This window comes from Lacticaseibacillus baoqingensis (assembly GCF_003946165.1).
Taxonomy (GTDB): domain Bacteria; phylum Bacillota; class Bacilli; order Lactobacillales; family Lactobacillaceae; genus Lacticaseibacillus; species Lacticaseibacillus baoqingensis.
Map to the genome: position 1 here is coordinate 1 of NZ_RHOI01000003.1, position 57,671 is coordinate 57,671.

Genomic DNA, 57,671 nt, shown 5'->3' on the forward strand with positions numbered 1-57,671 from the left:
CGTTTTACTAAAGAAGTTATCGGGTAAACCTGATAACTGACGGGCAAAGTCAGCTGCCCGATGATGCAGTCGCAGTAGGTGGGAGCCTGAAAGGCGTTTGACCACTGTGTCAATGACACGCGAGCTGCAAGCCACCGAATTTATTCAGTGGTAGTTGACGTCTCTTCCTCATCTATTTATGACTTATGCACACACCCTATCAAGTTCACCGCTTTCAGTCAATGATCCAGTCGGTTAATGAATACATTCTAACTTTAAGCTCAATTTATTTTCTTATAAATAGACATTTATAGTATGACTTGAATCACGGCAATAAAATTCAGTGCTTTCCAGCATCGCATCCAAACCAGAATACCGTATCTCGGACTTTTTGCCAGCGTATCAGGTCCTCCATTGGTAGACCAAAAAGGACTGACCATTGTGTCAGCCCTTGATCATCGCTTATATCACAAGCATTATCGGTATTTATGCCCAGACATTCACAGATTTTGTAATTCTCATTTAAGCAGCTGGCTTGGTCAGTACGATCCGTTCATAGATCCACACCGTCAAGCCATAATAGATCGCATATAACACAATGAAGATCCCAAATGGTACCAGTAAGTTGCCATAAGGATGTTGCAATAGCCCTTTAAACATTTTCAGTCCAAACAACACGTGAATGACCCCTAACGCCCCTGGAAAAATAAACAACGCACCGATTTCTTGGCGGATCGAACGCCGCAAAAGACTGGGACGCACGCCGATTTTTTGCAGCATCGCATAGCGCGCAGCATCAAAACCGGCCCCGCTTAAGATCTTAAACATCAACGTCGAAGCAAGCATCGCTAAAAAGGCGATGCCTAAGAAAAAGCCCATGAACGCAAACCCGGAATACATGCTGTTGATCAGCGCATAGATCATGAACTTTTGCCCTGATTGGTCGGCTGATCGCACATGATATTGGCGGTTTTGCTGCGTGACCATCGTTTCGATGGCATCATAGTTCGCCGCAAAATCCCGCACTTGGTAAGTGACGATCGCCCGTGTTTGCCCTTGAGCCGCTGTAAAATCGGCATGGGAGACGACTTGTAATTGGCGCTGCCCATCTGCAGGCGTGCGAAATTGGAGCAGCTGTGCATCGACTTGGTCGACATACCGGGCAAAATTTTTGCTGGTCACGGTGATTTTTTTCCAGGTCCCATGATTAAACCATTCAAATTCCAGCGGCTTGGCATCCAGTTGGGCCGCATCAAAATACAAAGCTTTGGGGGTGACTTTTTGCGTATAAGTGGTTTTGGCCGTTACCCCAGTCAGCTTTTGGGCTGCCTGTTGGGTCTTGGCATTGGCGTCGATGGTGACCACATCATAGGCAGTTTGCCGGCTGGCCATTTCGTTGATGTCATGCTGAAACCCTAACCCTACCGTGATCGCCCCTAACGCCAAGGCAAACAGCATCGCGACGACCGATAAGATCTTGGTGTAATCACGGATCCGAAAACTCAACTGACTCAAGGTGAACGTATGTAACCCGCGGGCAGCAAAGCGCCGATCACGCTTCAACATGCCGATCAGCCACACTAACAGCGAGTTGAATAAGAAGTAAGTCCCTAACACGATGGTGACTAAAGCAATGCCGATCGCCATCAGCTGTAAGTGCGCCAGTTGGGTCATCGCCCAATAGCCAATGGCCAACAAGACTAGCGCCAATACCGCTTGGATGAACAAGACCGGTTGCTTTTGCTGGATCCGATTCGGCGTCGTCGCGGCATGCAATAATGCCAACATCGGCGTCTTTAATAGCTTGGCCGCATTAAAAAAGGCCGCGATCACAAACATCACCATGAAAAACCCAAAGGTCCATAACAACGCCGGCGCCCAAAATGGTGAAAAATGGGTCGCCGGGGCATGCAGCATCCCGATCAACAAGTTGCCGGCAAAGCTCGTCAAACCCATGCCGATCAAAACCCCGACCACTGATGCCAGCAAGCCGACGCTGACGGTTTCAATGAAGATCAATTGGCCGATTTTTCGGCCTTTGGCCCCTAACATCATGAACATCGCATAATCGCGCTGCCGCATGCTCATTAAAAACGTGTTGGCATAAACGATATACACCATGGTGATGATCACCAACAACACTTCGCCAAACCCAAAGATGAAACTGGCCATCGCGACGGGTGAATTACTCTTTAAAAACGCGGTATTCGTCGCCAACGCCAAAAACATGTAAAACACGGCGCTGGCGATCACCAACCCGGAAAACAAAACCGCGTAATCGCGGAAGCGGGAGCGGATCCCGCCAAGTGCAAGTTTGCGTAACATAATTTTCCTCCCAAAACAGCCCCGGCGATTATTGTTGGAACGTCCCCAGTGTTTCTAAGATCTCTTGATAAAAGTCACTTTGACTCTTGTCGCCATGGACTAATTCCTGGCCGATCTGGCCGTCTTTGATGAATAAGATGCGCTGGGCATAACTGGCGGAAAAAGGATCGTGCGTCACCAACAGAATCGACACGCCTTGTTCTTGGTTGAGTTGCGCCATCGTGTTGAGCAATTCCTTTGCCGATTGTGAATCTAAGGCCCCAGTGGGTTCATCCCCAAATAAGATCGCCGGGGCTTGGACCAGCGCCCGCGCAGCTGCTACCCGTTGTTTTTGCCCGCCAGAAAGTTCTGTGGGGTAATGTTCCAGCACCGCTTGGATCCCTAAGGTCGTGGCGATTTTTTCTACAGCTTGGGTTTGCTTTTGATGGCTGACATTTTGCAGCGCCAGCGGCAAGGCAATGTTTTCGCGGGCGGTCAAATTCTCTAACAAGTTGAAGTCTTGGAAGATAAAACCGATTTTCTTGGCGCGAAAGTCAGACAGCTGATTGCCTTTTAAGGCGGTCACGTCTTGGCCATTGATCGCCACCGTGCCGGCGGTGGGCCGATCTAAGGTGGATAAAATGTTCAACAGCGTGGTTTTACCGGAACCAGAAGCGCCCATGATCCCGACAAATTCACCCGGCTGCACAGAGAAGCTCACGCCTTTTAACGCTTGAAATTGTTTTTCGTTGGCTTTGCCATAAGTCTTGGTCACGCCATTCACGGCGACGACAGGTTGAGTTTGCATGTTGATGCCTCCAATATTTTCTCGATGAGTCTATGTTACCGTACTGCACCCGGTTTGCGCCGAACATCGCCTAACAAAGCTGTAAGGCGTTAAGAATTTGTTAAGCGTCCAGATTTTCGCTACAATAAGACGATTGTGTCAAAAAGGAGGATTGTCATGTTTTTTAATAAGGCGCCTGGTGCTTGCCGTGTTGTTGACACCCCTTAACACTGGAGGAACACTATGCAACCTGAAACCAAACAAAAGCAATATATTCCTTGGGTCATTGTCGGTTTGATGGACTTTGTCACCGTGATCGGCTTTGACGACATTATTTATAACTTCCAAAATCAAGGCCTGGTTGCCGTTACCAGCTGGGTCTTGATGACCTTTTTTTATGTCATCCCTTACAACTTGATCGTCGCGCACATGGGCTCGACATTTTCTGAGCACGGCGGCGGGATCACCAGTTGGATGCGCCAAACTAACGGGGATACCGTTGGCTATTTTGCCGCGTGGTTCTACTGGATCACTGGCTTGCCTTATGTCGTGGATGTGGCCAATTCGGTGGTGATCTCATTTGGCTGGATCCTCAACGGCAACGGCAATATCCAAGCCAACCTGGGCAACGCCTGGTTTGGGATCTTGACTGCGGTGATTTTTGTGCTTTTCATCTGGATCCAACACTTCTTCAAGAACAAGTCGCTGGAAGTGATGTCGACGATCGGCGGCGGGGCGATGTTCATCATGACGATTTTGTTTGTCGTGATGACGTTTGCCGGCTTAGCCCATGGTGATCCGATCGCCACGCACCCGTTCCACTTTTCCAGCTTCATGCCCAAAGACTTCTTCTCCTTGAGCTTCTTGTCGACGTTTGGGTTGTTCGTGTTTGCCATGAACGGCTCGGAATTAGCGGCGCCTTATACCGCCGACATGCGCCATCCGGCGAAAGACTTCCCCAAGGCCTTGAAGATGATCGCGATCATGACCATGTTTTTGACCTTGTTTGGCACCTTCTCCTTAGGCGTGTACTTCAACGCCCATCACCTCCCGAATGACTTGAAAATGAACGGTTCATACTACGCGTTTCAAGCGATCGGGCGGCAATTTGGGCTGGGCAATGGGCTGATGTATCTGTTTGCCGTTGTGCAAGGCATTTACATGCTGGCGCAATTGGCCGTGATCTTAGATGCGTCAACGCGCGTCTTCTTATCAGATGTGGCCAAGCGCTTCATGCCGCGCCAATTGACTAAAAAAACCGCCGATGGCCTGCCGATCAACGGCTACTGGCTGACCACGATCTTATGTGCGCTGATCATGGCCTTAGGCGGGTTGTTGCCAAAGATCAATGATATCTTCAACTGGCTATTGAACCTCAACGGGATCGTCAGCCCGTTTTCGACTTGTTTCTTATTCTGGTCTTATATCATGGTGCGCCGGCATGCCGACCGGTTCCCGACGCCGGCTTATCGCTTCATCAAATCCGATAAATTGGGCTTGATTGTCGGGCTGTGGATGTTGATCATCACCTTTTTGCTGGCCGTGTTAGGCTTTTTCCCGACTGATGCCAATGAACAGACTTTCGCGTTGATGTTGACGTTAAACATCGTGGTGCCGATCGGGATGGTGGTATTAGGCGTCATGATGCCTTGGATCGCCAAACGCCAAGCGAAAGGCAATGCCTTTGGCCGCGGCAGCTGGTGGTTGTTTACAGGCATCTTGTTGATCGTTTTGGTGAGCTTGGCGAGTTACGGGATCGCCACGAACTTGCTGGCCCATGCCGCCGGTGCGCTGCGGGTGGTGACCATTGGGATCGTGGATCTGCTTTTGATCGGTGTGATCTTGAAGTTCACCGCCAATGGCCGCCATGGCACAACTGAAAACTAACGCCGTCAAAAAAGTCTGCCGACGCTGCCTAAGGTGCGCCGGTAAGGCTTTTTTTTTCGCTGAATTAGAATGAGTATCATTAAGTGACGCACAACTGTTATTGAACAAAAAAAGTTGTGCTTTTCTGTTTCCCCTGTTATGCTTGTTCCGGCGGCGTTTGCAAGCGTTATCTGGGAATTATCAGCGGTGGCGAGTGCTTGTCGGCTGAAGCTTATTATCATATAATTCACATTACATTGTCATTTAATTTTCACCAAAAAGGAGGAAACGATTATGTCATGGGGATTTATTAATGGGAGTCCAAACGCCTTGGGGCATACTGACGCACTCGCGCAATTCCTCCTGGCGGGTCAAGCCTGCACGACCTTGCCATTGGTCAACTATCACATTGCCCAACTCGGCCAACACCGCGATCAGCCCGATGATTTTATCCGTTTAGCCCAAACCATTAGTACTTGTGATGCGTTATTGATCGGCACCCCAGTCTATTGGTCGGACATGACCGGATTATTGAAGACATTCTTGGATCGCTGCACGCTGATCGCCAAACAAGTGGCTTTTCGCCATGTGCCCACTTACGTCTTAGTCAACGGCACCCAACGCCCAGCGCAAACCGCCCCTGGTATCGCACCGGCGATCGCCCAACTGGCAGATTTCTTACAGTGGGATTATCGCGATACGATCGTGGTGGATACCAGCTTGGTGCGGCCGCCAGCTTTTGCGCAAGTCCTGACACCTTGGCAACAACAGTTACAGGAGGCACAGCATGACTGATGCAATTTCAGGTGAAGACCTCGTGGTCGGCTACGGCCGCAAAACCATTGTCGACCACCAATCCATTCATATTCCAGCCGGGCAGATCACCGGCTTGATCGGCCCAAACGGCAGCGGCAAATCCACCTTGCTAAAAGCGCTCGCCGGCATCAATCCCATTGACCATGGGCACATCACGATCAATGGCCAGCCGCAAGCGCAACTCAGCGCCAAAGCGTTAGCTAAAGCCCTGGCTTATTTGGCGCAAGCCCCTGATGTCCCAGGCGATCTCACGGTGGCCACTTTAGTCAAATTAGGGCGCTATGCGTATCACCGCGGGTTTTTTGGCCAAGATCCGCATGAAAAAGCCCAAGTGCGCGCGGCTTTAGTGGCCGCTAAAGTCGCAGAGTTGGCCAATCGGCCGCTAGCCAGCTTGTCTGGCGGCCAGCGCCAGCGGGCGTTTATTGCCATGACTTTAGCGCATGACAGCCCGATCATCATGTTGGATGAACCCACGACTTACTTAGATCTGACCCATCAACTGGACGTTTTGAACTTGATGCAGCACTTGAATCAAGTTGCGGCTAAAACCATTATCGTGGTGTTACACGACTTGAACCAAGCGGCGCGCTATTGTGATCAGCTGGTTTGCTTACATGACGGCCAAGTCGTCGCCACTGGCAGTCCCAAAGCGGTGCTGACGGCACCATTGCTGGCGAAGGTCTTTCAAGTCAGTGCGCAAGTCGTCACCCCTGCTGGCTGCGACTACCCGCAGCTGCTCAATTGTCAAACGCTGGTGAGCGCATGATGCGCCGCAGCAAATGGGCGCTTAACGCCGAGTTATTGGTGCTGGTCCTTGGCTTGGCGGCGCTGAGCTTAAGCGCTGGGGTCCATTGGTATGCGCCTAGTGCGCTTTGGACCAGCCAGCCGCAAGTCACCTCGATCATGTGGCAGATCCGCTTGCCGCGCGTCATTGCCGCAGCGGCAGTCGGGGCGTTATTAGCATTTGCCGGCCAGTTGATGCAAGGCTTGTCGCGCAACCCGATCGCCGATCCGTCGATCCTTGGGGTCAATGCTGGGGCCACGTTGATGCTGATGCTGGGGGCTTTGAACGGCTTGGCCTTGACCATCATCAATACCTTGTGGCTGAGTTTGTTAGGCGCTGGGATCGCGTTTATGTGTGTGTTAGCGCTGGCGATGCGCCGCGGCGGATTGGATGTTTTGCGCTTCATTCTTGGCGGGACCGTTTTTTCCAGTTTGATCACCTGTTTGGCGTATGCCGTCGGGTTGTTGACCAACAGTACCGCCCAGTTTCGCAATTTGCTGGTCGGCGGCTTCACCGGCGCCACCGCCAGCCAGGCATTGACCGCTAGCAGCGGCGTGATCGTGGTGGTGATCATCGCCTTATTTGCGCACAAGGAACTTTCGCTGATGGTGCTGGATGACACCACTGCCCGCAGCCTCGGCGTGGATCCCAGCCGCGTGCGCTTATTAGCCGCCTTATTGGTCGTGATCTGCGCCGGCATCGCCGTAGCCATCGCCGGCAATATCGGTTTTGTGGGCTTAGGGGTGCCGCAAGTGATCGCTTATTTACACCCTGACCGCTTTGAAAAAAACATGGCCCCCACCATGTTAGGCGGAGCCGCATTTATGCTGGCAGTCGATGTGCTCGCCAAAACGGTGACGGCACCGAACGAATTGCCGCTTTCGGCGTTAAGTGCGATTTGCGGCGGGATCTTCTTGTTCGCCATTCTTTCTGATCCTAGGAGGCAGCGCCTATGAACAAGAAAACGCTCATCGGCTGGGTCGCGTCGACTATCGTCATGCTGGCGTTGACCATATTGTTATTGAGTTTAGGCGATATTTCCTTGAGCTTTGGCCAAGTGCTTCAGGCGTTGTTTGGCGGCGGTGATCGCATTGCCAGCATCGTTGTATGGAAAATGCGCCTGCCTTATGTGGCGGCAGCTTTGATCACCGGGGCTTGTTTGGCCGCCAGCGGTTTGTTACTGCAGACCTTGACGCATAATGCCTTAGTTGATTCCAGCATCCTCGGCGTCAACGCCGGCGCGAGTTTAGGGGCGGTGCTGTTGATCACCTTAGGCGCCAGCATCCGCGGCTTTGCTACCGATACTTGGTTGCCGCTGGCAGCTGTATTAGGTGCTTGTTTAAGTCTGGCTTTAGTCGCTGGCCAAAAAGGCACTGGCAGCCGCTTGCAGTTGTTGTTGCGCGGGGTGGCGTTGACCGCCTTGTTGAACGGCGTGATCTTGATGTTGCAGCTGAATATGAACAGCTTTGCTTTTGACCGCGTTTTGGTATGGTTATCCGGCAGTTTTTGGAACGTCGATTGGGTGTTTTTGCGTCACTATGGGCTGGCGGCGATCGCCTTGATCGTCATCGTCTTCGCCTTAATCCGGCCTTTAGGCATGTTAGTCCTCGGCGATGATATGGCCGCAGCCAGCGGCGTCAATGTCACAAAGCTCAAGCGCGGCACCTTATTGCTGGCGATCGCCTTGGCCGCAGTGGCGGTGACTGTCGGCGGCGCGATCAGCTTAGTGGGCTTGATGGCCCCGAATATTGCCAAGCACTGGTGCGGCCACCGCTTTGCCGCATTGCTGCCGGTGACTATCATGGTCGGCGAAGCGATCATGCTTCTGGCCACCATCGTTGCCAATAACTTGTTTTTACCGGCGCTTTTGCCAGTCGGGCTGGTGGTCGCGGTGATCACCATGCCTTATTTCTTGTTTTTGCTATTTCAACAATAAGGAGCCTTACATATGTCCAAAAAAATGCTACTGATCGCCGCCGCTGCCGTGTTTTTCTTGGCCGGCTGTGGCCAAGCCAAAACCAGCGCCAACGCCGCCAAAGCCACCCGCACGGTGCAAACCCCTAGCGGCAGCGTCAAGCTCCCGGCTCATCCCAAGCGGGTCGTTGCCACGGTTTACTCACCAGAATTGCTGTCGCTGGGTGTCAATGTGGTCGGCGCCACCAGCATGGACCTGCAAAGTCCTTGGTTATCTCAAAGCGACACCAAAGGCATCAAAGATCTTGGCAACACCATGAATGCCGAAGCGATCTTGAAGCTCAAACCCGACTTGATCGTGACGTGCAATGAACCTGACGTCAAAAAGCTGAAAGACATCGCTCCGGTTTTATATATCCCCTTTGGCAGCACCGGCAACGCCTATCAAACGCTGACTAAATTCGGACACTGGCTAAACCGCCAAGCCCAAGCCAAAAAAGTCACCCGCGAGTTAAAGACCAAGGCGCAACAAGCCAGCAGCAAGCTCACCCAAAACGGGATCACCCCTAGTCAAACCACCGTCAGCTTACTCGATATGCAAAGCAATAAACTCTATGTCGACGGCTTCAGCTGGGGGCGCGGCGGCGAAACATTAGTCACGCTGCTGGGCTTTAAGCTCAATGCCGCCAGTCAAAAGATCCAAGCCGGCACTGGCTATAAACAGATCTCCACCGAATCATTACCCACATACGCCGGGGATTGGCTGTTTTTCTCCAATACCACCGCGACGGCTAATGGCAATGATCAAGCGATCGCCGACTTGAAGCACAACCCGGTTTGGCAAAGCTTGCCGGCGGTCAAAAAAGGCCATGTCGTTTCGCTGCCGTTCAACAAGATGTATTATTCAGACCCTTATGCCTTAAAAGGCCAGATCAAGTTGATCACCACGGCCATGCTCAAGCAAAACTGACCCCCTCAAATAGGTGCGCCGCCTTGGTGCGCCTATTTGTCTGCTGTTGGCGCATTGGTCAGCTGCTAGGCACGTTTGCCGTCACATGTTACACTGGATATAACGAATTACGAAGGGACTGAAGCCGCATGCGCGATTCACGCTTGAAGTTTGCCGGCTGGGCAAAATAGTTTCCCCACGTCAGGCACACCGCAGTGTGGTGTGCCATTAAGGAGTATTAATGCAAGAAGTACATCAACAACCTGAAAAAGTCCTAGTCACAGGCATTTCACGAGGCAAGGATGATTTTGATTACACCATGACCGAACTGGTCGAACTCGCCAAAGCCAACAACTATGACGTCGTAGGCGAGTTGCGCCAAAACCTCGACCGCTCCACGGCAGCATTTTATTTTGGCAGCGGTAAAGTCGCCGAGATCCGTGAATTAGCACTGGCGCATGACGCGACCACGGTTTTAGTTAACGATGAATTATCACCATCACAATTGCGCAACTTAGAACGTGAAACCAAGTTGCATATCGTCGACCGCACCCAGTTGATCTTAGAGATCTTCGCCAACCGCGCGCATTCTAAAACCGCCAAGGCCCAAGTCGAGATCGCGCAATTGCAATATGCCTTGCCGCGCCTGCACCCGAGTGCCAACAAGCTGGATCAGCAAGGCGGCGGTGGCGGTTTTGCCAACCGTGGGGCTGGTGAAACCAAGTTGGAAATGGATCGCCGGGTCTTAAACAAGCGCATCGCCCGCTTGCGCCGAGAACTCAAAGAAGCCGATGTGGGCGAAACCGTCCGGCGTGCCCAACGCGATGATAAAGCCATGCCGACCGTCGCCTTAGTTGGCTATACCAACGCCGGCAAATCAACGACCATGAATGGCTTGTTGGCGTTATTCGCCGATCATCCTGAAACCAAACAAGTTTTTGAAAAAGATATGCTGTTTGCCACATTGGATACCTCTGTGCGCCAGCTCACACTGCCTGACAATCGCAAGTTTCTGTTATCTGATACCGTCGGCTTTGTCTCCAAGCTGCCGCATACTTTAGTCGACGCCTTCAAAGCGACACTAGCCGAAGCCGCCAGCGCGGATCTCTTGATCCAAGTGGTCGATTACTCTGACGAACATTACGCCGAGATGATGGCAGTCACCGAAAAAACCTTAACGGCGATCGGCGTCCATGACATCCCGATGATCGTCGCCTACAACAAGGCTGATTTGCGCGTTGACACCCATTATCCTGAAGTTAATGGCGATGACTTGATCTACTCGGCACGCGACCACGCGTCTTTAGAGCAGCTCACCGACTTGATCAAGACGCACTTGTTTGCCAAAGATCAAACCAACACTTATTTGATCCCCTTTGCCAAAGGCGCCATCGTCGACTTCATCAACCGTGAAACCAGCGTCAGCGCCACGGATTATACCGCTGACGGCACGCAGATCACCACCACGGTCAACCCGATCCAAGCAGGGCAACTGCGCGAGTATCTCATTGAATGACGCAAAAAAGCTGAGCGCTGCTCAGCTTTTTTTGCGCTCATTTGACCTACTGGATCATCCCAAAACCGCCCGGATCCGGTAATACCACCACCAGTCAGGAACATCGATCGGGTAGCGGTTGACCAATTCGGCAATCAACTGCCGCCCGCGTTGAAACGTTTCCGGCCGCAAGTGACCATTCAGCGCCCAATCATAACAAGTTTCTGGGGCGGTGATCAATTGCCCATTGACCTGCATCCGCACGGCTAAAGGATCCGCCACCAACGTGTGCCATTGTTCGCCATATCCTTGCCGGGCAGCCAGCGACAAGGCGGTAGCGTTTTTGGCGCTTTCAGTCAGCCGCTGCGGCGCCACATCACCGAGATTTTGGTTTTGGATCAACGCCGGAAGCGGTTGGGTCACGACCATCCGCATCGGCAGCTGCACTTGGCTGACAGCTTCAGGATAGGCCTGCAGCCGCTGGCATAGCCAAGCAAACCCCACCAGATCATTGGCCGTCGCCATTTTCCACACGCGCAAGCTGGCATGCGCCGCCATGGCATCGGCTAGTTGCAATAACCCTTGGGCATCGGTGACTTGCAAGTCGCGGGCCGTGGGCAAAAAGCGCTGCTGGTCGTCTTGATGCGCACCTAGCGCTAAACACTCGGCTTTTAAGCGATAAAAACCTGCGCCTTTGGCATCGAGGCGATCCAAGTCCCCAAATTGCAGATCCGTTGGCAATAAGATCACGGTATGCGCAAACGTCGCGCGCAAATTAGCCGCAAACCGCGCATTGAATGTCAACTCTACCAGTGTCATGACGACACCTCCTTTGCTTCAGCATAGCAAATCCTACAACGATCACCTAACAAAACGGCTGCCAAAAAAAATACCGCCGGTTGACGATGTTTGACATCGCCAACCAGCGGTATTGGTGGTTGATCTGCTTAGCGGATCCCTGAAGACAACCGGCGATTCAATGCGCGAGACGCAACGGATAACGCGTAGTTGACGATAAAGTACAACACGGCTAACGCCACAAACATCGGGATCATATAATTGATGTTTTGCCCGTAAATGATCTGCGCATGGTACGTCAGCTCTGGCAGCAAGATGATCGTGGCCAAAGACGTGTCTTTGACTAGGGAGATAAACTGCGAAACGATCGGGGGGATCATGGCCTTGAACGCTTGTGGCAAGATGATGTGCACCATTGCTTGCGTGTAAGTCAGCCCGTTAGAGCGGGCTGCTTCCATTTGGCCAGTCGGCACAGCATTGATCCCGGAACGGACGATCTCGGCAAGCATGGCGGATTCAAACACCGTCATCGCCACGATCGATGCTGGGATCACCGGCAAACGCACCCCAATGTTTGGCAGGGCAAAGTAAGTGAAAAATAAGATCAACAGCAGCGGCAAGTTACGGATCAAGTCGATAATAAACCCAACGATCGCACTAAAGTAGCGCACTTTGATATACCGCGCTACCCCCAGCAATGTCCCGATGATGAAGCTGAAGAAGATCGACGTCACACTGACTTCCAGCGTCACCCAGAGGCCTTGCAGCAAGTAATTCACATTTACCTGTGAATAGGCATCAATAAAGTTTTGCATCGCAGGTCCTCCTTCCTAGGCGACATTCCATTTCTTCTCCAAATGCCGCATGTAATACGACAATGGCATCGTTAAGATCAAATACAACAACCCAACTGCCAGATAAGTATCAAAGGTGTTGAAAGTCGTATTGGCAATGATCTTGCCTTGATACATCAAGTCAAACCCAGCCACAAACGCTAAGATCGACGAGTTTTTCACTAAGTTGATGAACTGGTTGCCCAACGGCGGGATCACGATCTTGATCGCCTGTGGGAACACGATGTTCACCATCGCTTGCGTGTAGGTCATCCCCACACTGCGCGCCCCTTCCATCTGCCCAACAGCGACCGATTCGATCCCTGCCCGGACAGTTTCAGCGATGAACGCACTGGTATAGATCGTCAAGCCGATCGTCCCTGCCGTGAAACCATCGATTTGGACCACATAAGTCGGCACGATCACATAAAATGCCATGGTAATGACCAGCAAAGGAATATTCCGGACGACTTCCACATAGATGCGGCCAATGATCGCGACCCAACGATAAGTCGAGATCTCCATCAAAGCAAACAGCGTCCCGATCACCAAACTGCCAACTAAAGCGATCAAGCTGGCCATCAAGGTGTAGCCGAGGCCAGACAATAATGTCGACCAGTTATTCGCGAGTATCGTGAACATCTACTCCACCTCCTTGATATCAAAGCCTGGCACGTTGCCGAACCACTTGTTGATCAGCTTTTCATAAGTGCCATTTTTGCGCAGTGTATTGATCGCTTGATCCATGCGCTGCGTCATCGCGGTTTGGCCTTTGTTGATCGCAATCCCATAAGGTTCTTTGGTGAAAGTCCCGCCAACCACGACATAGCGGTGATCTTGTTCAGACATCCCGTACAAGATCCCATTATCCGTCGTCACCGCAAGCCCTTGACCAGACTTTAAGGCAGTAAAGGCTTGGGCATAATCAGATAATTGCAGCACAGTGGCTTGCGGGGCGGCTTTTTGGATGTTATCCACAGACGTTGACCCTTGCACCCCGATCACCTTATCGCCTTTTTTCAAGTCCTTGACGGAATGAATGCGGCTGCCTTTTTTGACCAGTAAAGATTGGCCGGCATTGAAATAAGGCTGCGTAAAGTTCAAGACTTTTTCCCGATCAGGCGTAATGGTCATCGTCGCAATGATCGCATCAATGTTCCCGCCTTTAAGCATCGGCACCCGCGTATCTGAGGTCACTTGAACCAGCTGGGCTTTGCCTTTTGGCCCAAGGATCTCTTTGGTCAAGGCTTTGGCCATGTCGATGTCAAACCCTTCGATCCGCCCAGATTTGGTATTCATCAAACCAAACAACCGAGTATCGGCTTTCACGCCCCAAACGATGGTGTTGGTTTGCTTGGCATGCTGGAGCACATCTTGGTCAGCCAAAGACTTGCCGCAGCCGGAAACTAACAGCAACATGCCGCACAATGCAGCAACCATTAAGGGTACTAAGCGTTTTTTCATCTAAAGCCCTCCCTTAATGGTTAATGATCTTGCTGAGGAACTCCTGCGCACGCGGTTCTTTAGGATGATCGAAAAAGGCCCCGACATCAGTCGCGTCTTCGAGGATCTCCCCATCAGACATGAAAACGATCCGATCGCCGACGTGGCGCGCAAAGCCCATTTCATGTGTGACCACGACCATCGTCATCCCTTGCTTGGCGATGTCTTTCATGACATCCAATACATCGCCAATGGTTTCTGGGTCCAGTGCCGATGTGGGTTCATCAAACAGCAATGCTTTAGGCTTCATCGCCAAACTGCGGGCGATGGCGATCCGCTGTTTTTGCCCCCCGGATAATGCTGACGGATAGCTGTCGGCTTTTTCACGCAAGCCGACTTGATCCAACAACTTCAGCGCCTCTTCGCGCGCTTGTTCCTTGTTGCTTTTAAGCACCAGCGTCGGCCCTAACGTGATGTTTTCCATCACGGTCTTGTTGGCGTACAAGTTAAAATGCTGGAACACCATGCCGACGTTCTTCCGGATCCGATTCATATCCGTCTTCTTGTCGGCTAGATCAAAGTCGTTAACGATCAACTGCCCTGACTGAACGCGTTCGAGGCCATTGATCGTCCGTAACAGCGTACTCTTCCCTGAACCCGATGGGCCGATAATGGTAACGACCTCCCCGCGATCGATGGTCAGATTGATATCTTTCAGCGCGTGAAACTTGCCGTAGTATTTCTCGACATCGTGAAATTCGATCATCGACATCGTGATCCCCTCCTCTTAATCGTGATTCACTCACGATACCGAGCAGCAACGTTCGGTCATTGCAGTGAGTGATTATGAATAATTTATCATTTTTCACTCATGAAAGCTAGTCTTTACACCTAATTATTTGTTAGTGTCATGTGCGCGGTAGGCTAATTGAACCGTCACACTATAGGGTTCATGCCGTGTGATCAAGGTTCTGCGGCCCATTTGCTTGCTTTCGCCGCCGGTCAAATAAACATGAGCCGCGGCTAATTGATATTCATTTTGGGCGGCTTTTGCGGGTAATAATCCAACTCGCTGAACGGTCGCCACCGGTACGGCAGAAAGCGAATTGACCCCTGCATACACCGTCAATTGTCCGGATTCGTCCCGCAATTCAAAAAACGGCAACTCCACTAATGTGCCTAAAGCGGCGACTGGCTGATGGGTTTTTTGCGCCACGCGCGCGATCGCTCGCTCATCCAACCCAGAATAGTTGGCAGCCAAATTGCCTTGTTGCACCAACCGCTCGACTAACGCTTCAAGATTAGTTTGTTGCGTCGGTGACACCAACACCGCCGTCGGCAATAATTTATCATCTTGAAACAACCCGCTGGCTGGTCCGCTCATCGTGGTTTGGGCCAATTGATTTTCCGCCGCCTTGATCTGCGCTTGGTTGCCGCCTAAGGCTTTTTCGATTTTAGGCGAAATATCAAACTTCAACTGCTTATCGGTGTAATAGTAGAAAAAGTTCAACACGATGAAATACTCTAACACCAAAAAGCCCGCTAAAAACAAGGCCCCTTGGATGCGGTAACCGGGAAAACGCAGGCCTTGGATCGCCGCGTATAACAAGTAAAAATTGGCCACAAACGCCACGATGGTAAACGCCTTGCCTTTAGCTTTATCTTGAATATTGAAATACCCCAACAGGCGGTTGAGGATATCTAAAAATGTCAGCATATCAGCTGCCTCCTATTGGTTAGTGGTCGTCTGGGTACTGCTGGCAGAACTAGCCGTGGTATCGCCACTGTTGTCGCTGCCATCACCGGTGGTATTGCCAGACCCATTTGCCCCGGTGCTGCTGCTGTCTTCAGCTGATTGGCTGCTGGCATTGGTCGTATCACCGGTGTTTTTGCCGCTTTCTGCGGTACCATTGCCTTGTTGGGTCGTGGTTTGGCCTTGAGATTCTTGAGTCGACGATGACGGTTGCGCAGAAGAAGCTTGCGCACTGCTGCTTTTAGAAACTTCCGGTTTGCTCTTGGGAGCGGTCGATTTGCTGACTGCACTGGAAGACGTACTTGCCGTGGCGGCTTTTTCCTTAGAGATCAAAGCACTTTGTGAGGCCGCAGATTTAGGTTTGCTGCTGGGGTTAACGGTGGTATTGATCACATTGAACCCACTGATCAAAATAATCAGCGAAACGATCGCCGCTGGTGATAATAATGGCGCTGTCCGGTATGCCATGAGCAGATTCCTCTCTTTCAAATCACATACTGTCATTGTACCGCACTCCATCGATCCGCTCAGTTAAGGAAATGCAAAGTTAATGGGCAAAATAAAAAGCCGTGGGCGAGACATCAGTCACATCGTCGCGTTCCATCAAGCAACGCCAAGTCACACAAGCGGCTCTGCACCGCGATTCAAAGTCCGAATCGTGGTGCAGAGCCGCTTGTGTTATTGGCTAAAACCGCTTGATGTCTCAGCCTTATCCTTTGACGGCTGGCTGCGCTTTTTTGGCACAATCTGCGCACAAGCCATATAACTCGAAGTTATGGCTGGCGATCTGCGCGCCAGGGACTTGATCTTCAAAAAAACCCAATGGGCACATTTGCAATTCCTGGACCCGGTGACAATTCGTACAAATGAAATGATGATGATGCGGGTGTTGATAATCGCATTGCAGCTTGACGATTGCTTGTTCACCTTGGACTTCAGACTCCAAGATGCCCAGCTTTTCAAAAGCTTTCACGTTGCGATAGATCGTGTCATGTGACAAGCCCGGATATTGCCCGCGCATATACGCGTCAATGCTGGTCACCGTGACATAGCTGTCCGCATGCCGATCCAAGTAAGCAACCAGATCGCGGCGCTGCTTGGTAACGCGCATCCCATTTTCTTTCATCCGTTGGATCGCAATGGTCGTATTCGACATCCGCATCCCCCTTTTCTTCGCCTTCAGTCTAACATGTGCCGCCTCACTTGTCAGCAACTGCTGCCACCAGCGTCTTCATGAAGCGATCCACGGCCTGGCGGGCAAGCGGCCAGTCGTCATTGGCGATCACGGTGGCACTGGCACAAAGCGCTTGCGGCAGCTTGAGATCGCGCTGGTACTCAGGGCTGGCTAAGCGCTTGGCGACGGCTTGCGGAACATCTCCGCGGCCAAGCAGGCGGGTTTTTAAGATGGCAGGGTCATCGATCGTTAAAAATAACGTCGCCACTGCCGGCCCTAAGGTTTGCGCATAAGTGATCGCCCCTTGCGTATCCAACACGATGCTGGCAAACGCAGAACGCGCCCAAGCGGCATAAAGCGATTCATAAGAACTCCCATATTGATACCCAGCATACGTCACGTCTTCAATGTAGTGATTATGGGCAAAGCTGGCCGGTGTCTCAAAGGCGTAATCGACGCCATCCACTTCCCCAACGCGCTTGGGCCGCGTGGTATGGGTGATCACCCGCTGGATCGCATATTGTTCACTCAAATAGCGGCTGACAGTGGTTTTACCGGTACCCGTTGCGCCGGTGATCACGATCAACTTATGCTTCACTAGGGTGTCCTCCATCAACAAATGCCGGCACGACTTCGATATGCAGCTGATACGCTTCTGTTTGGTCCATCACATTGATCACGTAATGGTCATCATCAAACCAGCTCAAGGTCAAGGTATCTGCCGTCGCCGCATCTAATTGCACCACATCACACTTACCAGCAGCCAAAAACGTCATCACTTGATCTAATAAGGCATGAATATCCCCTAGCGTACTGGCAGATAATTCATTGACTAATAGGTGTAACGCTTTTTGCGTTGCTTGTGCATAAGTCGCCAAAGGTTCATCATCTAATCCCGCATGAAACACGGCCAGCGAGCCTTGTTGATAACTCGCACCAACCACCCCATATTGCATCTGCAACGCCTCTTTTCCTTTTCATTCAGTATAGCATTCAGCGGGACAAAAAAACCGCGGTTCCCCGCGGTCAGCTCAACTTTTAAAGGCGCCGCGCAAAGCTAGGCGCGAAGTAAGACATGCTTTGGATCGTGACAGTTTGACCCGGTTCTGGCGCATGGATGTATTGCCCACCGCCAATATAGATCGCCACGTGATAAGCACTGCCAACGCCACCCCAAAAGAGTAAGTCGCCAGCTTGCAGGCTGGATAAGGAAACATTGCTGCCCAAAGTGCTCATGGCTTGAGAAGTCCGCGGCAAGCTGACGCCCATTTGCTTAGCAGCGTACCAAACCAGCCCGGAGCAATCAAAGCCGCTTGGCGTGCTGCCGCCCCAAACATAAGCGACCCCAATATACTTTGCGGCCACGCCGCCGATCCCGCCGATGCTGCCGGCAGCGACACTGCTTGAAGCCGCTGGGGTGCTGGCTGCTTTAGCGGTGCTGGTAGCAGCAGGCGCTTTGGCGGTGCTTTCAGCAGGCTTGGTCGCGGCTGCTTTAGCAGCGGCATTAGCCTTGCTTAAATCACCTTGTAACGATTGCACAGCGGTTTGGTTAGCCGCCACTTTGGCTTGTAAGTCCGCTTGCTTGGCTTGGATCGACTTGTTTAAAGCGGTCAATTGTGCTTGATCTTTTTCAAGCTGCGCTTCGTTAGCTTCTAATTCAGCCTTATTCTTGACTGCAGCTGCTTTGAGGCCAGCTAATTTGTCGCCAGCAGCTTGCACATCACTCAACGCTTCTTTGTTGGCGGCATTGAGCTTGCCAACGGTGAAGGAACGCGATACCGCATCAGACATGTTGTCAGCATTCAAGACGAAATCAACATAAACGTTGCCAGTGACCGATTCACCCGCTTGCTTTTGCAGTGATTGTAATTGCTTCTTCATCACTGCCGTGCGCTGGGCGAGTTCTGCTTGGGCCTTGGTGATCTGCGCATCGTAGGTGGCAATTTGCTTAGTTGCCTGAGCAATGTTGGCTTTGGCGTCAGCTGCGGCTTGCGCCTTTTGGGAGGCTTGCGCGTCCACTTTCGCCACTTGGGCTTGGGCCGCTTGCAGTTGCGCCTGTAAGGACGATGTTTCCGACTGCTTGTCGCTTAAGGCGGTTTTCGCATCGCTGACACTATCTGCTGCCACGCTTTGTAAGCCGACCCCAGTTGTTGCCAAAACGGTTGCTGCTGCGATCAAAGTCACTGTCTTCATCAGTTTCATTATTGGTTGGTCTCCTCTAAGTTTCTAATAAGCAGTGTATCAAACCACTATTACAGGACTGTAACATGACAGTTAAGCCTTTGCGACGTCGCTTCAAGGATAAGATACGCAAAAAAACCGGCTTGCGCCGGTTTTTGCTTAACGATGGATGTAAGTGTAGCTGGATGCGCCGCTGACCACTTGGGTGTTAGGACCACCTGGTGTGGAAAAGCCCATGCCGCCTTGTTGGATGGTGATGGAACCACCATTGACTGCAACGACGTAAGCAACGTGGCCGTATGAACCATCAGCGGTCCATTGACCACCAACAGATTGACCGGCACCAAAGACGACGATCGAACCTACCGCTGGGCTGTTGTTAACGGTAAAGCCTTCAGCAGCAGCAGAAGCGCCCCATTGGCAACCGTTGCCCCAATGATTGCCGGCCCAAGGTGCTACCGACTTCACATACCAGGTGCATTGGCCGTAAGCATAGGCATTCCCAGCAGAATCGCTGGATTGATGGGTCCCACCATTGCTGGTAACCGGCGCTGCTGGAGTTGCGGCAGGGGTCGTGCTCTTGGCAGCCGCCGGGGTGGCTGCTGGGGTCGCCGTCGCTTTAGCAGAGAGTTTTGCTAAAGTTGCTTTGGCAGCGGCATCTTGTTGCGCCGCTTTGGCTTGTAAAGCCACCAAAGTGTCTTTATTCGCGTTGATCTTATCGTTCAAAGCAGAAGACTTGGCATCTGCGCTGGACTTCAAGCTGACTAATTCAGTTTTTTCAGTTTCCAAAGTGGCTTTGGTTGCCACTAAGGTTTGCTTCTTGCTGACTTGTTCAGCTTGTAAGTCGGCCAACTTGGTCTTCGCGTCGTTGACCGCATTCAAGGCATCCTTGTTGGCTTGGTTCAACTTGTTGACCGTCGAGGTCCGTGAAATCAAATCTGATAAATCATCGGAGTTCAAGACGAAGTCAACATAGACGTTGCCGGTAACGGAATCCCCAGCTTCTTTTTGTAAAGAAACTAATTGTTTTTTCAATACCGCTTTACGGGCGGCTAATTCGGCTTGGGTCTTGGCCACTTCGCCTTGTAACGCTTCGATCCGCGCTTGCGTCGCGGTAATCTTGGCTTGGGCATCAGAGATGGCCGTGTTTTTATCATTGATCTGGCCGTCTAACTTGATCACTTCGGCATTGGCCGATTCAAGTTCAGCAACCAGCTTATCAGTATTGCTTTGGTTAGAAGAAATTGCGGATTGGGTGTCGCTAGCCGCGGCTACCTGCGCTGTGGACGCAGCGAAAGCCGTCAGTGTTACTGCGGTAATCATTGTCGTTAGGATCGTTTGTAACTTCATAGAATTTATTCCACCCTTTTATGTTAATCACTGTTATGCAGTCTACCGCTTGAGTATTACACGGCTGTTACAGAGCAATTACCATCGCCATACAAATGCATCTCAAATCGTAACTTAGCGCTTTGATCCGCGCGGCGACGGCGTTTTAAAAGGTCACACAAAAGCACCTTTGGCCGGCGGTTTTCAGGTGCCTGCCAAAGGTGCTTGGAAAATCTCACGTTAAATTAGTTTTGCACCCGCACCAAGAAGTACTTCTTCTTGCCGCGCCGCACGATCACGAATTGACCATCGAAGTGACTGGCAGGATCAACGACGAAGTCCAAATCGCGCTGCTTTTCACCATTGATCGTGATGGCGCCGTTTTGCACGTCTTCACGTGCTTGGCGACGCGACGATTCGATCTTCGTGGTATCCACTAACCAAGTGACGATATTTTCTGGCGTCTTAGGCGCGGTGGTATCAGGAAATTGCTTGAAGCCTTGTTCGATTTCTGCTGCCGTCAAGTCTTGGACATCCCCAGAAAACAATGCCGCACTGATTGCTTCTGCTTGATCAACGGCGGCTTGGCCATGGACGAATTTTGTCACTTCTTGCGCCAAGCGCCGTTGGGCAGCGCGCTTTTCCGGATGAGTCTTTGTGGCTGCGACTAACGCCGCGATTTCTGCTTTGGAAAGGAAGGTGAAGAACTTCAAGAATTTCTCCACATCCGCATCATCTTGGTTGAACCAGAACTGGTAGAACTCATAAGGGCTGGTTTTTTCCGGATCTAACCAAACGGCACCGCCAGCCGACTTGCCAAACTTCGTCCCATCTGCTTTCAACATTAACGGGTTGGTCAACCCATAGACTTTGGCGTCTGCGCCTTGGACCTTATGGATCAAATCGATCCCTGCGGTGATGTTGCCCCATTGATCGGCGCCGCCCAGCTGCACTTGCACATCTTCATGCTTGAACAGCTGCAAGAAATCGATGGATTGCAAGATCTGGTAGGTGAATTCGGTGTATGAGATCCCATTTTCCAAACGCGACGCCACCACTTCTTTGGCCAGCATTTGGTTCACTGGGAAAAGCTTCCCATAATCGCGCAAGAAATCCAGCATAGACAGCTTGCTCAACCAGGTGTAATTATCCACGATCCGAAAATTGTTCCGGCCAAAAAGCCGTTCCATTTGGGCGGTCAATTTTTCCTTATTATGGTTGATCGTTTCCATCGTTTGTAAGATCCGCTCGGAATTGCGGCCAGAAGGATCCCCGATCGATCCGGTACCGCCGCCGATCAAGATCACCGGCTTGTGGCCCATCAACTGGAACCGCTTGAGCATCATGAACGGAATCAAATGCCCGACGTGCAGCGAATCGCCAGTCGGATCAGTGCCGACGTAGATCCCCACTTGTTTTTCGTCAGTCAGCTTGCGCAAACCTGCTTCATCGGTGATTTGATTCAAAGCCCCGCGCCAGGCGAGTTCGTCTAAAATATTTTCAGTCATCGTACTTCCTCCTAAATATGTGGCCAGCCACAAAAAAAGTCCCTGCTCGCATTGCGAACAGGGACGAAATTTCCGCGGTACCACCCAGTTTTATGGCCATAGCCATCTCTTGTTGATGGATAGCGGCATCACCCGTCACCAATATGGATAGGCTGTAATTCAGCTTTGATCCCGGGTTGGCTTGCAGCGACCGCCAACTTTCTGAAACACGGTATCAAACCCTACTAGACCCTTGGTTGCTATTGGCAATAGTTTAGCACAACCTTGCTTGTTGTCAATCATCATCATGGCGCAGGCGCCGACTTCAAGCTTCTTTACCCGGCAAGACACTGTATAATAAGAAATAGGCGGGATCAGCAACGTTCCCCCTAAGGAGATGGTTTACTTTCACCCAACAGCGACTTATAATAATCGTTGTTAGATTAGAATGGTTATAATTTAGTTTTGGAGGCCACACAATGAGCTTAGCAGAAAAGATCAATGTGATGCGGGCCAGCGTTATGGGGGCAAATGACGGCATCCTTTCTGTTGCAGGGATCGTCATTGGGGTCGCAGGTGCGACCAGCAATCGATATGCAATATTACTATCAGGGTTATCCGGCATGCTTGCCGGCACCGTCTCAATGGCGATGGGCGAATATGTTTCAGTCAACACACAGCGCGACAGTGAAAAAAACGCGGTGATCCAAGAAAGCCGCGTTTTGGATGATGACTTCGCCAATGAAGTTCAATTCATCCAACAAAAGTACATTGCCACTGGGATCTCACCAGACTTGGCGGCTAAAGCGACCAATGAAATGCTTAGCCACGATGCGATCAATGTGGCCGTGCGCGAGCGTTATGGCTTTGATCCGCACGAAAAAACCAGTGCGATCGCCGCAGCGATGGCGTCAATGATCTCTTTTCCGATCGGATCGATCTTGCCGCTGGTCGCGATCACCTTCTTCCCAGCGGCGATCCGCATTTGGGCGACGGTGATCGCCGTGGTGATCGCTTTGGCGATCACTGGCTATTCCGCAGCGGCTTTAGGCCAAGCCAACCGCGGGCGCGCGATGCTGCGCAACATCATTTCGGGAATCTTAACGATGCTGGTCACCTATCTTGCCGGCTCGCTGTTTGCTCGCTGAAAGAAGGTTCGCTATGACCACGATAACGTTAAAGAAGAAAAAAAATAAGCAAACCATGGCAGAGCGGGCCAACACCTTGCGCGCCGGGGTGCTAGGGGCTAATGACGGGATCTTGACCGTCGTTGGGGTGCTGTTTTCAGTGGCTGCTGCCACGACCGATCATTTCACCATTTTCATCGCAGGGTTAGCCGACTTGCTGGCTTGTGCTTTTTCGATGGCTAGCGGCGAATACGCCAGTGTGAGTTCGCAAAAAGACACCGAAAAAGCCGTGGTGGCCCAAGAAAAAGCGCTCTTAGCCAGTGACTATGCCGCACAACGCCAAGCGGTGGTCGATCATTACATCCAACGCGGCGTCAGCACCGCGACTGCTGGGCAGATCGCAGATCAGCTTTTGGCTAAAGATGCCTTGGGCACTGTGATCAATGTGAAGTACCAATTGGAAGAAGACCACTACATGAATCCTTGGGATGCCGCTTTTTCATCCTTAGTGGCCGCTGCCAGCGGCGGGATCTTCCCGCTAGTCGCGATGACGCTGTTGCCAGGGATATGGGCTTGGCCAGGGACCATTTTGGCAGTGATCTTATCCAGTTGTTTAACTGGTTTTTTGTCCGCCAAGTTCGGCGACGGCCTGGTGAAAACCGCGATCGTGCGCAACGTGATCATCGGGATCATTACCATGGCGATCCACTATGGCATTGGGCAAGTGCTCTAAATGGCAATCTAAAAGGGCAAGTCTTAAGACTTGCCCTTTTAGATTGCCTGCGATGCCGCTAAATACACTTGCATTGCGATGCTGCCGACCTAGCCCACCCTTTTGGCTTCATGGTGTGCTTGGCGCTTTAAGGTACTGGTCAAGCGTTCCAGCCGTGCAATGGTATCATTCAGCGTTAAGTAATAGTAAACAATATTGCCTTGTTGATGCGATGCCACCATCCCAATATCCCGTAATGCTTTGAGATGATGTGATGTGGCCGGTTGCGATAACCCGATCGCCTTGGCCAGATCATTGACCATTAACCCATGTGGTTCTTGCATTGTCCCCAAGATCATCAACAACCGCTGGCGATTTGGATTTGCCAGTGCGTTTAGATGGCCAATGTCTGATTGAAATTCTTTTAATGCTGCTTCCTGCGCTTGCGAATACTGATCTCCCATACGCCCGCCTCCCAAGTTTTGCGATGTGTCGTTACGCTTAGTCTACCGCACATCAGGGGAAAAAGGTGGATTATTTGCAAAATTCTACTCATTTTTTTTACTTTTATTTAGGATAATCTGGTAGTGCATCATTAATTCGTGTATATTCGCTTAACTAGATCATTGTAAGCGTGACCTATTTCGTAAATTTTGGCTCGCTTTCACAGAATGTTTTCGTTATCATTAAAACAGCGCCGATTCGGCGTTTGAGTAAAATTTACAGAAGAATTCAACGATTTACCTTGCATTATTCCTCACTGTATTTTAATATTTGTCTAATGTAATGCGACATACTTGAAAAGAGGATCACTTATGACAGTTAATATTGATTGGAACAATCTTGGCTTCGAATACATGAATCTCCCTTACCGCTATATTTCTTATTGGAAAGACGGCCAGTGGGATGACGGCAAGTTGACCGACAACAACATGCTGACGATCAACGAAAGTTCACCGATCTTGCACTATGGCCAAGGGGCTTTTGAAGGTTTGAAGGCTTACCGGACCAAATCAGGCAAGGTCCAACTCTTCCGAGTCGATCGCAATGCTAAGCGGATGCAAAATTCTGCCGATAAATTGTTGATGCCGCAAGTGCCTGTCGATAAGTTTATCGACGCCGCCAAGCAAGTAGCCAAGGCCAATGAAGAATATGTGCCGCCATATGGCACCGGCGCAACTTTATACTTGCGCCCGATCTTGATTGGGATCGGTGAAAATATTGGCGTTTCTCCTGCCAAGGAATATCTGTTTACGATCTTTGCCATGCCTGTTGGCTCATACTTCAAAGGCGGCATGGTGCCGACTAAGTTCTTGGTGGCAGATAACTTTGACCGGGCAGCACATTTTGGTACTGGCGGCGCCAAAGTCGGCGGCAACTATGCCGCCAGCTTACAAGCCGGCAAGTATGCTCATGAACATGGCTATGGCGATGCGATCTACTTGGATCCGATCCATCATGAATACTTGGAAGAAGTCGGCAGTGCCAACTTCTTTGGGATCACCAAAGACGGCAAGCGTTTGTTGACGCCAAAGTCCCCTTCGATCTTGCCTAGTGTCACCAAGTATTCGATCCTTGACTTGGCTAAAACCCGTTTTGGGTTAGAAACTGAAGAAACTCAGATCTCCATTCACGACTTGGATCAATTCAGCGAAGCCGGTGCCTGTGGGACTGCTGCGGTCATCACACCGATCAAGAGCATCACTTATGGCGACGATGAATATACCTTTGGTGACGGTGAAATTGGCCCAATGACCCAAAAGATCTATGACGAACTTACTGGGATCCAATTCGGTGATGTCAAGGCGCCAGAAGGCTGGATCTTCCCGATCGACTAGCATGATGATCACGTCACAAAAATAAGGTTGCGCAGCTGCGCAACCTTATTTTTGTGGCCTGTTGTTGACCCGACTCACCCTAAACTGCCGCCATGCACTTCCGTGGCTTCCGTAGCGAGGATAAACGCAGCAGGATCTAACCGATGCACGTTATCGATCAAGTGCTTGAAGTCAGGCTGCTCCACCACGACCATCAACATCTCCATCGCCTGGCCGGAATACCCGCCAACCACCGAATGCACCGTCAGGCCATAGTCGCTTTGATCACGGATAGCTGTTTTGATCAACGCCAGCTCGCTGCTCATGATATACACGGCTTTTTTCCGGTCAAACCCAGTTTCAACATAAGTCATCACCAAGCTCGTCAACGCGATCGCCAAAACGGCCAAAATGAATGCTTCAACGCCTGAGACGAAAATATTGAACACACACACGACCATGTCGATCGCAAACAAGCCGATGGCGGGCTTGAGGCCAAAATATCGCTTGAAGATCAATGGCGGCACCGTCGTCCCACCGCTAGACGCGTCGATGCGGTAATTGATCGCGACCCCAATGGCAAACAAGACGCTGCCGACAATGACGGCCAACAGCCGATCAGACACGATCTGCACTTGCGGGATCACGGCTAACATCAGGGGCAACACCAAGCTTCCGATCAAGATCCGCCGAGTCGTCGCTTGATCTAATAACCACCAGGCTAACGCCAACATGATGACATTGACGGCCAGTGTCGTCACCCCTACTGGGACTTGGAAGGCTTCTTGCACCAAGATCGCGATCCCAGTCGCCCCGCCGGCAGCGACGCCATGTGGGGCATAAAACCAGTTGATGCTGACGGCGATCAACCCTAACGCCAGAAGCATCAAACTGCCGCGTCCAAGCGGCGTACGGAAAAATTTTTGCATAGGTCACCTCTTTTAATGGAATCCTTATCGATACAATAATCATACCATACCTTGTAGGTCTGCCAACCGCGCCTTTAACGTTTTGATCTGGGCATTCAACTGGACCCCAATATCGGTTTCTGCCACTGTGCGCCGCTTGGCTTCAGTTTCCACCACCCGCTTGGTCGAAATGATATCGGTTAAATGCGCCAAGGCTTCTTGCTTGGATACGAATGGCTGATGCGTCACTAATTGCATCCCATATGAATTGTCCAACAAAGTGTAACCGCCAATGCCTGTCGTTTTTTGATACGGGCGCGAAAACCCGCCATCGATCACGAGCATCTTTTTGTTGGCCATGATCGGCGACTTGCCTTTTTTCACTGGGGTGTGCCCATTGATCACATGGCCAAGATCCGGATCTAAGGCAAATGCCGTCAGTAATTTGCGCACAAAGCCTTCTTCATGCCGTAGGTGATAATAAGCGTTGGGATGTTCTTCATGCGTTTCTGGCGCGGCGATGAAATAACGCTCAAACGTGGTCATATCATGCTTGCCAAACAATGGGGAATGCGGACCGGTCCACAAATACCACAACAGATCCGTGGCCAGATCAGCTTGTTCTTTAGGATTGACATAGGCTAAGCGCAAATTGGCTTCAAGCATTTCAAACAACTGCCGCCCGGCATAGGTGGTGCCATTGATGGTCAACCCGATGAATTCTCCATTAGCGTCAACTGGGACACAGCCATGGATCAATAGATTATGGTTATACCGCAGATACATCCCCCCATTGGCGACTAAAAAGTCCATGTGGCGATGCAGTTTCTCCGAATGGGTAAATGCTTTGACCAGCTGCTCGATCACCTGCGCTTCTTCCGGCAGCAAGGCGTAAGGGTCGCTGGCATCAACGGTTTGAAAACAGCCGTTTTCGATCGGATAGCGATGTCCATGACAAAAGATACTGCTGCGATCATTGCTGAGTTTATCCAGCATCAAGCGATGCTGCATTTCAAATTCAGGCCGCCGTTTGATCACGGGGCCTTCCAACTTGAATTGAATGATGGCGATGGCTTGATGGATCTTGGTGATCTCCAAGCGTTCATCTGCAGAAATGGCATCGGCGCCTTTTGGCCGAAAAGCGGGATTATCTTGGTAATAATGTTCTGCCAGCCGCGCTAAATGCCGTAAATTGATGCCATAACGGTCTTCAAGGATCCCCAAGTTGTTATAGCGGGCACAGATCCGGACCAAATTGGCGATGCATAAGGGTGACCCAGCAGCGCCGCCAAGCCACAAGATGTCGTGGTTGCCCCATTGGATATCGACATGCTGCCGCTTGATCAAGGCTTCCATGACCTGATCTGGCGCCGGACCACGATCGTAGATATCCCCAACGATATGGATATGATCAACGGTGAGATGTTGAATGGTCGTTGCAGTGGCAATGATCCAGTCATCTACTTGGCCTAAGGCGATCAAGTTGTTGATGATCGCCCAATAATAATCCAGCTTATCGGCATCATCTGCGGAGTTGTATAACAGTTCTTCTGTGATGTATACAAATGCAGGCGCCATGGCTTTGCGTACTTTTGAGCGGGTGTACTTCGTCGCTGTATAGGCCAATAAGCGTACCAATCGCTGCACCGTGGTCAAATACCACTGATTCAACTCATCTCCATGCAGCTGCTTGTGCCGGGCTTGCAGCCGCTCTTTAGGGTAGTAAACCAAAAAGGCCACTTCTTTAAGCGTCGTTTCCGTCATTTCGCCATGAAAGCACTCGCGGATCTTGGCTAAAACGTTGCCGCTGCCGTTTCTCAAGACGTGTTGGAACGCATTATACTCTCCATGGATATCGCTCATAAACGCCTCTGTGGGTTTAGGCAAGTGCATGATCGCGGTCAAGTTGATCAGTTCAGTAGTGATTTCTGGAATCGTTTGGTAAGGTGCCGTCGGGTCTGTCATCGAATCCCTCCATACAGGTAGACCAATTTTGTAAAACTGTGGTTATCGTAACATAAAAACGCCTTCAAGAAAACGTTTACGACCGGTATCTTAACCAAAATAAAAAAGGAACAGCTCCAAAAAGCTGTCCCTTTTTAAGTTTAGGCCGCAGTGATCACGATATGGTCGTCGGCAACATCTGCTTTCAACGCCTTGACGGCTTGATGTTCCAAGTAAAAGTCTGTGACTTGATCACGGATCGCTTGTTCGATCACCCGCCGCAATGGCCGCGCCCCCATGGCTTCGTCATAACCTTGGGTGATCAGCCATTCCTTGGCCGCTTGGGTGACGGTCAACGAAATGTTTTTCTTCTCAAGCGTGGTTTGCACGGCTGTCAGCATCAAGTCGACGATCTTGCCGAGGTCAGCTTTGGTCAAGTGCGAGAATTCGACGATCCCGTCGAAGCGATTGAGAAATTCCGGACGGAAGAATGGTGCTAACTTAGTCTTCAAGTCGGTGTCGGCATCTTTTTTCCCGGTCAAAGCTTCATTGCCAAAGCCGGCGTTGGAGGTGGCAATAATGATCGTATTCTTAAAGTTGACCACATTACCTTGCCCATCTGTCAAGCGGCCGTCATCCAGCACTTGCAGCAGTAAGGTCAGCACTTGCGGATCGGCTTTTTCGATTTCATCCAGCAACACGATCGCATAAGGATTGCGACGGACTTTTTCGGTCAAGGTATTGCCGTTGTCTTCATAGCCAACATACCCGGCACTGGTGCCGATCAACTTGGAAACCGCGGTGCGATCACTGTATTCCGACATATCCAAGCGAATGATCGCGTCTTTATTGCCAAACATGTCCAAAGCTAACTGCTTGGCCAGTTCAGTTTTGCCGACGCCGGTTGGCCCGACAAACAAGAAGCTGCCGATCGGCCGGTCGCCTTCATCAAAGCCGGCACGGTTGCGCCGGATCGCCTTAGCCACCATGTTGACGGCTTCATCTTGCCCGATCACTTTGTTGCGCAAGCGCTTGCCGATGCCTTGGAGCCGCTGGATGTCATTAGCCCCGAGCTGCGCCACCGGGATCCCGGTCAAGCGTTCCACGGCTTGGGCGACATCGTTAGGCGTAGCCGTGACTGGCTGGTCATCATGATCGTCATCCAAGCGGCTTTGAGCCTGCGCCAATTCTTGTTTCAATTGCGCGGCTTTTTCAAAATCTTCCCGCTTAGCGGCGGCGTCTTTTTGCGCGGTCAAATCTTTGATCTGCTTATCTAACGCCACTTTGTCCACGACTGGATGCTTTGCCGCTAAGTGCGCTGCGGTCATGTCCAATAAGTCGATCGCTTTATCCGGCAGCGTCCGCTGCGGCAAATACTGAACAGAGTAGTCGATACATGCTTTGAGCACTGCGTCTGGCAGCGTCACATGATGATGTTGTTCGTAAAGCTTCCGCAAGCCTTGTAAGATCTGCAAAGTCGTTTCTGGAGAAGGTTCATTCACAGTAATATCATTAAACCGCCGTGCTAACGCAGTATCTTTCATGATCGTGTTGCGATATTCATCTTGCGTCGTGGCGCCGATCACGGTTAGATCGCCGCGCGACAAAGCAGGCTTGATAATATCGGCCAACCCTTTACTGCCGCCTTCACCGGTAGCGCCGGCGCCAAGGATCTGGTGGATCTCATCAAAGAACAAGATCACATTGCCTGCTTTTTTGACTGCTTGCACGAGCTCTTGGATGTTTTGTTCAAACGCACCGCGATATTGTGTCCCGGCTTCGAGATTGGCCAAATCGATCGAATAGATCTGCTTGTCGCGCAACGCTTCTGGCACATTACCGGCAACGATCGCTTGGGCCAACCCTTCAACGATCGCGGTTTTACCCACACCTGCATCCCCGACTAAGATCGGATTATTCTTGATCCGGCGGCTGAGGACTTCTGCAGTTTCTTGGATCTCTTGATCCCGGCCAATGACCGGATCAAGCAAGCCGTCTTTAGCCGCTTGCGTCAAGTTGCGCCCTAATTTTTCAAGAATGCTCTTTTGCTTTGGCGCTTGCGTCGCCACTGGAATATCGTGGCCTTGCTGGCCTTGTTGCGCTTGCAGTTGCGCGACTTCTTCAGGCGTTAGCTCATGGCCATTGACCACATACCGCCTTTGCCCGCTGCCATCCATGTGATGCATCAATTGATCAAAGAAATCATCCATACCATTATTGAAAAATGGATCGTTAAAAGTTGCCATACTCATACCTCCCAACACGTACCTGGTACGTGAGCCTGATGCAACGGCGCTAAAAAAGCACCGCAGACTGACAGCGATGCTTCCTTGCTATGGTCGGACCGCTGTGGTCTTCTTGTTTACATAATATATTATCACACCCTTTTAGCACTCTGTCAAGTAGAGTGCTAATTTTTTGCAAATTAAAAACGCGGCCAACGCTCAGCCGCGTTTTAGCATGCCTTTTCAAAGGCCAGATCCCAATCAGTTTAATTGCCGTGACGGACCAGTAGCGGCACCGCCGACGGTCACCACTGACCCATCATAATGCACGATCACATCAGCAAACGTCATCTTGGGACCGACCTGCCAGCCATCAGCCACTGGTCTGGCACGCAAGGCACTGGCGGCAGTGTTCAGCAATGGTGCCGCGATCGCTATGGCTTGATCGGCGCTATTGATCACATGTGCCGGCGTACTGCTGCTGTCTTGCGCAGGCTGACTAGAAGCAGCTGGCGCTGGCTGACTGCTTGACACACTGGCGGCAGACGATTGACTGGATGCACTGGCAGCAGGCGCACTAGCAGCCGGCGTCGAGGCTTTAGCCGCTTGATTTTTCGCGATCAACGTTTGATCGGTGCGATTCTTCGACGTGGCCCCTCCCGCTTTATCCGCTTGGAAACTGTAGGCTAATAGATAATCACGATTTAGATAACAAAATTCTCCCGCCCCGGTAAAGTTAGCGGCAGTTGCGGCAAACAACCCAGTCACCGTTTTTCTTTGCTTCGGTGCGATCGTCAAAGTCCCTGTTTTCGTGGATTTGATCGGTGCAGCGCCGACAGCTGGGCTCAAAAGAAATTTGCTTTGATCGAATTCGACGCGCTTATTCGTGTCATTGGCCACGGTCATATCCACTAAATAATGGCCATGTGCCTGTGTCTCGTCTGCGATCGCTTTAAAGGTAAAGCTTACTTGATGTTGCTGGGCCACACTTAATTGATGATAATATATGCTTGCCACTTGCGATTGTGACTGCGATTGGGACTGCTTTTGGCTGGTCGGCTTTGCCCCACAACCGATCAATCCCAAAGCTAAGACACCGACGATCAATCCTTGTTTAAACATCTTTTTCCGCCTTCCATTAATCACACTAATTGCGATTATAGGCGCCTGTTCAACAGCTATCAAACTCAAATCGCAAGCCGCCACAAAAACGCCTGGGCGACGATCCCATTGACGGATCGTGACTCCCAGACGCTTTTGGTGATGATTATTTATCTAATGGCAAAACGGCCAAGACTCCGCGCATCAACACGGCCCCGATCCCCATGGAAATGGCTTCGCCTAACGCGATCGACGCGTAACTAGGCCAAAATGGGATATGATTAACGATTGCCAACTGGCCGGCGACGGTGAACATCGACGCGGTAAACAACGTCCCCATGATCAAAAACTTCAACCAGCGCCGCTTAGTCTTACCCGCTAACCACCGGCTCAGCAGTAAAAAGACCAAAGTCCCGATCGTCCCCACTGGCACGTCGATCAGCCACGTGGGACTAAAACAATTGGCAATAAAAACACCCAGTGTCACTGCCCAGAGATATCGCTTTTTAAACAAAGCGAGGTAATTCAACATCTCCGAAAACCTGACTTGAACGACCCCGTATGATAATGGGGCAAAAACCACTGTCAGCACGACATAAATGCCGGCAATGATCGCGATCTGAGTCAAGTGTAGCCATGAACTGCGTGTATTAGTTGTGGTTTGCATATATGTTCTCCTTTATAACCAGACGGTTAGTGATAACTGCGACCAAAGGATCATAAGTGTCGCAGTGAGCGGATAACGAATCCAACTCATTTAATTTTTAACAGAGCGAGCACCGCGCTTTTAGGGGGGTGGATAAGGGCGCCTGGCATTGTGCGGCGCAGCCGTGCGGTGCCGGGATCACTTAGCTGCAACCCCGTTGCGGTGCGCAGCTCGACTATAAAACAAAGCGTTGCCCCGCGCATTTAGGGGTGTGGATAAGGGCGCCTGGCATTGTGCGGTTTTGCCTACAGCCGCTTATGCCGATACTTGACCCATAAGATCACACCCGTCACCAGCACCGACACGCCGCCTTGAATAGCCAAATCTTGATAGCAGTCATGAAAACCCAGCCCCAAGACACAAGCCGCTATAGGCAGCAGCAATGTGGCTAACTCCACGGATCGCCGCTGCTTTTGCCAAAATGCGGCATACACGATCCCGGCAAGCATGAACAGCGCCCCCGAAACGACGCCCACAAAATTGACCGGATCAGCGGCGCCTAAAGCATGGCTGAACATGGCGGTCAAAGACGCCAGCCAAAATAGCGACAAACCGGTCAAAATATCCATGACCCCTAAGAGTAATTGGGCATAACGAATCATTTTCATGACCTCATTTTTCCAACCAGCCGCCATCGATCGGCACAACTGCGCCGTGAATATAATCGGCTGCAGGACTGGCCAAAAATAAGGTCAAAGCAGCCACTTCTTCAGGCTTGGCCCAACGTTTGGCCGGTGTTTGGTCAGCGACCCACTGTGCCATGTGGCCATCCCCAGCAAAATCAGCGGCATTCATTGGCGTATCGATCGCCCCAGGAGCGATCGCATTGGCGCGGATCCCTTGGGCGGCATAATCCAGATCCAGTTGCTTGGTCATGCCGATCACCGCATGCTTGGCTGCGGTATAAGCCACCCCGCCGCCGCCACCGACTAATCCGGCGATCGACGACATATTGACGAAAACGCCATGTCCTTTTGCCAACATTCCTGGCAACACGGCTTTGACCACTTGGAACTGACTGGTCAAATCAACCGCGATGATTTGTGCCCAAGCAGCTAAGCTGGTTTCTTGGACCGTGCGGTACCCATCTAAGATCCCTGCTGTGTTGCAGACAATGTCAGGGGCAAAATCAGCGATCGTTGCGGCTGTCGTTGGATCGGTGATATCCGCTTGTAATCGCTGCAGCCCGGCTGCAGTCACTAGGGCTTGATCAACCGCCAGCACGTCGGCGCCGGCTTGGGCAAAACTTGCCGCCTGGGCCGCCCCAATGCCGCTGGCAGCCCCGGTGACCGCAACTTTTAGCCCGGTGAAATCACTCATACTGGTTGCCAGTCGGTGGCCAACGCATCACAGCCAGTCGGTTCCCAAACACTAAAGCCTTCCCCTTGCACCTTGATCAAAAAATATGGGGTGACTGGAATGCCTTCGTAGTTTTGATGGTCAACCAGCGTGATGTATTCTTCACCGCCGCCCCAGCCGCTGCGCACGGCTTTGGCCCCGGCTTTGAGCTGGGGTAAGATCGCTTCAAAAGTCAATCCGATTCCTCCTTTCGTTTCATAGGTTTTAGCCTATCATACTATCGCGTTGGGTGGTAGTGATCAGGCCACATTCGCCCCCAGATACTGACAAGTGCTGGCCCAATCAAAAAGGCCGAGCATCTGCTCAGCCTTTCGGGTGTTAGCTTAATAAGACGGCATCATCGTTGAGCTCATTGCCGCTTTGTTCTTTGAACAAGCGCAGCAGATCCGGCACGGTGAGGCCTTGTTTTTGATCTTGGCGGATATCAACGGCGATCTGGCCATGATCCAACATGATCAAACGATTGCCATAGCGCAAGGCATCTTGCATATCATGGGTGATCATCAGCGTGGTGATCTTTTGGGCAGCGACTAACTGTTCAGTCAGCTGCATCACCGTCGCACTGGTTTGCGGGTCTAAAGCCGCCGTATGTTCATCCAACAGCAATAATTCAGGAGCTTTTAACGTGGCCATCAACAAGGTGATCGCCTGGCGCTGACCGCCTGACAGCAACCCGATCTCAGTGGTGAGCCGGTTTTCCAGCCCTAGATTCAAACTTGCCAGCTTATCTTGAAACAGCTTGCGGTCTGACTTGCGCACCCCAGCGCTCCAAAAATTGCGCCAAGTCCCGCGCTGCATGGCTAAGCTGAGGTTTTCTTCGACAGTCAGCATCGGTGCGGTGCCGGACAAGGGATCTTGGAACACTCGTGAGATCAATTTAGCGCGTTTGGCGACACTTTGATAAGTCACGTCATTATTGGCGATCTTCACTTGGCCATGGGTGACTGGCAACGATCCGGCGACAGAATTAAGCAGCGTTGATTTACCGGCGCCATTGCCGCCGATAATGGCGACAAAATCGCCTTCTTCAAGGGTCAAGTTGATGCCTTTAAGCGCGTGATTCTCATTGACCGTGCCTTGGGCAAAATATTGATGCAGATCTTTAACTTCTAATGCTGGCATGATTAATCCCCCATCCGCTGTTTATTCTCGCGCCGTGCTTTGGCCACTTTGAATTCTTTTTGGATCAATGGCAACGACAAGAAGACGACTAACATCAACGCGTAGAACAGGCGCAAGGCGTTTGGATCGACCCCAAGCTCCAAGACCCCGGCGATGATCAAGCGGTAAATGATCGCCCCTACGATGATCGTCAACAAGCGTTGGCCAAACGTGAGATTGTGCAGCAAGATCTCGGCGATGATGATCGCGGCTAAGGCGATGACCAAAGTCCCGATCCCCATGGAAATATCCGCATACCCATTGGTTTGGGCCATTAAGCTGCCTGACAAAGCGATCAACCCGTTACTAACCATGTAGACGATGATCTTCATGTTGTCGTTGTTGATCCCATTAGCCGCAGACATGGCTTGGTTATCCCCAACAGCACGCGCCGCCAGTCCCATTTGGGTATTGAAGTATAACACCAACAAGATGATCACGATGGCTAAGACGATCGCGCCGACTAAGATGGTATCTAAAGTTGAATCGCCGGTGGAAAACAGCGTGAAGACTGTTTTAACATTACTCAACAAGGACAAATTAGCCTGCCCCATGATGAACAAGTTGACCGAATACAACCCGGTCATCGTCAAGATCCCAGTCAACAGATCAGGGATTTTTAACTTTGTGTGCAAAAAGCCAGAGACAAAGCCGGCTAGCGCCCCGCCTAAAAACCCATATAAGGTCGCTAGGATGGGATCAACGCCGTGCACAAGGTTATGCGCGGTGATCGCCGCACCTAAAGGAAAACTCCCTTCAGCGGTCATATCAGCGATATCCAAAATTCGGAAGGTCAAGTAGACGCCGATCGCCATGATCGACCACAACAAGCCTTGTGAGACACTAGAGGTTAAGATGCTCATGTTGGTATTACTCCTTCTTGGCAGTCCGCAACAACGCGGGCAGTGATTGAAAAACGGTGTTTGCCGACAGCCAAGCGGTGATCATTGCTTGGTGTCAGCAGTGGTGATGTCAAAAGCCTTCATCATTTTTTGATTCCGGATCACGGTGACTTTGGCAGGATCTTCAACGGCAAGTTTTTTGACTGCCTTGCCTTTCAAGATTTTCACCGCCAGCTTGGCAGTTTGTTTGCCTAAGTCTTTGTAATTGATCCCGATGGTGGCCACCCCGCCATCTTTGACCATGGTTGAAGCCGCTGGGACCACCGGCACATGCTTGGCTAAGGAAACTTTGCCGACGGTGCTCATCGCTGCAGCAACGGTATTATCCGTTGGCACATAGATCACTTCCGCTTGTCCGGCCAGTGATTCCGTGGCTGATTGGACATCGTTAGTTGAAGCAACGGTGCGCTTGACCACCTTCAGCCCCAATTGCTTAGCGGCTTTTGTGGCCGCTTTGATCTGCACGATCGAGTTTTGCTCAGCCGCGTTGTAGAGCATGCCCACGGTTTTGGCCTTGGGGAACAGTTTGTGCATGTATTGGATCTGTGCGGGAATATCCACCATATCCACGACCCCAGTCGCATTCGTGGTTGGGGCTTTAGGATCATCAACAATGCCGGCAGCTTTAGGATCGGTCACCGCGGTGAAAACCATTGGCGTGTCGGGATCGCCTTTTTGCAAGGCTTGCGCTGCCGGAGTGGCAATGGCCAAATTGACGTCATTGTGATCTTTTTTGAGTTGTTCACTCATGGTCTTTAAGTTGGCTTGATCACCTTGGGCATTCACATAGTCGATCTTGATTTTTTTGCCGCTATAACCTTGTGCCTTCAGCTCTTGTTCAAAGCCTTGGCGCGCATCGGTCAACGCGGTTTGGTCGATCAATTGTAAGATCCCGACTTTGACCGTATCATCTTTGGCTTGTGCTTGCTTGCCACAAGCAGCTAACCCCAACATCGCAATGGCCCCAAGGCCGATCAATAACTTCTTCATATGTGATATCCTCCCAGATAAAATGCTTGATTTGTCAACGGTGCCAAATCAAAAGGCCAGTCACGTTCAGAGGGGTCCCCACGTGGCTGGCCATTCATTTTTTCCGGAAAAGAAAAGGCCACATGGAGAAATTCTGTTCATCCATGTGGCAATTGATCGCACGTTTAATGGTACCGGCCATCATGGATGCAAGCCGCGGCTTGCATCCATGATGCAAACCGCTATCCGAAAAAGCCGGTAAAAAAGACTGTGTTCAGTTGTGTTGGTGTCATTAATGTCATGTTCAACACTCCTTTGCCCAGCGTCGCTGGTATGTTTATGAGAATACTATGGGAAGATGTGACTGTCAACCCCGTATTCTCACCTACCGACTTTTTCAGGGAGGATATTCAGTTGTAAATGCCTATTTGGCCGCGTTTTCTAAGTCTGCTTGGGTTAAGTTGAATAATTTCATGCGCTTAGCATTGGAAACTAATTCCGTCTTAGCTGGGGATTGGATCGGCAAGTCTTTCACTTGCTTGCCTTTGAGGATCTGCACCGCCATCTTGGCGGCTTGCTTGCCTAAGTCTTCGTAATTGATGCCTTTAGTCGCCACCCCGGCTAATTTGATCATCGTCGCATCCGCATTGACAACTGGGACTTTGGCTTTTTCTGAAACTTTGCCGACGGTCGCCATGCCAGCCGCGGCGACATTGTCGGTAGGAATGTAGATCGCATCTGCTTGGCCGGCTAACGCTTCGACTGCTTGTTGCACATCATTGGTCGTCGCAGCGGTTTTAACGACTGCCGTTAAACCCAATTTTTTGATTTCTTGTTTGGCCAGTTTGATTTGGAAAACCGAGTTGGCTTCAGCGGCGTTGTATAACAGTCCAATTTTCTTAGCTTTAGGAAACAGCTTATGGGTGAAGTCGATTTGCCCTTTGACATCCACCATATCCGTGACGCCAGTCGCATTTTTATCTGGGGCTTTGGTGCTGGTCGTCAAGCCGGCAAACTTGGGATCGGTGATCGCCGTAAACAACATTGGCGTATCTGCATCTTCTTTTTGCAGCGCTTGGGCGGCTGGGGTGGCGATGGCTAAGTTCAAGTCGTTTTTATCTTGCTTGAGTTGTTGGCTCATTGACTTTAAATTCGCTTGATCGCCTTGTGCATTCACGTAGTCGATCTTGATCTTCTTGCCTTTGTAACCTTCTTTAGCCAGCTCTTCGGTGAACCCTTTGCGCGCAGCGTTTAACGCGCTTTGATCGATCAGCTGCAAGATGCCGATCTTGACGGTCCCGTCTTTTTTGGCGGCATTTTGCTTACCGCAGGCGGCTAAACTCAAAACGGCTGCCAAAGTGGTCAAGCCGATCAATAACTGCTTCATCTTCATCATCATTCCTCCAAAATATGTGTCGTCCTACTAAAAAGCCGGCCACTGAGAGATCCCCCAGTGGCCGGCCGCTTCTTTTTCCGGAAAGAAAAAGCCACATGGAGAATCACTTCATCCATGTGGCGTTATTAGCATGTTAAAGCTACGCCTATCATGGATGCAAACCTGCAACGCGGTTTGCATCCTGAGGCGAATGCAAGCCGCTATCCGTAATAGCCGTAGTAGTACGCGTGATTAAGTTGTGTTGGGATAATCTTTGTCATGATCAACACTCCTTGTGACCAGCTGTGCTGGTATGTGTCTGAGAATACGCTCATCAAAACCTCATGTCAAGGCCGGATTTGGGCGGCTGGGTAACACAGGTCAATCAAAACGAGGCTGTCCCAAGACAGTCTCGTTTGCAAATCAGGATCATTCCAGCATGTCTTTGGTGATCCCAAAGAGCTTCATGCGCTTTTCGTTGGTGACCAGCTTGATGTTTTTCGGTCCTTCAACTGGGATATCTTTGACTTTCTTGCCTTTGATGATCTTGATGGCCATATCTGCAGTTTGCTTGCCGATATCTTCGAAGCTGGCCCCTTTTGTGGCGACCCCGGCAAATTGGATCATGGTCGGATCAGTGTTGACCACTGGGACTTTAGTTGCTTCAGAGACTTTGCCGATCGTTGCCATCCCCACTGCGGCCACGTGATCATTAGGAATAAACAAGGCATCAGACTTTTTGCATAAGGCCCGCGCGGTGGATTCCACATCAGAAGCCGATGCGACGGTCATTTCAACTGGCGTCAAGCCCATTTGCTTCATCGCCGTGCGCGCCCGCTTCACGATCGCCATGGCGTTTGGTTCGCCAGCGTCGTACATCATGCCGATCTTCTTGGCTTTAGGGAACATTTTATGCAGCAAGTTGAGTTGCATCTTCACGCTGGCTAAAACCGTCACCCCAGTGGCATTCTTATCTGGTGCTTGCATTGCCGACTTCGTGATCAACCCGGCGGCCACTGGATCGGTGATCGCTGAGAAGATCAATGGCGTCTTGTTGCCGGCTTTTTCCATCGCTTGTGAAGCCGCAGAGCCGATCGAAATGTTCAAGGTATTATTCATCCGGTTCAATTGCTGGCTCATTTGGTTCAAGTTAGATTGATCGCCTTGCGCATTGAGCAGCTTGATCTTGGCTTTGCCGTAGCCTTTAGCCTTTAATTCTTCGCGGATGCCTTTTTCGGTATCATCCAATGCTTGTTGATCGAGTTGTTGCAAGATCCCGATCTTGACATCACTTTTTGATTGCGGGGTGCTGCTTTTACCACAAGCGGCTAACAAGAACAACGACATGGCTGCAGCGAGCCCAAAAATAAGTTTTTTCATGATAATTCCTCCAAAAAATAATAATGACCGGTCACTGAGAAATTACTCTCATGTGACCGGCCAAATTCTTTCCGGAAAGAAAAAAGCCACATGAGAACAATCTCCCCATGTGGCGTTATCGGCATGTTTAAATGCGACGGCCACATGGATGCAAGCGCGCAGGCTCACATCCATGTGCAAGCCCGCTATCCGTAATAATAGCCGTCGTAATAAGTATTCAGTTGTGTTGTTAAACGTGTATTCATGATCAACACTCCTGTCTGTGTATCGGGTATGTGGCTAACCATACGCCGCATCATGAGAATCGTCAAGGGATTTCGTGAGATTATTTTAATTTTTCCGGTGCTTCATCCCATGACAGCCGTTCAAAATCCCGGCCATTCAAGGTCTTTAGCCGCGTGATCGTGGTGTTATGGAGCTTTGCCGGCTGGCGCAGCTGCGTAAAAGGCACCCCCATCAGCGTGTTCAATAACAGCTGAAAAACGATGCCATGAGCGACCACTAAGAGCTTGCCAGTGGGATGGGCTGCCGTGGCACTGTTGATCACCGCCAAACTGCGGGTCAACACCCCGCGATAGGTCTCAGCCCCCACTTGATCAGCCGCTTTGGCATCAAATCCTGGCAAGTCGTGGAAATACAGATCAAGCAAGGCTGGTTCATCGACTGTAGCCATCGTTTGGCCGTCCCAGCGGCCCAGCTTCATCTCTCGCAGGCCATTGGCTGTCGCTACCGGCACTGGCTCAAGGTGTGCTGCTAAGATCAATTGCGTCGTCGTCACCGCCCGCGGCAAACTGGAGCTGATCGCCTGAACAAAATGGACGCCAGCTAATGCCTGGCCAACTGCTTGCGCGCCAGCAACGCCTTTAGCCGTTAGTGGCGAGTCACTTAAGCCGCCGTTAAAACATTGGCGCAAGTTGAGTTGCGTCTCTCCATGTCGCACAAAATAAAATTCAGTCATCGTCTTCCCTCCAAATTTCAGTATACTGGAAAGTATCGAGAACGGAGGCGGAAAATGCATTTTTTACTGATCGATCTTTATTTATTGGCCGCTGGGATCGTTGCCGGCTTGCTGAGTACGATCGCCGGCATGGCCTCGCTGGTTTCTTATCCGGTGTTGCTGAGTATGGGCTTATCCCCTGTCGCCGCCAATGTGACTAACACCGCCTCACAAATTTTCACCGGCATTGGGTCGACGCTGAGTTCCGCACCTGAACTCAACTCAGCCAAACACGCCACTGGTGTCGTTACGGCTTGGGCTTTAAGCGGCAGTGTGCTGGGCTGTATCTTGTTGTTGGCCGCCCCGGCTGAATCCTTTGCCAAAGCCGTGCCATTTTTGATCGCCTTTGCCGGATGCTTGATGCTCTATTCCTTATTTGCCAAAGCAAAACCGGTTAAAGTCACCAAGCCGCATCCGCTGCTCAAAGGACTGGCTGTCTTTATCGTGGGGATCTACATCGGCTATTTTGGGGCGTCGGCAGGGGTGATCATGTTAGCGATCTTGATTTTAACGGAACACTTGCCTTTTGCCACCACCAATGCGATCAAGAATTTTGTCAGCTTCTCTGCCAACTTCTTGGCCATGTGTATCTATGCGTTCACCGCTGCGATCCACTGGGACTTGGTCATCAAGATGGGTATCGGCTTTTTGATCGGCGGCTGGCTAGGCCCGAAAATCGTCCGGCACGTGCCGATCCGCCCGCTGCGCATCGTGATCGCGATCGCTGCTTTTGGCTTAGCAGGGTATTTATTCATTACGACTTACTAGCTGCGGTTAATGTGCGATTAGGCCAGTACATTGAGGTCATTATCAGGCCCTATTGGGATGTCAGCCCGCGTTGAACCAATTTAGGTCATTGCAGCACCGTCGAGTCGAGATTTCCCAGGAAAAGCCAGATATCGATGGTATAATATAATTATTAAACATAGAAAGGACCTGTCATGCAACTCACTGCGCGTCAAACCGAAATTCTTACGTTGCTCAAGGCTAAAAGCCCAATGACCGGCGAGGCGATCGCGACGCATTTAGGGGTCGCGATCCCAACGATCCGCGTCGACTTGCGGGTTTTAACCGCCTTGGAGCTGCTGACATCCCGACCGAAAGTCGGCTACAGCTACCAGCAAGCGCCGGCCAAGACGGTGTCGGCTGATCAATATGCCACGCCGATCAAATCGATCATGCTGCCGACCACCGAGATCCGCCAAAACGCCACCCTGGAAGAGGCAGTCACCAAAATGTTTTTGGCCGATGTCGGCTCGCTATATGTGGTCGATGGCGACGGTGCTTTAGTCGGCTTGATCTCTCGTAAAGACTTGCTGCGTGCCAGCTTTACCAGCCGCGATGCGGAATCACTGGTTGCCAGCATCGTCATGACCCGCATGCCAAACGTCATCACCGTCACCCCTGATACCACGATCAAAACGGCCAGCGAACTGCTTTTGCGCCATGATGTGGATTCACTGCCGGTAGTGTCAGACGACGATCCGCAACACGCCATTGGCAAAATCACCAAAAACCGGATCTTTGCGTACTTTGTGCAAGCGGCGAAATAAAATTTTTTCTGACTAGCGACTGCCATAGCAGTCGCTTTTTTTGTGGTCTGCAAAGCGCCTCTGTCGCCTACTATACCGATTTCCGCGCCTGGTCGCCATTGCTAGTGGTCCGGACCAAAATGTTTAAGATTTACCGATAGACCAATTTTTTTGCTGAAAGCGCTTGCCTTTTTCTCAAATAAATAATACATTGTATATCGTAAATATGTGATGTCTTAATAAATCGAGAGAAGGGCTAATATGACCAAACAAATCTATACCTTTGCAGAAGGCAACATGAACATGCGGGAGCTGCTTGGCGGCAAAGGGGCCAACCTGGCAGAAATGACCAATCTCGGCATTCCTGTTCCGCATGGCTTCACCATTACCACCGCCGCATGTCACGATTTTCAACACCAGCATGTCCTTAGCCAAGGCCTCCAAGCAGAACTGGCGACGGCTTTGAGTACCTTAGCCGCCACGACTGGGAAGCGCTTTGATGATCCCGTGGCGCCTTTGCTGGTATCCGTGCGCTCTGGAGCCCCGATCTCGATGCCTGGCATGATGGATACGATCTTGAATATCGGCCTCAACGACACGACTGTCGACACCTTAGCCGAGTTGACCCAAAACCCGCGCTTTGCTTACGACAGCTATCGGCGGCTATTGGCGATGTTTGGCAATGTAGTTTATGGCATCCCCGAACAGCGCTTCGACGATATTTTGACCACGGTCAAGCAAGCGCAAGGGTATGAATCAGATCTGGATTTGACCACTGCCGACTTGCAAGAAATCGTCACCCAATTCAAAGGCTTGTATCACGATACCGACGCCGGGGTCTTTCCGCAATCGCCTAAAGCCCAACTTGAAGCGGCGATCACCGCCGTCTTCGCTTCTTGGGATAACCATCGCGCCCGAGTCTATCGTGCCCAAAATCACATTGCCGACACCTTAGGCACCGCGGTGAATGTGTGTGAAATGGTCTTTGGCAACGCTGGTTGTGATTCTGGTACCGGCGTCGCGTTCACCCGCGATCCCGCGACTGGCGCGCATGCCTTGTTTGGCGAATATTTGATGAATGCCCAAGGCGAAGACGTGGTTTCTGGGGTGCGCACCCCGCAACCGGTCGCTGCCTTGCAAGAAAGCCTTCCGGCAGTTTACGATCAGCTCGTCGCCATTGCCAATAAATTAGAAACGCATTACCGCGACATGCAAGACCTGGAATTCACCATTGAACACGGCCATTTGTTCTTGCTGCAAGCGCGCGCCGGCAAACGCACCACCGCCGCTGCTTTGCAAATCGCCTGCGACCAAGTTGACGAAGGCTTGATCACCCGCGATGAAGCTCTGATGCGCTTAGATCCTGAAGCTTTAAGCGACATGCTGCATCCCGAATTTGATCCGACGATCTTAGCGGCAGCCACGCCTTTAGCCACTGGCTTGCCGGCTTCTCCTGGGGCGGCAGCCGGACAGGTTTACTTTACCGCCCAAGCGGCCAAAGAAGCTGCTGATGCCGGCAAAAAGGTCATCTTAGTCCGCCAAGACACGTCGCCAGAAGATATTGATGGCATGATCGCCAGTGCCGCCATCGTCACCGCCCGCGGCGGAATGACCTCCCACGCTGCCGTCGTCGCCCGTGGCATGGGCGCCACCGCCGTCGTTGGGGTGCAGGCATTAAGCGTCAAAGACGATCAAGCCACCATCGGCGACCACCAGCTGCAAGCTGGGGATTGGCTTTCGGTTGATGGGGCCAGCGGCCACTTGTATCTCGGCGAATTGCCGCTTGTTGCCACTGGCGTCCAAAACAGTTTGACCACCTTCTTGAACTGGGCCAAAGACCGCGCCACGATGGCGGTTTATGCCAATGCAGACACCCCTAAAGACTTGCAGCGCGCCTTGGAATTTGGTGCCGACGGCGTCGGGTTGACCCGCACCGAGCACATGTTCTTCCAACCCGAGCGCTTGATCGAAATGCGGCGGATGATCTTAGCCGACACCCCGCAAGCACGCCAAGCACCACTGGCCGCGTTAGAAAAGATGCAAGAAGACGACTTTTATCACATTTACAAGCTGGCTGGCACCAAGTCGGTCACGATCCGCTTGCTCGACCCGCCATTACATGAATTTCTCCCGCATGACGACCGCGAGATCCAAGCCGTTGCCAAGCAGCTGGGCATGACGCGGACCGACTTGACGGCGCGCGTTGCTGCTTTAAAAGAAGTCAATCCTATGTTAGGCCACCGCGGCGACCGGTTGGCGGTCACCTTCCCGGAGATCTACCAAATGCAAGTCCGCGCCTTGATGCATGCCGTCGTACGCCTTGACCATGAAGGCTTGACCGTCACCCCGCATATCATGATCCCGTTGACCAATACGGAAGCAGAAATGGTCGCGATGCGTGACTTAGTCCAAAAAGTGGTCACCACCATTGCTGCCGGCAATCGGCTCAATGTGCATGCTGAAATCGGGACAATGGTCGAAACCCCGCGGGCATGCGTCACCGCATCTGCGATCGCGCATGGCGCAGACTTCTTCAGCTTTGGCACCAACGACCTCACCCAGCTGACGTTTGCTTATTCACGCGATGACGTCGCCAGCTTCTTGCCGGCTTATCGTCAGCAAGGCTTGATCAAAGCAGATCCCTTCCAGCATATCGATCAAGCTGGCGTCGGCGCCTTGATGCAACTGGCGATCGCCGGCGGCCGCCAAACCAAACCAGAACTGCCAATCGGCGTGTGTGGTGAAGTCGGCGGCGACCCGCAAAGCGTGGCCTTCTTCAACACGCTTGGGGTCAACTATGTTTCTTGCTCCCCATACCGTGTCCCGGTGGCCCGCTTAGCAGCGGCGCAAGCGGCGATCACGGCCAATGCGGCGATCACAGCCTAACTATGCCTACCATGTCGCAGATCGTTAGTTGTTATCGGCTTTAACCGCACACAAAGAGGGTAAGCCCAACCGGCTTACCCTCTTTGTCATGCATGGCGTTGTTGCTCAATGGACACTGATGCCTAGCGCCATACGGCCATAACGGCTGATCCGCGTCATCTGCCAAGCAGGTGACCAGACCACTTTAACGGCGACCGAATCGATCTCGTCAAGTTGCGTGAGCGCCGCCGTGATTTGATCGGGCACTTCTTCAAGGCAAGAGCAGCCCATTTCTGAGAAGCTTAAGACCAAATCGCAATGCCGGTTTTCATCGACATAAACTTCATAGATGAAACCCAAGTTATAGATATCCACGCCTAGCTCGTCGTCGTAGATCGTCTCCAGTTTTTCGGCGATCTTATCGCCAAGCGCCCAAGCGCGGTCGTTTACTTTAATATCGTCTCGCATCATCTTTGATCCTTTCAACGGGCTAGTGTGCCTTTTTGATTCGAATTACTTTTTCCAAAAATCGGTGGTCGCACCTGTGGCGGCACTGGAAACCAGATGTGCATACTTGCCTAACACTCCGCGAGTTTCCAATGGCGGCAGCTTGAGTTGCCTGCGCCGCTCGGCCAATTCTGCATCTGAAACTTCCATGGTCAATTCACGTGTATCTTGATCGATGATGATCGTATCGCCTGTCTTCAACAAGGCAATGTTGCCGCCATCTTGTGCTTCAGGGGCGATATGCCCAACCACGAAGCCGTGAGAACCGCCGGAAAAACGCCCATCCGTCAACAAGGCCACCGATTCGCCTTGGCCTTTACCGCTTAATAAGCCTGACAAGGTCAGCATTTCTGGCATGCCAGGGCCGCCTTTAGGGCCAACGTAGCGGACAACCACACAATCGCCAGGGACGACTTCATCGGCCATCACCGCATCGATGGCTGCTTGTTCGCTATCAAACACTTTGGCAGGGCCCACGTGCCGGCGCGTCTTCAAGCCAGAAACCTTGACCACACAACCTTCAGTGGATAAGTTGCCGTGTAAAATGATCAGCGGACCATCTTCGCGCAACGGCTTGTCCAGTGGCATGATCACCTTTTGCCCTGGGGTGAGATCTGGGAATTCTGCCAGATTTTCCGCCACAGTTTTGCCGGTGCAAGTCATGCAATCGCCATGTAAGTAGCCGTTTTTCAACAGCAGCTTTTCAACGGCAGTCACGCCGCCGGCTTTATACAAGTCATACATGACATATTTGCCAGATGGCTTCAAGTCAGCGATATGCGGGACCTTCTTTTGGAAGGTATTGAAATCATCGATCGTCATCTCAACATTTGCTGCATGGGCGATCGCTAACAAATGCAGCACGGAATTCGTCGAACCGCCTAAGGCCATGATCACCGTCAAAGCATTTTCAAAGGCTTCGCGAGTTAAAATATCATGTGGGTAGATCCCTTTTTTCAATAAGTTGACAACGGCTTTACCGGCAGCTTCAACATCTTGGTGCTTTTCATCAGAAATGCCTGGATGGGATGCCGAACCTGGCAAGCTCATGCCCATGACTTCGATCGCCGAAGCCATGGTGTTGGCGGTGTACATCCCCCCACAAGCACCAGGGCCTGGGCAGGCGTTGCATTCGATGCGGCGCACTTCTTCTTCGGACATTTCGCCAGCATTCATGGCCCCAACCGCTTCAAATACAGACACCAAGTCAATATCTTTGCCGTCGAGTTTCCCTGGCATGATCGTGCCGCCATAAACAAAGATCGAAGGAATATCCGCATTGGCCATGGCGATCAAGCTGCCAGGCATGTTCTTATCGCAGCCGCCGACTGCAACCAAGGCATCGGCATTATGCCCGCCAACAGCTGCTTCCATGGAGTCGGCGATGATGTCACGGCTAGGCAGGGAATAACGCATCCCTGGCGTCGACATCGAGATCCCATCAGAAACGGTGATGGTCCCAAATTGCACCGGCCAGCCGCCTGCTTCTTGGACCCCTTTTTTCGCATCAAGACTCAATTTGTCTAGATGCATGTTACAAGGCGTGTTTTCCGCCCAGGTACTGATGACGCCAACAATCGGTTTCTTAAAATCTTCATCTTGCATGCCGGTGGCACGCATCATCGCGCGGTTAGCGGATTTAACGATCCCATCATAGACATGACTGCGAATCCGATAATCCTTGGGTGATTCGTCATTAGCCATTTGAAACGCCCCTTTCAGGTGTAGAGTATGTAAAACGCGACGCAAAATCGGCAATTGCCAATTTCTTTCACCACATTTTAATTGAATTCTAACACTTTTTTATAATTGTTCACAGACAAACTTGCGGCCCTCGCGTTAATTTTACTAACATTAGGATTTTCCCTAAAGGAGGGTCGTATGCAGATCATCATTTCCCCGACCAAACAAATGCAAGTGGATACCGACACCTTTTTACCCCAAGGTTTGCCACGATACTTACCAGAAGCGCAAACTCTTTTACGCCGCTTGCAGTCCTTAGATTATGCCCAAGCCAAAGCCTTGTGGCAATGCAGCGATAAGCTGGCGCAACCCAATTTTGCGCGCCTGCAAACGATGGCTTTGACCCAACAGTTGACCCCGGCGATCTTAGCTTTTGTGGGGATCCAGTATCGGTATATGGCGCCGGATCTATTCACCGCTCCAGCATTAGCCTATATCCAAGCCTACTTGCGGATCCTATCAGGTTTTTATGGCAGCTTGCGGCCTTTTGACGGGATCGTGCCTTATCGCTTAGAGCTAGGCGCCCGCTTGGCAGTGGCCCAAGCGCCTGACTTGTACGCTTTTTGGGGCGATACACTTTATGCCAGCCTAGATTGGTCCCAACCAGTGCTCAACTTAGCCTCCCAAGAATATGCCAAGGCGATCACGCCTTATCTGCAGCCGCAAGACCGCTTGATCACCGTCGTTTTTGGCCAATATGTCAACGGCAAGATCAAAACGCGCGCCACCCTAGCCAAAATGGCGCGCGGCCAAATGGTGCGGTATCTGGCAGAAAATAACGTGACGACACTCACTGGCGTCACCCGCTTCGATCATCCCGATTACCGCTTTGCACCAGATTTGAGTCACCCTGACCGGCTGGTTTTCCTGCATCAATAAAGCTAAAACGCGCATCAGCTGCCGACCGCTGATGCGCGTTTTTAAATTATTGGTCTGATTTAAACAGCGGCAGCGGCGCTAAGCAGATCACATCTTGGCGCAAAGCGGCGGCCCCTTCAGCTAAAACCGCCGCTTGGGCGACGACATGCGCATCCACTTGCGCCAATAACGCTTGCGCCGCTTGCAGCGACTGGCCAGATGAGATCACATCATCGACTAAGATCACCGTTTTGCCAGCTAGACGCGCCGCATCTTCGCCGGCCAACACCAGCTGTTGCGGCGCTTGCGTCGTGATCGCATGCACGGTCGTCGTCAATGGGTCTTGCATATAGTCTTTGACGGTTTTACGCAACACCACAAACCGCGGCTGCAGCCGGCGCGCAGCTAATGCTTGGGCTAAGGGGATCCCTTTGCTTTCCAGTGTGACCAGCATCGCCTCAGGAAACGCTGCGAGCCGCTTAGCTAATTCAGCTGCGGCATAGGTGGTCAACTCTGCATCGCCTAATAAGACAAAAGAGGCGATCGTGATCCCATTAGGCAGGGTTTGCAGCGGCAATTCACGCTGTAATGGGCCCAGTTGCAACAGATACGAACGTGACATAGACTTCCTCCAGTAAGGTTCGTTAATGCCTATATTTTACACCTATTTACGCTGATTGCATCTGATTTTACGCCAAAAAAAGAACGATTTCCCCTCGCCATCAGAAAATCGTTCATTAAATCAAATCAAGCCATAGTGTTTCAATCCATGCGCAATGCCATGCGCCATGTTGCTGGTCGTGACAAACTCTGCCACTTGCTTCACTGCCGCAGAGCCATTGCCCATTGCCACCGGATGATCTACCAACTGCAGCATCGGCAGATCATTGGCTTCGTCGCCAAAGGCATAAGTCGGCACGCCTTTTAGCGCACTAGTCGTCAACAAATGGGTGATCCCAGTTTGTTTGGAGACCCCCGCAAGCATCGTGTCCAAGCCGCGAATGTTATTGCGCACCAAGCTCAATCGTTGGGCAAAATCCGTTTGAAACTGCCCTTCTCGGCCGCGATCAAAGACAAACATAAAATTCACGTCATGGTGCTTGGGCCATTGCGGGTCAACATGCGGGGTCAAATGCAGGAGCTGATAATTTTCTGCCGTATCCGCATTTTCAGCACTCAACGCAAACCCAGACTCGTTGTACCAGCCCACCGGATCGCCTAGGGCCGTCGCGTAATCGGTCAGCTGTTGGACCAAAGGTGTCGGGATCACTTCAGCAAATTGCCGCTGGCCGGCGATCTGCACATAACTGCCATTCGCGGCGACTAAACTGTCGATCCCAGTTTGGTCAAGGACATATTGGATCTCGAAGCGATTGCGGCCGGTAGCGATCACCGGCAAGCTGTCATTGGCGCGCATTGCCTGTATGGCCTGCAGCGTATCCGGCGCCAGCGACTTGTCATCTTGAAACAACGTGCCATCCAGGTCAAAAAAAACGATCGCTTTAACCACGGACACCACCTCCAAACACTTGCTGCAAGTGCGGTAAGGTCAACTCTGCGGTGCTGGCAAAGACCACATCGGCTGCGGCCAATTCTTGCGCCGCCCCGATGCCGACGGATAATGCCCCGCTAGCATTGATCGCCGCCACCCCGGCGGCTGCGTCTTCGATACCCACACATTGATCAGGCGCTAAGTGTAACAATGCCGCTGCTTTTTGGTAGATCTCAGGCGCCGGTTTGCCTTTGGTCAAGGTATTCGGGTCAACGATCTTTGGGAAAAAGGCGGCCAGCCCCAGCTGATGCAAAACGGTTGGGGCATTTTTAGACGCTGAAGCCAGCGCGATCTGATACCCATGCTGCTGCAATTGATCGAGAAAAACGCGAATCCCAGGCAAAATATCGGTCGGCGTCAGCTGCTGCACTAATTCTAAATAACGCTGATTCTTCGCCGCTGCTAACGCTTGTTTTTCCGCTGGTGAATACGCTTGTGCGACTCCGGCGGCTTGCAGGATCAGCTCTAACGCATGCATGCGGTCGATGCCTTTCAAGCTGGCTTGTAAGGCAGGCGTCCATGGCGCCTGCACTTTTTCGGCAATACTTTGCCACGCTTGGTCATGCAGGCGGGCGGTGGCGGTGATCACCCCATCCAGGTCAAACAAGACCCCTTTGATGTTATCCCATGGTGTCATATGATCCTTCCTTTCGCTTAATAAGTCACGGTTTGCGGCTGGTTGGCCGCCAAGCTGAGCGTTTGATCCAACACTTGCACCGGCAAGGCTTGATCGGCAGTCAATGTGATCGTATGCGGGGTCAATGCCGCTTTAAGCGTCACCCCTTGAAAATGCTGGGTCACCGACAAGTGCGACCAAGTACTTGGCAAATGCGGGTGGATATGGATCGTCGCCCCCAACAAATCGATCCCGGCATAAACGCGCGCAGCCACATCCAAAGTCGCCCCCATCACGCCTAAGTGGATCCCTTCGGCAGTGGTGCCGCCTTGAATATCGTAATAATCTGACAACAACGCTTGCCGATATAACCGCCAAGACTTGTCATAATGATGGGCTTGTTGATCCAATGCCGCATACACGATGCGCGATAAGGTCGAACCGTGCGTCGTGCGGTCCAAATAAAACTGCAAGTTCTGGACGAAATAATCGGCAGGCAAGTGATACCCCATATCTGAAAGCAGCTGTGTGATCGTTTTTTCATCCAACAAATAAAAGGCCATCAGCGCGTCGGCTTGCTTGGCGACTTGATACGCATCAGGGGTCTTATGCGCAGCCTTTAAGATCCGATCCAGCCGGGAGATATCCCCATATTGTTTGCGATAATCATCAAAGTCCAACTGAGGCAGGGCAAAATACCCGGCAAACTGGCCAATGATCCCATCGTCATTGATCACGATAGTCAACTGCTGGCGGATCTTGGTCATTTGGGCACATTCGTCAGCGGTCAAGCCGGCTGGCTGATTGGTGGTGAGCAGCTTGAACAGCCAAGCCACCATCAAGTTGGTATAAGCATTGTCGGTTAAGCCTGGCGTTTTGGCATTGGGATAGTTTTCATGAAATTCATCCGGCCCCATGACCCCGGCAATGTGATAGCGCTGATCGGTGTCATCATAAGTGGTTTTACTCAGCCAATAGCGGCCGATCGCCACCAGCATCTCATTGCCCGCTGCGGCCATAAACGCTTGATCGTGATTGATATGATCATACAGCCAAATGTTGTAGGCGATCGCCAAGCTGACATGGCGTTGGCGGCTGGATTCATCCGGATCCCAAGTATTGGTCAATGGATTCAAATGGACGACTTGTGATTGCTCATCCCCGCTAGCCCCAGATTGCCAAGGATACATCGCCCCTTTTTGGCCGGCAGCCGCGGCAGCTTTTTGTGCCGCTGGTAAGCGATGATAGCGATACATCAACATTTGCTTGGCCACTTGCGGGGCATGTTGCGCGTAAAACGGCATCACGAACAACTCGTCCCAAAAGACATGGCCGCGATACGCTTCCCCATGCAACCCGCGCGCACCGACAGACGCATCCAATTGGCCTGACGCCAGCGCCGCCGCAGCCGCATACAAATGAAACACATTCACCCGCAACAGCTTTTGGTTGATGATATCTGGCGCCACGGCCACATCCGCATCTTGCCAAACCTTTTGGAAAAACGTTTGGGTATGCGCAGCGACTTGAGCAAAACTGCTTGTTGCCAGGACCTGGCGCGCCGCTTGATCTAATGTGCCAGCGGTTTCTCTGCTGGTGCAAAGCGCGAAGTCTTTATCGATCGTGTAAGTATGCGCAGGCTGCACCTGCAAATCAACAACTTGTTCCAGCCGCTGCGGTTGGGTCACCGTTTTGACTCGGCCTTGTAAATGCCCGTCTGGCGCGGTGATGCGGCTGGCAATGGTAAACTGCAAGCGGCTTTGTTTGGTTTGCCCAGTCATCGTTGCGGTATCGCCGGCACTGCCGATCCCGGTGATATCCAAGTGATGTTGTTCAAATTGGTTATACCGCGCCACGTTGCGATTAACGACCGTGCCATCGATCCCAGCAAAGATCTGTAAACTGCCGGCGAAGTTCATCGGGGTGAGTTGATAACGGATCACGCCGCAATGCCATTGCTGCATATCTGCGATCTTCGTGGCTTGCACGCGCAGCTTATGGCCAGTCGCCAAGCTGACTTCCAGCGTGGTTTTGAGTTGGCCGGTTTTCAGATCCAAGCTCCGATAGCTGTCGCGAATATCATGGTCGCTGATCGCAAAACGCTGGCCATGATCAATGCTAAAGCTTAAGTACTGTGGATTAGGTAAATTAACTAAGTCTTCATTGACGACTGCTTTGCCAGCCACATGCGTTGTCGCTTGGTCATACATCCCAGCAACATAGAGGCCTGGATAATTATTGGCATCTGCTTGCGCTTCAACATACGCCCCGCGCAAGCCGTAAAACCCATTACCGATCGTCAACATGGCCTCTTGGCCATAATTACGCGGGCCTTGATATTGGCCATAATAATCCAGATGCCATGCTGCATAAGCGCTTTTTTCGGCGATGGCTTGCTGCAAGCCAATTTTTTGGACGGTTGGCAAGGCCACCACCGGTTTGTTAAACATATTCATCAAGGCCAGCCCAATGTCGATCCGGCGATGATCCAAGCCCACAACCGTATCAGAAAATGGATACAGCAGCGGATTTTCAATGATGATCGCGTCAAAATCAAGCCCGACCAGTTGCACACGAATGTTTTCGAGATTCGCGCCGATGGATTGCTTAGGATCATAAGCGATCCTCAGCTGCCCCCATGCCTGTGCTTGGCCTGGTGCGCTAGTGATCGCGATGTCCGTTTCGGTAATTCTTAGTGATACGGTTTGCATAAACGAGCCCCTTTCGAAAAACTTAGGTTGCATGTTTATGTTAACTCGCATTTTGGATACAAGCAAATTAACCTTGTTATATCAATATTTGAATGCCTAAATTTAATTTCATATTAACGCGATTATGACAACTTAAACATAAAAGCACTGCCTGCAGCCTGGTTTGGTGCGCGCAAAAAGCCCCTGGTCCACGATGCCAAAACATCGCGGTCCAGGGGCCCAGTTGAGGACTCAATTGTTAGTTTTGCGCCGCTGACTCAAATACAACCCGCCGATCCATACTACCGCGAGCCCTTCAGCAATCGCAGTTTCACGCGTAAACAGCATCACGACAACCACCATCGCCAAAAAAGCTAAGACATAGTAATCGCCTAACGGATGCAAAGGCGCTTTAAAATCGCCGCCGGCCGGGTTGGCCTTACGGAAACACAGATGGGCCAAGATGATCATCACCCAGACAAACAAGAAGCTGATCGTCGCGACACTGGTCACCAAGGTAAATACCGACGCTGGCAAGAAGATATTCAAGATCACGGCAATGGCGATCACGCCTGCTGACACTGCCAGCGCACGCGCTGGCACTTGCCGCTTGGAAAGCTTGGAAAGCTTATGTAACCGCGGATTTTCGCTAGTCAAGGTCAATGAAAACAACATCCGGCCAGTACTGTAAAGCCCAGAATTGCAGGCAGAAGCAGCCGCAGTCAGCACCACGAAATTGATCACATCAGCCGCCGCTTTGATCCCGACATTCGAAAAGACGGTCACAAACGGGCTGTTGCTTGGGCTGACCGTATTCCAAGGATAAATCGCCATGATCACCAGCAATGCGCCGATATAAAACAAGATCACCCGCACTGGTAATTTGTTGATCGCATCCGGGATCGTCGTTTTAGGATCAGCCGTTTCACTGGCGGTCAAACCGACTAATTCAATGCCGGTAAAGCTAAAGACCACCATTTGAAACGCCATGAAAAAACCGCCGGGGCCGCGCGGGAAAAAGCCGCCGTAATTGACTAAATTCATCAAACTCGCATGTCCAGAATCCGTTTTATACCGCATCCCGATCATCACGATCCCAATGGCGATCAAAGCGACGATCGCCACGACCTTGATCAATGCAAACCAAAACTCAGCTTCACCAAACAACCCCACAGAGATCAAATTGACCAGCAGCAACAACACCAAGGTGATCACGCCTGGGATCCACTGCGGCACCCCTGGCAGCCAAAAGCGAATATAAGTCCCGACCGCCGTCACTTCTGCCATTGCCAATGCCGCCCAGCAGATCCAATACGTCCACCCAGTGACAAAGGCCCACTTGCCGCCTAAGTATTTGCCGATAAAATCAATGAAGGAGTTCTTGCTCAGATCAGACATCAATAATTCACCTAATGCCCGCATCAGCATGAAACACATGCCCCCGGCCATCAAGTAGGCTAAAAGAATTGAAGGCCCGGCTAAGTGGATCGACTGGCCAGCGCCTAAAAACAGCCCCGTGCCGATCGTCCCGCCGATCGCCATCAGCTGCACATGCCGGCTCTTCAGATTGCGTGCTAACTTCGTATCGTCTTCTTGCATGTTTTCCCTCCAGACACATACCAAGCATTATACACGACTGTTCATGATTTGCAAACACATGGCGTTCGGTTTTACTTTACTTAATGAGGACTACTCGTTGAGGATCGAGGTGTTTGCGCAAGAATTCGGCTAAAACCGCCGGCGATTCTTGAAACTGCAAGCGGATCACCGGCATCGCCCCGACCATCGCCGTCAGTGCACAACCAGTTGGCAGTGCCTGCAGCTGGATCGCCGTTAAGTTGCCATACGCTCGGACACTGGCCAACCCGTTGACGACACTGGTCGTCGTCAACCCGCGCTGCCAAGTCGCAAAAACGACAAACATTCCCGCAATAAAAATGCCTGGGATCCGCGCTGGCCAAGTCGTCGTGATCAAAATCGTTGCCGCCAATACCACCGCTGCCGCCGCCAAATACAACCCTCGCGCCACCCAGCGGGGCTTGGCGCGATACACCAGCTGCCGCCGCAGCCGCAAACTGATCCCGCAAGCGACCACTAAGATCACCAGATAACCAATACTGAAGAGATTCATGTTTTCCTCCATGACACACCAAGCTGAGCCAGCAAACCCATTGAGCCACAGCAAAAGCGCTCTTGGATCACGATTCGTGCTTTGAATCGCGGTCTAAGAGCGTTTAAGCTGCTGGGCGTTGCTTGTTGGCACGCGCTTGGCCGCAGTTTTTCGACGCTTACGCTTGGATCTGTGGGGCCCAATCTTTGACTTTGGCAATAAATTCGCCAAAGGCTTGCCGATCACTCAACTCTGGAAACGTTCCTAATAAGACTTGCGCGGCTTGCTTGGCTTGTGCCCCTGGTTTTTGCAGGACTAACAAAGACTTTTGCGCTTTTTTCGTCGCGAAGAAGTTTTCCGGCAAGTTCAACAAACCTTGAAAATAAGCGGCTTGCGTCAACCATGCTGTCAGGCCTTGCGCTTCAGCACTTTGAAAAACAGTGCTCGGCACATAAAATAATCCTAAACCGCCTGGTGCCAATAAGTTCAGGCTTTGTTCGATCAGTAAATGATGCGCATAAGAATGCCCTGATTGTGCCGCGGTTTTAAACGCTTTGGCGCGCTCATCCAAGGGATAAAATCCGACTGGCAGGTCGGCAACCACGATGTCAGCGTCGCGGATCAATGGCGTGTCTAAGGCATCTTGGTGGAACAACTCAACGTCCACCCCTTGCATCGCAGCACTCATGCCAGCAAAAGCTAATAAGGTCTCGTCGTTGTCGATCCCGGTGCCATGCACGGCCACCTTGGTCGCATTGTGCAACTGGTTCATCACGGCAAACAATAAGTTACCGGTACCAACTGTTGGGTCGACCACTTGCAGACGTGCTGGCATTTGCGGATAAAAAGTGGTCACCATAAACGTCGCCAAGCTGGCCATGGCGTCTGGGGTCACTTGCTTATTCGGTTCGATCCCATCCACTTGGATCGCCTTGACCAACAATAACTGCAGTGCTTGGCGCAATTCTTCAGCACTGTAATCTTCGCGCTTCAGCGAAGCATAGGCCGCTTTCAATTTAGCCGCGGTGTCTGCGTTGGGGATCCCGTCTTCTTGATGGATCGCGCCGCTGGTGAAATCTTCACCTGCTTCGATCGCCGCGTCCAGATAACTCGTTTTAAGTGCTTGGTGTAACAAGCCGGTCGCTGTTTCTAAGCCGTCATATAGCCGCTTCAAATCTTCGTTTGCCAAACAAGCCCCTCCGTTTCGTTTCCATATAATTCTACTCATCAAAAGGCGTGCTTGCAACCGTCCTTGCAAAACTATCATTTTGCCTGTGCTGTCAAAAAAATGCCGTTGTCTTTGCCTGGGTTTCAGGCGACAACGGCACGCTGGTCATTCATCTGCATGTTCTGTGAGCCAACGCTGGTAGTTAGCGTTGAGCTGCGCTTTTTCTGCTTGCAGCAAGCGGCTATAGCCGCTGCGCCATTGCGCCATTTGTTGCAACACCGGCAAGCTCAATAACGTGACGATCCCTAACAACACCATTGCGGTGATCAACGCACTGCCTGATCGTCTAGCCATCACGGATCACCCCCGGATAACTGCGCCCACTGGCAAACACCACGACAAACGCCACTGCGTGCGGGACCTGTTGCCAAGTCAGCTTCACCGCATCATCTAACATCGGCTGATACCCGCCTTTAGCCACCACGATCTTGCGCACGATCATCGAAGTGCCGCCGCCAGGCAAATAGATCTCAAAAGCATCCCCGCTGACAGGCGAGACCCGCAAGCGCCCTGCCGCTGCCGTTACAGTTGCTTGTGCTGGGACTTGTTTTTGCAAGGCGTGTTCAAACCCCATCACCGCTTGCAATTCTTGATCGGCCCATCGCGGATGCCCCACCGCTTGGACCAACGGCCGCCAAAGCAGTACCATGCCAGCCAAAAGCGCGATCGCCACCATGGTTTCAATCAGCGTCGTGCCGGATCGCCAATACCGGAGTCGTGGCCGCATTTTTGAACACCTCGATCTTTGTCTGGCTGATCGTCACCTGCCAGCGGTCTGCCCCTAATGTGAACGCACTTGCGCCGGTTGTTAACGCGACATTGGCCAAGTAATAGGCGCTGGCTTGCGTTTGGATCGGGACGACAGCTTGCTGGTAATACGCACTCATCGTCGCCAACCACCCCACCGCTGCGGTAAACACCAATAACGCGCCAAAATGCTCGGCGATCAACATGCCGCTTAATTTTTTTTGCGTATCATCAACCCCCTGCCTAATTGCGTGGTGAAGCGCACGATCAACCCGTCTGCGCGGCGGAAGCGATAAGTGCGGATCATGGTAAACGGCTGCCCCGCGCCGCGCGAAATCGGTTCGCCAAGATCTAGAAACGTCAATGTCGCCGGGACTTTCAAATAGCGGGCATAGTCTTCTCGATTGACCCGAAATCCAAAGCTTCTGCGATCGGCGACCCAATAAAACGTCACAGCGACTTGTTCTTCTTCATTGCGTTGCATCAAGGCCGCCCATTGCTGTTGAAATTCACGGAAAAATCGCTCAGATTCGGCCACCTGCCACCAGGCACGCCCCACTTGTACCGCGATCAAAACCGTGATCACCGTCAGCCCCATGGCCACTAACTCTTCGATCAGCGTATACCCGTGCCGTTTCATTTGAGCAC

At 51.6% G+C, this 57,671-nt stretch carries 58 protein-coding genes (1 of these 58 running past the window's edge); 14 read left to right on the forward strand and 44 right to left on the reverse strand.

Features of this window, described 5'->3' with window-relative positions; translation table 11 throughout:
- Nucleotides 1-501 precede the first annotated feature (501 nt).
- Complete coding sequence (locus EKM91_RS01450; protein ID WP_125748632.1) at nt 502-2,304, reverse strand: FtsX-like permease family protein; 1,803 nt, start codon at nt 2,302-2,304, stop codon at nt 502-504.
- Between the two features lie 28 nt (nt 2,305-2,332).
- On the reverse strand, nt 2,333-3,091 hold the full coding sequence (locus EKM91_RS01455) for an ABC transporter ATP-binding protein (protein ID WP_125748634.1): 759 nt from the start codon (nt 3,089-3,091) through the stop codon (nt 2,333-2,335).
- 222 nt (nt 3,092-3,313) lie between these two features.
- Between EKM91_RS01455 and EKM91_RS01460 the strand changes: the two genes are divergently transcribed.
- The 7 genes from EKM91_RS01460 to hflX all read left to right on the forward strand — a co-directional run bounded on the left by EKM91_RS01460 (nt 3,314) and on the right by hflX (nt 10,915).
- Nucleotides 3,314-4,957, forward strand: coding sequence for an APC family permease (locus tag EKM91_RS01460; RefSeq protein ID WP_125748638.1), 1,644 nt, complete (start codon nt 3,314-3,316; stop codon nt 4,955-4,957).
- A 273-nt stretch (nt 4,958-5,230) separates the two neighbouring features.
- Entirely contained in the window at nt 5,231-5,731 is a 501-nt protein-coding gene (locus EKM91_RS01465; protein WP_125748641.1) for a flavodoxin family protein, read from the forward strand.
- Complete coding sequence (locus EKM91_RS01470) at nt 5,724-6,518, forward strand: ABC transporter ATP-binding protein (RefSeq protein ID WP_125748645.1); 795 nt, start codon at nt 5,724-5,726, stop codon at nt 6,516-6,518. The genes EKM91_RS01465 and EKM91_RS01470 overlap by 8 nt, the downstream gene beginning before the upstream one ends.
- Nucleotides 6,518-7,492 carry a FecCD family ABC transporter permease gene (locus EKM91_RS01475; RefSeq protein ID WP_225419426.1) on the forward strand — a complete coding sequence of 325 codons (975 nt, stop codon included), beginning with the start codon at nt 6,518-6,520 and terminating at the stop codon, nt 7,490-7,492. Before EKM91_RS01470 ends, EKM91_RS01475 begins: the two co-directional genes overlap by 1 nt.
- Nucleotides 7,489-8,472, forward strand: a complete 984-nt coding sequence (locus EKM91_RS01480; protein WP_125748648.1) for a FecCD family ABC transporter permease — start codon at nt 7,489-7,491, stop codon at nt 8,470-8,472. The genes EKM91_RS01475 and EKM91_RS01480 overlap by 4 nt, the downstream gene beginning before the upstream one ends.
- A gap of 12 nt (nt 8,473-8,484) precedes the next feature.
- Nucleotides 8,485-9,420 carry an ABC transporter substrate-binding protein gene (locus EKM91_RS01485; protein WP_125748650.1) on the forward strand — a complete coding sequence of 312 codons (936 nt, stop codon included), beginning with the start codon at nt 8,485-8,487 and terminating at the stop codon, nt 9,418-9,420.
- Between the two features lie 220 nt (nt 9,421-9,640).
- Nucleotides 9,641-10,915 (forward strand): GTPase HflX, encoded by a 1,275-nt coding sequence (gene hflX, locus EKM91_RS01490; RefSeq protein ID WP_125748653.1) that lies wholly within the window; start codon nt 9,641-9,643, stop codon nt 10,913-10,915.
- Between the two features lie 54 nt (nt 10,916-10,969).
- Here the strand turns inward: hflX and EKM91_RS01495 are convergent, their stop codons facing one another.
- The 13 genes from EKM91_RS01495 to tyrS form a co-directional block, all read right to left on the reverse strand.
- Nucleotides 10,970-11,713, reverse strand: coding sequence for a DUF3658 domain-containing protein (locus tag EKM91_RS01495; protein ID WP_125748656.1), 744 nt, complete (start codon nt 11,711-11,713; stop codon nt 10,970-10,972).
- 128 nt (nt 11,714-11,841) lie between these two features.
- On the reverse strand, nt 11,842-12,507 hold the full coding sequence (locus EKM91_RS01500) for an amino acid ABC transporter permease (protein ID WP_125748659.1): 666 nt from the start codon (nt 12,505-12,507) through the stop codon (nt 11,842-11,844).
- Between the two features lie 15 nt (nt 12,508-12,522).
- A complete protein-coding gene (locus tag EKM91_RS01505) occupies nt 12,523-13,167 on the reverse strand; it encodes an amino acid ABC transporter permease (RefSeq protein WP_125748662.1) in 645 nt (214 codons plus the stop codon).
- A complete protein-coding gene (locus EKM91_RS01510) occupies nt 13,168-13,989 on the reverse strand; it encodes a glutamate ABC transporter substrate-binding protein (RefSeq protein WP_125748665.1) in 822 nt (273 codons plus the stop codon).
- A 13-nt stretch (nt 13,990-14,002) separates the two neighbouring features.
- On the reverse strand, nt 14,003-14,740 hold the full coding sequence (locus EKM91_RS01515; protein WP_125748668.1) for an amino acid ABC transporter ATP-binding protein: 738 nt from the start codon (nt 14,738-14,740) through the stop codon (nt 14,003-14,005).
- 123 nt (nt 14,741-14,863) lie between these two features.
- Nucleotides 14,864-15,685: a DUF6681 family protein gene (locus EKM91_RS01520; RefSeq protein WP_125748671.1), complete on the reverse strand. Its 822-nt coding sequence runs from the start codon at nt 15,683-15,685 to the stop codon at nt 14,864-14,866.
- Between the two features lie 12 nt (nt 15,686-15,697).
- A complete protein-coding gene (locus tag EKM91_RS01525; RefSeq protein ID WP_125748674.1) occupies nt 15,698-16,189 on the reverse strand; it encodes a hypothetical protein in 492 nt (163 codons plus the stop codon).
- 241 nt (nt 16,190-16,430) lie between these two features.
- Entirely contained in the window at nt 16,431-16,877 is a 447-nt protein-coding gene (locus EKM91_RS01530) for a Fur family transcriptional regulator (protein WP_125748677.1), read from the reverse strand.
- A 43-nt stretch (nt 16,878-16,920) separates the two neighbouring features.
- Nucleotides 16,921-17,508: a guanylate kinase gene (locus EKM91_RS01535; RefSeq protein ID WP_125748680.1), complete on the reverse strand. Its 588-nt coding sequence runs from the start codon at nt 17,506-17,508 to the stop codon at nt 16,921-16,923.
- Nucleotides 17,483-17,851, reverse strand: a complete 369-nt coding sequence (locus tag EKM91_RS01540; protein WP_125748683.1) for a hypothetical protein — start codon at nt 17,849-17,851, stop codon at nt 17,483-17,485. The genes EKM91_RS01535 and EKM91_RS01540 overlap by 26 nt, the downstream gene beginning before the upstream one ends.
- Nucleotides 17,852-17,933: 82 nt before the next feature.
- Nucleotides 17,934-19,088, reverse strand: coding sequence for a C40 family peptidase (locus tag EKM91_RS01545; protein WP_164508422.1), 1,155 nt, complete (start codon nt 19,086-19,088; stop codon nt 17,934-17,936).
- Nucleotides 19,089-19,235: 147 nt separating this feature from the next.
- Entirely contained in the window at nt 19,236-20,426 is a 1,191-nt protein-coding gene (locus EKM91_RS01550; protein ID WP_125748689.1) for a CHAP domain-containing protein, read from the reverse strand.
- A 224-nt stretch (nt 20,427-20,650) separates the two neighbouring features.
- Entirely contained in the window at nt 20,651-21,913 is a 1,263-nt protein-coding gene (gene tyrS / locus EKM91_RS01555) for a tyrosine--tRNA ligase (RefSeq protein ID WP_125748692.1), read from the reverse strand.
- A 458-nt stretch (nt 21,914-22,371) separates the two neighbouring features.
- Here tyrS and EKM91_RS01560 point away from each other — a divergent pair, with 458 nt between their 5' ends.
- Nucleotides 22,372-23,040: a VIT1/CCC1 transporter family protein gene (locus EKM91_RS01560; protein ID WP_125748695.1), complete on the forward strand. Its 669-nt coding sequence runs from the start codon at nt 22,372-22,374 to the stop codon at nt 23,038-23,040.
- Between the two features lie 13 nt (nt 23,041-23,053).
- Nucleotides 23,054-23,752 (forward strand): VIT1/CCC1 transporter family protein, encoded by a 699-nt coding sequence (locus EKM91_RS01565; RefSeq protein ID WP_125748697.1) that lies wholly within the window; start codon nt 23,054-23,056, stop codon nt 23,750-23,752.
- Between the two features lie 89 nt (nt 23,753-23,841).
- On the opposite strand, the gene EKM91_RS01570 is transcribed toward EKM91_RS01565, so the two are convergent.
- Nucleotides 23,842-24,195 carry an ArsR/SmtB family transcription factor gene (locus tag EKM91_RS01570; protein ID WP_125748700.1) on the reverse strand — a complete coding sequence of 118 codons (354 nt, stop codon included), beginning with the start codon at nt 24,193-24,195 and terminating at the stop codon, nt 23,842-23,844.
- 351 nt (nt 24,196-24,546) lie between these two features.
- On the opposite strand from EKM91_RS01570, the gene EKM91_RS01575 reads away from it, so the two are divergent.
- Nucleotides 24,547-25,569, forward strand: a complete 1,023-nt coding sequence (locus tag EKM91_RS01575; RefSeq protein ID WP_125748703.1) for a branched-chain amino acid aminotransferase — start codon at nt 24,547-24,549, stop codon at nt 25,567-25,569.
- Nucleotides 25,570-25,643: 74 nt separating this feature from the next.
- Here the strand turns inward: EKM91_RS01575 and EKM91_RS01580 are convergent, their stop codons facing one another.
- The 14 genes from EKM91_RS01580 to EKM91_RS01645 form a co-directional block, all read right to left on the reverse strand.
- Nucleotides 25,644-26,477: a YitT family protein gene (locus EKM91_RS01580; protein WP_125748705.1), complete on the reverse strand. Its 834-nt coding sequence runs from the start codon at nt 26,475-26,477 to the stop codon at nt 25,644-25,646.
- Between the two features lie 39 nt (nt 26,478-26,516).
- Nucleotides 26,517-28,421 carry a fructose-1,6-bisphosphatase gene (locus tag EKM91_RS01585; RefSeq protein ID WP_125748709.1) on the reverse strand — a complete coding sequence of 635 codons (1,905 nt, stop codon included), beginning with the start codon at nt 28,419-28,421 and terminating at the stop codon, nt 26,517-26,519.
- A gap of 140 nt (nt 28,422-28,561) precedes the next feature.
- Nucleotides 28,562-30,646 carry an AAA family ATPase gene (locus EKM91_RS01590; RefSeq protein WP_125748713.1) on the reverse strand — a complete coding sequence of 695 codons (2,085 nt, stop codon included), beginning with the start codon at nt 30,644-30,646 and terminating at the stop codon, nt 28,562-28,564.
- Between the two features lie 240 nt (nt 30,647-30,886).
- Entirely contained in the window at nt 30,887-31,747 is an 861-nt protein-coding gene (locus tag EKM91_RS01595; protein WP_125748716.1) for a hypothetical protein, read from the reverse strand.
- A gap of 145 nt (nt 31,748-31,892) precedes the next feature.
- Entirely contained in the window at nt 31,893-32,393 is a 501-nt protein-coding gene (locus tag EKM91_RS01600) for a QueT transporter family protein (protein ID WP_125748719.1), read from the reverse strand.
- A 284-nt stretch (nt 32,394-32,677) separates the two neighbouring features.
- The gene (locus EKM91_RS01605; RefSeq protein WP_125748722.1) at nt 32,678-33,040 is read right to left on the reverse strand and encodes a hypothetical protein; all 363 of its coding nucleotides are present in this window, start codon (nt 33,038-33,040) and stop codon (nt 32,678-32,680) included.
- Between the two features lie 4 nt (nt 33,041-33,044).
- Nucleotides 33,045-33,752 carry a 3-oxoacyl-ACP reductase gene (locus EKM91_RS01610; protein WP_125748725.1) on the reverse strand — a complete coding sequence of 236 codons (708 nt, stop codon included), beginning with the start codon at nt 33,750-33,752 and terminating at the stop codon, nt 33,045-33,047.
- Entirely contained in the window at nt 33,749-33,967 is a 219-nt protein-coding gene (locus EKM91_RS01615; RefSeq protein WP_125748728.1) for a DUF2829 domain-containing protein, read from the reverse strand. Before EKM91_RS01615 ends, EKM91_RS01610 begins: the two co-directional genes overlap by 4 nt.
- A 142-nt stretch (nt 33,968-34,109) precedes the next feature.
- Nucleotides 34,110-34,913, reverse strand: coding sequence for an ABC transporter ATP-binding protein (locus tag EKM91_RS01620; RefSeq protein WP_125748732.1), 804 nt, complete (start codon nt 34,911-34,913; stop codon nt 34,110-34,112).
- Nucleotides 34,914-34,915: 2 nt separating this feature from the next.
- Nucleotides 34,916-35,815, reverse strand: coding sequence for an ABC transporter permease (locus tag EKM91_RS01625; protein ID WP_125748735.1), 900 nt, complete (start codon nt 35,813-35,815; stop codon nt 34,916-34,918).
- 81 nt (nt 35,816-35,896) lie between these two features.
- Nucleotides 35,897-36,844 carry an ABC transporter substrate-binding protein gene (locus tag EKM91_RS01630; protein WP_125748738.1) on the reverse strand — a complete coding sequence of 316 codons (948 nt, stop codon included), beginning with the start codon at nt 36,842-36,844 and terminating at the stop codon, nt 35,897-35,899.
- A 403-nt stretch (nt 36,845-37,247) separates the two neighbouring features.
- The gene (locus EKM91_RS01635) at nt 37,248-38,216 is read right to left on the reverse strand and encodes an ABC transporter substrate-binding protein (RefSeq protein WP_125748742.1); all 969 of its coding nucleotides are present in this window, start codon (nt 38,214-38,216) and stop codon (nt 37,248-37,250) included.
- Between the two features lie 411 nt (nt 38,217-38,627).
- Complete coding sequence (locus EKM91_RS01640; protein ID WP_125748745.1) at nt 38,628-39,584, reverse strand: ABC transporter substrate-binding protein; 957 nt, start codon at nt 39,582-39,584, stop codon at nt 38,628-38,630.
- Between the two features lie 319 nt (nt 39,585-39,903).
- Entirely contained in the window at nt 39,904-40,536 is a 633-nt protein-coding gene (locus tag EKM91_RS01645) for a histidine phosphatase family protein (protein ID WP_164508415.1), read from the reverse strand.
- Between the two features lie 54 nt (nt 40,537-40,590).
- Between EKM91_RS01645 and EKM91_RS01650 the strand changes: the two genes are divergently transcribed.
- The 3 genes from EKM91_RS01650 (at nt 40,591) to ppdK (ending at nt 44,993) form a co-directional block, all read left to right on the forward strand.
- Nucleotides 40,591-41,343 (forward strand): sulfite exporter TauE/SafE family protein, encoded by a 753-nt coding sequence (locus tag EKM91_RS01650; protein WP_125748751.1) that lies wholly within the window; start codon nt 40,591-40,593, stop codon nt 41,341-41,343.
- A 173-nt stretch (nt 41,344-41,516) separates the two neighbouring features.
- Nucleotides 41,517-42,128, forward strand: a complete 612-nt coding sequence (locus tag EKM91_RS01655) for a CBS domain-containing protein (RefSeq protein WP_125748754.1) — start codon at nt 41,517-41,519, stop codon at nt 42,126-42,128.
- Between the two features lie 240 nt (nt 42,129-42,368).
- Nucleotides 42,369-44,993 (forward strand): pyruvate, phosphate dikinase, encoded by a 2,625-nt coding sequence (ppdK, locus tag EKM91_RS01660; protein WP_125748756.1) that lies wholly within the window; start codon nt 42,369-42,371, stop codon nt 44,991-44,993.
- A 105-nt stretch (nt 44,994-45,098) separates the two neighbouring features.
- On the opposite strand, the gene EKM91_RS01665 is transcribed toward ppdK, so the two are convergent.
- Both EKM91_RS01665 and ilvD read right to left on the reverse strand, forming a co-directional pair.
- Nucleotides 45,099-45,440, reverse strand: a complete 342-nt coding sequence (locus tag EKM91_RS01665; RefSeq protein ID WP_125748759.1) for a metal-sulfur cluster assembly factor — start codon at nt 45,438-45,440, stop codon at nt 45,099-45,101.
- A 45-nt stretch (nt 45,441-45,485) separates the two neighbouring features.
- Entirely contained in the window at nt 45,486-47,183 is a 1,698-nt protein-coding gene (ilvD, locus tag EKM91_RS01670; RefSeq protein ID WP_125748762.1) for a dihydroxy-acid dehydratase, read from the reverse strand.
- Nucleotides 47,184-47,360: 177 nt separating this feature from the next.
- Between ilvD and yaaA the strand changes: the two genes are divergently transcribed.
- Nucleotides 47,361-48,101, forward strand: a complete 741-nt coding sequence (gene yaaA, locus EKM91_RS01675) for a peroxide stress protein YaaA (protein ID WP_125748767.1) — start codon at nt 47,361-47,363, stop codon at nt 48,099-48,101.
- 46 nt (nt 48,102-48,147) lie between these two features.
- On the opposite strand, the gene EKM91_RS01680 is transcribed toward yaaA, so the two are convergent.
- The 12 genes from EKM91_RS01680 to EKM91_RS01735 form a co-directional block, all read right to left on the reverse strand.
- On the reverse strand, nt 48,148-48,702 hold the full coding sequence (locus EKM91_RS01680) for a phosphoribosyltransferase family protein (RefSeq protein ID WP_125748788.1): 555 nt from the start codon (nt 48,700-48,702) through the stop codon (nt 48,148-48,150).
- A 120-nt stretch (nt 48,703-48,822) separates the two neighbouring features.
- A complete protein-coding gene (locus EKM91_RS01685) occupies nt 48,823-49,590 on the reverse strand; it encodes a Cof-type HAD-IIB family hydrolase (RefSeq protein WP_125748791.1) in 768 nt (255 codons plus the stop codon).
- Entirely contained in the window at nt 49,583-50,269 is a 687-nt protein-coding gene (pgmB, locus tag EKM91_RS01690) for a beta-phosphoglucomutase (protein ID WP_125748794.1), read from the reverse strand. Before pgmB ends, EKM91_RS01685 begins: the two co-directional genes overlap by 8 nt.
- A 17-nt stretch (nt 50,270-50,286) precedes the next feature.
- Nucleotides 50,287-52,959 carry a glycoside hydrolase family 65 protein gene (locus EKM91_RS01695; RefSeq protein ID WP_125748797.1) on the reverse strand — a complete coding sequence of 891 codons (2,673 nt, stop codon included), beginning with the start codon at nt 52,957-52,959 and terminating at the stop codon, nt 50,287-50,289.
- A 231-nt stretch (nt 52,960-53,190) separates the two neighbouring features.
- A complete protein-coding gene (locus EKM91_RS01700; RefSeq protein ID WP_125748800.1) occupies nt 53,191-54,537 on the reverse strand; it encodes an amino acid permease in 1,347 nt (448 codons plus the stop codon).
- Nucleotides 54,538-54,613: 76 nt separating this feature from the next.
- The gene (locus EKM91_RS01705) at nt 54,614-55,069 is read right to left on the reverse strand and encodes a hypothetical protein (RefSeq protein ID WP_125748803.1); all 456 of its coding nucleotides are present in this window, start codon (nt 55,067-55,069) and stop codon (nt 54,614-54,616) included.
- Between the two features lie 157 nt (nt 55,070-55,226).
- Nucleotides 55,227-56,237: a class I SAM-dependent methyltransferase gene (locus EKM91_RS01710; protein ID WP_125748806.1), complete on the reverse strand. Its 1,011-nt coding sequence runs from the start codon at nt 56,235-56,237 to the stop codon at nt 55,227-55,229.
- Between the two features lie 144 nt (nt 56,238-56,381).
- On the reverse strand, nt 56,382-56,570 hold the full coding sequence (locus EKM91_RS01715; protein ID WP_125748809.1) for a hypothetical protein: 189 nt from the start codon (nt 56,568-56,570) through the stop codon (nt 56,382-56,384).
- The gene (locus EKM91_RS01720; protein WP_125748812.1) at nt 56,563-57,003 is read right to left on the reverse strand and encodes a hypothetical protein; all 441 of its coding nucleotides are present in this window, start codon (nt 57,001-57,003) and stop codon (nt 56,563-56,565) included. Before EKM91_RS01720 ends, EKM91_RS01715 begins: the two co-directional genes overlap by 8 nt.
- Entirely contained in the window at nt 56,957-57,229 is a 273-nt protein-coding gene (locus EKM91_RS01725; protein WP_125748815.1) for a hypothetical protein, read from the reverse strand. Before EKM91_RS01725 ends, EKM91_RS01720 begins: the two co-directional genes overlap by 47 nt.
- Nucleotides 57,230-57,234: 5 nt before the next feature.
- Nucleotides 57,235-57,663, reverse strand: coding sequence for a hypothetical protein (locus EKM91_RS01730; RefSeq protein ID WP_125748819.1), 429 nt, complete (start codon nt 57,661-57,663; stop codon nt 57,235-57,237).
- Nucleotides 57,660-57,671 carry the end of a type II secretion system protein gene (locus tag EKM91_RS01735; protein WP_125748822.1) on the reverse strand. The gene runs 309 nt beyond the window's last position, so 12 of the gene's 321 nt are visible here — the last part of the coding sequence; the start codon falls outside the window, past its right edge — the gene reads right to left on this strand; it ends in the stop codon at nt 57,660-57,662. Before EKM91_RS01735 ends, EKM91_RS01730 begins: the two co-directional genes overlap by 4 nt.

Bases quoted from the DNA above. Each gene is read 5' to 3' on its own strand.
- EKM91_RS01450 (WP_125748632.1), bottom strand. From the start codon at position 2,304: ATGTTACGCAAACTTGCACTTGGCGGGATCCGCTCCCGCTTCCGCGAT.
- EKM91_RS01455 (WP_125748634.1), bottom strand. From the start codon at position 3,091: ATGCAAACTCAACCTGTCGTCGCCGTGAATGGCGTGACCAAGACTTAT.
- EKM91_RS01460 (WP_125748638.1), top strand. From the start codon at position 3,314: ATGCAACCTGAAACCAAACAAAAGCAATATATTCCTTGGGTCATTGTC.
- EKM91_RS01465 (WP_125748641.1), top strand. From the start codon at position 5,231: ATGTCATGGGGATTTATTAATGGGAGTCCAAACGCCTTGGGGCATACT.
- EKM91_RS01470 (WP_125748645.1), top strand. From the start codon at position 5,724: ATGACTGATGCAATTTCAGGTGAAGACCTCGTGGTCGGCTACGGCCGC.
- EKM91_RS01475 (WP_225419426.1), top strand. From the start codon at position 6,518: ATGCGCCGCAGCAAATGGGCGCTTAACGCCGAGTTATTGGTGCTGGTC.
- EKM91_RS01480 (WP_125748648.1), top strand. From the start codon at position 7,489: ATGAACAAGAAAACGCTCATCGGCTGGGTCGCGTCGACTATCGTCATG.
- EKM91_RS01485 (WP_125748650.1), top strand. From the start codon at position 8,485: ATGTCCAAAAAAATGCTACTGATCGCCGCCGCTGCCGTGTTTTTCTTG.
- hflX (WP_125748653.1), top strand. From the start codon at position 9,641: ATGCAAGAAGTACATCAACAACCTGAAAAAGTCCTAGTCACAGGCATT.
- EKM91_RS01495 (WP_125748656.1), bottom strand. From the start codon at position 11,713: ATGACACTGGTAGAGTTGACATTCAATGCGCGGTTTGCGGCTAATTTG.
- EKM91_RS01500 (WP_125748659.1), bottom strand. From the start codon at position 12,507: ATGCAAAACTTTATTGATGCCTATTCACAGGTAAATGTGAATTACTTG.
- EKM91_RS01505 (WP_125748662.1), bottom strand. From the start codon at position 13,167: ATGTTCACGATACTCGCGAATAACTGGTCGACATTATTGTCTGGCCTC.
- EKM91_RS01510 (WP_125748665.1), bottom strand. From the start codon at position 13,989: ATGAAAAAACGCTTAGTACCCTTAATGGTTGCTGCATTGTGCGGCATG.
- EKM91_RS01515 (WP_125748668.1), bottom strand. From the start codon at position 14,740: ATGTCGATGATCGAATTTCACGATGTCGAGAAATACTACGGCAAGTTT.
- EKM91_RS01520 (WP_125748671.1), bottom strand. From the start codon at position 15,685: ATGCTGACATTTTTAGATATCCTCAACCGCCTGTTGGGGTATTTCAAT.
- EKM91_RS01525 (WP_125748674.1), bottom strand. From the start codon at position 16,189: ATGGCATACCGGACAGCGCCATTATTATCACCAGCGGCGATCGTTTCG.
- EKM91_RS01530 (WP_125748677.1), bottom strand. From the start codon at position 16,877: ATGTCGAATACGACCATTGCGATCCAACGGATGAAAGAAAATGGGATG.
- EKM91_RS01535 (WP_125748680.1), bottom strand. From the start codon at position 17,508: ATGGAGGACACCCTAGTGAAGCATAAGTTGATCGTGATCACCGGCGCA.
- EKM91_RS01540 (WP_125748683.1), bottom strand. From the start codon at position 17,851: ATGCAATATGGGGTGGTTGGTGCGAGTTATCAACAAGGCTCGCTGGCC.
- EKM91_RS01545 (WP_164508422.1), bottom strand. From the start codon at position 19,088: ATGAAGACAGTGACTTTGATCGCAGCAGCAACCGTTTTGGCAACAACT.
- EKM91_RS01550 (WP_125748689.1), bottom strand. From the start codon at position 20,426: ATGAAGTTACAAACGATCCTAACGACAATGATTACCGCAGTAACACTG.
- tyrS (WP_125748692.1), bottom strand. From the start codon at position 21,913: ATGACTGAAAATATTTTAGACGAACTCGCCTGGCGCGGGGCTTTGAAT.
- EKM91_RS01560 (WP_125748695.1), top strand. From the start codon at position 22,372: ATGAGCTTAGCAGAAAAGATCAATGTGATGCGGGCCAGCGTTATGGGG.
- EKM91_RS01565 (WP_125748697.1), top strand. From the start codon at position 23,054: ATGACCACGATAACGTTAAAGAAGAAAAAAAATAAGCAAACCATGGCA.
- EKM91_RS01570 (WP_125748700.1), bottom strand. From the start codon at position 24,195: ATGGGAGATCAGTATTCGCAAGCGCAGGAAGCAGCATTAAAAGAATTT.
- EKM91_RS01575 (WP_125748703.1), top strand. From the start codon at position 24,547: ATGACAGTTAATATTGATTGGAACAATCTTGGCTTCGAATACATGAAT.
- EKM91_RS01580 (WP_125748705.1), bottom strand. From the start codon at position 26,477: ATGCAAAAATTTTTCCGTACGCCGCTTGGACGCGGCAGTTTGATGCTT.
- EKM91_RS01585 (WP_125748709.1), bottom strand. From the start codon at position 28,421: ATGACAGACCCGACGGCACCTTACCAAACGATTCCAGAAATCACTACT.
- EKM91_RS01590 (WP_125748713.1), bottom strand. From the start codon at position 30,646: ATGGCAACTTTTAACGATCCATTTTTCAATAATGGTATGGATGATTTC.
- EKM91_RS01595 (WP_125748716.1), bottom strand. From the start codon at position 31,747: ATGTTTAAACAAGGATTGATCGTCGGTGTCTTAGCTTTGGGATTGATC.
- EKM91_RS01600 (WP_125748719.1), bottom strand. From the start codon at position 32,393: ATGCAAACCACAACTAATACACGCAGTTCATGGCTACACTTGACTCAG.
- EKM91_RS01605 (WP_125748722.1), bottom strand. From the start codon at position 33,040: ATGAAAATGATTCGTTATGCCCAATTACTCTTAGGGGTCATGGATATT.
- EKM91_RS01610 (WP_125748725.1), bottom strand. From the start codon at position 33,752: ATGAGTGATTTCACCGGGCTAAAAGTTGCGGTCACCGGGGCTGCCAGC.
- EKM91_RS01620 (WP_125748732.1), bottom strand. From the start codon at position 34,913: ATGCCAGCATTAGAAGTTAAAGATCTGCATCAATATTTTGCCCAAGGC.
- EKM91_RS01625 (WP_125748735.1), bottom strand. From the start codon at position 35,815: ATGAGCATCTTAACCTCTAGTGTCTCACAAGGCTTGTTGTGGTCGATC.
- EKM91_RS01630 (WP_125748738.1), bottom strand. From the start codon at position 36,844: ATGAAGAAGTTATTGATCGGCCTTGGGGCCATTGCGATGTTGGGGTTA.
- EKM91_RS01635 (WP_125748742.1), bottom strand. From the start codon at position 38,216: ATGAAGATGAAGCAGTTATTGATCGGCTTGACCACTTTGGCAGCCGTT.
- EKM91_RS01645 (WP_164508415.1), bottom strand. From the start codon at position 40,536: ATGACTGAATTTTATTTTGTGCGACATGGAGAGACGCAACTCAACTTG.
- EKM91_RS01650 (WP_125748751.1), top strand. From the start codon at position 40,591: ATGCATTTTTTACTGATCGATCTTTATTTATTGGCCGCTGGGATCGTT.
- EKM91_RS01655 (WP_125748754.1), top strand. From the start codon at position 41,517: ATGCAACTCACTGCGCGTCAAACCGAAATTCTTACGTTGCTCAAGGCT.
- ppdK (WP_125748756.1), top strand. From the start codon at position 42,369: ATGACCAAACAAATCTATACCTTTGCAGAAGGCAACATGAACATGCGG.
- EKM91_RS01665 (WP_125748759.1), bottom strand. From the start codon at position 45,440: ATGCGAGACGATATTAAAGTAAACGACCGCGCTTGGGCGCTTGGCGAT.
- ilvD (WP_125748762.1), bottom strand. From the start codon at position 47,183: ATGGCTAATGACGAATCACCCAAGGATTATCGGATTCGCAGTCATGTC.
- yaaA (WP_125748767.1), top strand. From the start codon at position 47,361: ATGCAGATCATCATTTCCCCGACCAAACAAATGCAAGTGGATACCGAC.
- EKM91_RS01680 (WP_125748788.1), bottom strand. From the start codon at position 48,702: ATGTCACGTTCGTATCTGTTGCAACTGGGCCCATTACAGCGTGAATTG.
- pgmB (WP_125748794.1), bottom strand. From the start codon at position 50,269: ATGACACCATGGGATAACATCAAAGGGGTCTTGTTTGACCTGGATGGG.
- EKM91_RS01695 (WP_125748797.1), bottom strand. From the start codon at position 52,959: ATGCAAACCGTATCACTAAGAATTACCGAAACGGACATCGCGATCACT.
- EKM91_RS01700 (WP_125748800.1), bottom strand. From the start codon at position 54,537: ATGCAAGAAGACGATACGAAGTTAGCACGCAATCTGAAGAGCCGGCAT.
- EKM91_RS01705 (WP_125748803.1), bottom strand. From the start codon at position 55,069: ATGAATCTCTTCAGTATTGGTTATCTGGTGATCTTAGTGGTCGCTTGC.
- EKM91_RS01715 (WP_125748809.1), bottom strand. From the start codon at position 56,570: ATGGCTAGACGATCAGGCAGTGCGTTGATCACCGCAATGGTGTTGTTA.
- EKM91_RS01720 (WP_125748812.1), bottom strand. From the start codon at position 57,003: ATGCGGCCACGACTCCGGTATTGGCGATCCGGCACGACGCTGATTGAA.
- EKM91_RS01725 (WP_125748815.1), bottom strand. From the start codon at position 57,229: ATGTTGATCGCCGAGCATTTTGGCGCGTTATTGGTGTTTACCGCAGCG.
- EKM91_RS01730 (WP_125748819.1), bottom strand. From the start codon at position 57,663: ATGAAACGGCACGGGTATACGCTGATCGAAGAGTTAGTGGCCATGGGG.